The following is a 54,989-nucleotide window of genomic DNA, read 5'->3' as shown; positions in this document are numbered from 1 at the left end:
CAACAATCACGACAACTACAGCTGGAACCACGAGGCAAAGCATCACCAGTCGGAATTCGTCCTGCCAGGTTGGCAACGTGCGAGGCAGCACCTGATCCACCACGTAGAACACGTACAGGGCCAGCAGGATTCCCCCTTCTAGTCGGGTGATCTGGCCTTTGGTCCAGAAGATTGGCATGCAGGCCAGTGCGGTCAGCACCATCACCGGCATGTCGCGCTGAATCAGCAAGGGACTCACTTGCAAACCGCCGGCGCCAGCCGCTGCCACGGAACTAGCGCCCAGCACGAGCAGCTGGTTGAGCAGGTTGCTGCCCACAACATTGCCGATTGCCAGATCGGTTCGGCCCTTGATGGCAGCCACCAGAGAGGTGATCAATTCGGGCATTGAGGTGCCGGCGGACACGATCGTGAGTCCAATCACCGCTTCACTGACGCCCAAATAGGCAGCGGCGCCGCTGGCACCGCTGACGAGAACCCGAGACCCAATACCCAGCAGCAGAATTCCCAGCAACAGTGACAACACCGCTTTGAGGATGCCGCGCTTGCCCTGGTCGGGGTTCACATCGGGTTCGGCTCCTTCAACACCTGCTGGCTCCTCTCGGGCTGTGCGGATTTCCCAGATTGAATTGATCACCAGGGCCAGCAGTAGTGCCACGCCCGACTGCCAGGTCACCCTCCCAGCCGAGGCCATGCCCCAGACCGCCGCGGACACCGCGATCATTAACGGCACATCCCTGCGAACGAGACGGCTTTCGACGCGCAGTGGCATCACCACAGCACTGCTGCCTAGCACCACCATCACATTGAAGATGTTGCTGCCCACCACGTTGCTCACGGCCAGGGAATCCAATCCACGCAAAACCGAATTGATACTCACGAACAGTTCAGGAGCACTGGTTCCGATCGACACGACAGTGAGTCCGATCACCAGTTGAGGGATTCCGAAAATCAACGAGAGCGTCACCGCTCCCTGGACGAAAACTTCTCCCCCTGCAAACAACAGGCCGATCCCGATGAGGACCTCCAGGGCGGATGTCAGAAACTCGGGCATCGTGCGTCGCAGCCTGCTCTCATTGTGCGATGCCACCTAGTTCTCATAAGGGAACGAGCCCGCACGGATTCAGTCCATTGCGCTGACAGGGAATTAGCATTCCGCCACATTCGAAACGGTTTGGCGTGCTTCTGAATCACATCAGTACACGCAACGTTCGTGGGGATGTTTTCGGTGGTGTGACGGCAGCCGTCGTGGCGTTGCCGATGGCCCTCGCCTTCGGTGTGGCCTCCGGCGCGGGAGCCGCTGCCGGACTTTGGGGCGCTGTGATCATCGGCCTGGTGGCATCGCTCTTCGGTGGCACTCCCACATTGATTTCCGAGCCGACGGGCCCCATGACGGTGGTGTTCACCGCCGTCATTCTCAGTTTCACAAGCCAGATTCCCGACAAGGGCACTGCACTGGCGATGGCCTTCACTGTGGTGGTGCTGGCTGGCGTGTTCCAGATCCTGTTTGGATTTTTCCGTTTGGGCCGCTACATCACGATGATGCCCTACACGGTGATCTCGGGCTTCATGTCCGGGATTGGTGTGATCCTTGTCATTTTGCAGCTCGCTCCCTTCCTGGGACAGAGCAACCCTCCCGGCGGTGTGATCGGGACTCTGAGTTCTCTCCCTGCATTGTTGTCGGGTGTTCAGCCTCTTGAGCTGGGACTGGCCGTGATCACTTTGTTGATCCTTTGGTTCACACCCGAGCAGTTGAAGCGCTTCTGCCCTCCTCAGCTGCTGGCTCTTGTGGTGGGGACTCTGTTGTCGCTCACGCTTTTCGGTGACGTTGAACTGCGCAGGATTCCTGAATTCACAGCTGAATTTCCCAGTTTCAATCCACCGACCTTTTCAAGTGATCAGATCCGGTTGATGGTGGTGAATGGTGCCGTGCTCGGCATGCTGGGATGCATCGATGCTCTGCTCACCTCGGTGGTGGCAGACAGCCTCACCCGTACGGAGCACGATTCCAATAAGGAGCTTATTGGCCAGGGCCTCGGCAATGTGATGTCGGGTCTGTTCGGTGGTCTGCCAGGAGCTGGAGCCACCATGGGCACCGTGGTCAATATTCAGGCGGGGGGCCGCTCGGCCCTGTCCGGGATCGTCCGGGCCCTGATCCTGATGCTGGTGATCCTGCTGGCAGCGCCGCTGGCCGCGCAAATTCCTCTGGCGGTGCTGGCAGGAATCGCTTTGAAGGTGGGCTTCGACATCATCGATTGGAGCTTCCTTCAGCGTGCTCACCACCTTTCGATCAAGGCGGCATGCATCACCTATGGGGTGATTGCACTCACTGTGCTGGTTGACCTGATCTGGGCCGTGTTTATCGGTGTGTTCGTGGCCAATGTCCTCACCATTGAACGGATGACGGCCCTGCAGGCACGAGGTGTCAAAACCATCAGTACGACCGACGATGACGTTGAACTTCCTGAGGATCAGCAAGCACTGCTGGATCAGGCGGGAGGACGGCTGTTGCTGTTCCAGCTCACAGGTCCAATGATCTTCGGTGTGGCCAAGACCATCAGCCGTGAACACAACGCTATTGAAGACTGCGAAGCCGTTCTGTTCGACCTGACGGAGGTCTCCCATCTCGGAGTGACTGCATCATTGGCCCTTGAAAACGCCATTAAGGAAGCTGTTGAAGTGGGCAGGTCTGTTTATCTGGTTGTGATGAACGGCTCCACACGCAATCGTCTCGAGAAGCTGAAGCTGCTTGAGCTTCTGCCTGAAAATCATGTGAGCGAAGATCGTGAAGAGATTTTGCGTCGTGCGGTGGGGGAGCTCCCTGTCCTTCAGGAGGTCTGACTTGGCGGAGGTTCCAACGTCCCTGGTGCTTCGCCGTCCGGATGACTGGCATGTGCACCTCAGGGATGGAGCAATGCTGAGGGCTGTGCTGCCTGCCACAGCCAGAACCTTTGCCCGGGCCATCGTGATGCCCAACCTGCGCCCACCGGTGACATCGGTGGATGCAGCGGAGGCCTATCGCAGCAGGATTCTTGAGTCCCTGCCTGAGGGGATCAGCTTCGAGCCGCTGATGACGGCTTATCTCACAGACGATCTCGATCCTGATGAGCTGGCGAGGGGATTCGCTCAGGATGTGTTCCGAGCGGCCAAGCTGTATCCCGCGAATGCAACCACCAATTCAGCAGCCGGTGTCAGTGATCTGTCCAGGATCTCATCGGTGTTGACCTGCATGGAGGCCATCGACATGCCCCTGCTGATTCACGGTGAGGTCACGGACCCTGATGTTGATGTCTTCGACCGTGAAGCCCTGTTCATCGAACGGCATCTCAAACCGTTGCGCCAGCGCCATCCTCGATTGCGGATCGTGCTTGAGCACATCACTACCGAGGAATCGGCGATCTATATCCGAGAGGCTTATCAGAGTGGTGATGACCGCATCGCCGCCACAATCACTCCGCATCATCTGCATCTCAACCGCAACGCCATGTTCATGGGTGGGCTACGCAGTGACTTTTATTGTCTGCCGGTCGTGAAGAGGGAATGCCATCGAAGGGCGTTGGTGAACGCTGCAACCAGTGGTCTGCCCTGCTTCTTCCTCGGCACGGATTCCGCCCCCCATCCCCGCTCCGGCAAGGAGTCATCCTGTGGTTGTGCAGGCATCTTCAATTCCCTTCATGCATTGGAGAGTTATGCCGTGATTTTCGAGCAGGAGAATGCCTTGGGTCGACTCGAAGGCTTTGCCAGTGAACATGGGCCCAACTTTTACAGACTCCCTTTAAACGAAGACACTGTCACCCTGGTTCGACGTGATCAACAGGTTCCTCTCAAGCTGCGTGAGCCTCCTTCACCGCCCACAGGTGAAGAGTCACTGCCAGAGACTGAATGGCCTGTATTATTTCATGGAGGAGAAATCCTCCCCTGGAGCATTGAATGCGGTTGTTGAGTTTGGATCAGCTCAACGCATGAGTCTTGCAGATTCTTCGCCCAGCTGTGCGTTGGAGATCGCCGAAGTTGATATGAACGAAACACCCTCATGTTTGCGAAGTGAATGAGGGTGATCTGGAATGCCCATGACGAAATGACTTCTTTCACTGCCGGTGGTGGGGGCGGGGGGACTTGAACCCCCACAGGATTTTCATCCCAAACGATTTTAAGTCGCGTGCGTCTACCGATTCCGCCACGCCCCCACGACCCACCGGCACCGTGATGGCATTCTAGATTCCCCCCAGAAGGCCCATTTTGCAAACCATGGAGACTCTCCTCAACGCGGTTTCCCTGGATACCTTGCTCGTGATCGGAGCCTATGTGGCTCTGGGTGGTGCCTACCTGGTAGTCGTCCCTCTCCTGCTTTATGCCTGGATGACACGTCGCTGGACCGTGATGGGTAAATACGAGCGTTTGGGGATCTATTCCCTGGTGTTCCTGTTTTTTCCTGGATTGATTGTGTTTGCTCCATTCCTTAATCTCCGCTTCAGCGGTCAGGGTGAGGTCTGACCCTTGACGCGTGCCGGTGTCCTGAAACTTGGCCTTGGCCTTCTGCTGGCTGGTGGTTTGGGCTACTGGCTGTTTGAAGCTCTTGGATTAGAGGGGTTTTCTGCGGGTATTGCCGCTGAGGCGCTTCTGGTTGTGGTTGTGGTGATTTGGACCAGCTCCTATCTGTTCAGAGTGGTGACGGGGCGGATGACCTACATGCAGCAACGCCGTCGCTATCGCAGCGGTTACGACCAGCTCACCGCTCAACAGCTGCAGGAGCGGTTTGATGCCATGACTCCCGAGCAGCAGCAGGCACTGATGGCCTCCATTGCTGAAGAGGAGACCACTCAGGCCTCTGAGTAGTTTCAGTCGACCTTTAGGCTCGCCTGCATCACAGTTTCAGAATCCGTGGCAGAGCTGTCCTCACGCATTGCAGAGGTCTTTGTGAAGACCGCCAGTGAGCAGCGTCTGGCACTGATGCCTTTTGTGATGGCTGGTGATCCTGATTTGAAGAGCACAGCTGAAGTATTGATCAGTCTTCAGAACCATGGAGCTGATGTGGTGGAGCTTGGTATTCCTTACAGCGATCCTCTGGCGGATGGACCAGTGATCCAGGCTGCAGCTCACCGAGCTCTTGAACAAAACACAACTCCGGCAAAAGTGCTGGAGATGTTGAGTGGATTACGTGAACAACTCACCATGCCGGTTGTGCTGTTCACCTACAGCAACCCACTGCTGAATCGAGGCGCGGAACGCTTTTTTTCTGAAGCTGCCGCCGCTGGTGTTTCTGGGTTGGTTGTGCCTGATCTCCCCCTTGAGGAAGCGGAACGTTTGTCTCCACTTGCAGCACAACATGGCCTTGATCTTGTTTTGCTTGTGGCCCCCACGACACCTGAACAGCGGATGGAGCGCATTGCTGCTTCCAGCCGTGGATTCACCTATTTGGTTTCTGTGACGGGTGTCACCGGAGAACGATCAAGTCTTCAAGAACGTGTCGGCCAATTAGTTACTTCTCTGAAGCGATGTGAAGCCGGTCCTGTTGCTGTGGGATTTGGAATCTCCGGTCCTGAGCAGGTCCGTCAGGTGAGGGCATGGGGCGCCGATGGAGCCATTGTTGGCAGTGCGTTAGTCAAAAGAATCGCCGCTGCACAACAGGGTTGCGCAGCGGCGGAAGCAGGTGAATTTTGCCGTGAACTGCGTGCAGCAGCCGGCTGAAAATCACTCTTCGTCTTCGTCTGTGCCACCAACGGGAACGAGGCGGATCTGTTTGCGACCCAGCTTGATCTCGAACTCATCACCAGGCTTGAGATCAAGCATTGCGGTGTAAGCCTTGCCGATCAACAAGTTGCCGTTTCCTTGGACAGTTGCAACGTAGGAAAGCTTGCGACCACCCTTGCCAATACCAGCGGAACCACCGCCAAGTTCAATGCCCTTGGCATTGAGAAGAGCTTCATAGAAAGCTGTGAAGTTAACGCGATCAGAACCATCCTTCTTTTTTGAGACATACCCACAGGCAGTAGCCAGGTCTGTCTTGGAGACGTCACCTAAATCCTTGACCTTTGCAAGGAGTTCAGCACCAGTGAGCATCATCATAAAAACAATCTACCTTCTGAACATAGCGCTTAATGTGCAGTATGCGTCAACCATTCGGCGCAGATTTTTTTAACCGGAGGTGAAACTATGGCCCGCTTCGTTCTCTGGGGGACTTATTGCGACAACGCATTGGAAAAAAGAGCTCCGTTTCGCGATGAGCATCTCGAGCGGCTTAAAGCCCTCAAGGAAAGTGGGACATTGATCACTCTCGGACCGACTGTTGGCAGTACACACGTTTTCGCAGTCTTTGAGTCCGACAGTGAATCAACTGTGCGAGCTCTGCTTGAAGCAGATGTCTATTGGCGAGAGGGAATCTGGACTCATCTGGATGTTTATCCCTGGATCCAGGCATTCTGAGCCTGCTGCCAGATCCAGTCGGCAACTACGACGTCATTCCCTTCTCCGAGAACATCGGCATAACCGCTCATTTGGCCAACCCCTTCACGGGCAATCTGCGCGATCGCTTGAGCATTGTTGAGCTCTCGTTTTTCGAGAGCCTTGAGCTTTAGTGTTCGTCCTCGACGAATGATGTTGCCACCGTTGGGATGACATCCAGCGCAATGCAGATCAAATAGTTGCGCTCCTGATCCACTCATGCCCCAGGCGCTTGAACTCTGCCAAAGCAGTGTGATCAGCATCAGGGCCCCTGCCAGCAGAGTTCTCATCGTCAATCAGCCGGTGATTTCAGTCTGCCTTGGTGCAAGCCAATGGCTTGATCTGAATCTGCGGGTTGTCAGGATCACAACAGTTGTTCCTGATCTGATGGCAGAAGAGGATCTCCAGCGTTTTCTGTTGAAGGTTCAACAGCTCAACGCATTAGTCAGAAGTCTTGACGCTAATCCGGAACGACGTCGTCAGTTGGCCTCATGCTCTGATCACAATGCGGTTGTGCAACTCGCTCGGTCTTGGGGATACAGCATCGGCCGACGCTGGGGAGAGCCGAGTGTTGAGTGGCCACGTCGATCGAATCTGCTGGCGGAGGCACCTTCAGCTTCAGGGCAGGAATCCGAGGAGGAGTTGTGTTCAGGCCGGGATTGGAGGCTGATGAGAATCAGCTCCAATGGATCGCGCAGTCCTGATGGTTTCTGGTATCAACAGACAGAGAATGAGTGGCTCACCCTGTTGAAAGGGAGCGCTCGCCTGCGTCTTGAAGATCCAGAGGAATGGATTGAACTCAGCGTTGGGGATCAGCTGATGCTTCCAGCCGGTCGGCGTCATCGGGTTGAGAGGACGGATGCTGATCCTGGAACGGTATGGCTCGCTCTCTACTGGAATGAGAGTCCGGGCGAGTATCGGGTTCATTCGATCGTTTGACGAGCCAGTAAGCCCCCGCCAACGCGATAGCGGAGACACCAAGGCCGATCAATAGCTGAGGCTTATCTTCCGCACCTTTGGGCAGCACAATGACTTTTCTGGCTACGGCTGTGAGTGCGGTGACTAGCACCAGTTCGATCTGCACGACATGGCGACGCAGGTAACTGGTGATGTTCTGCAGCACTTCAAGGGCGATGAGTACGGTCAGCAGATCGCCAAGGATGCGAATCAGACCATCACCGAGCCAGTAGGAATCCTGTTCATTGGTGATCAGCGACAACGCAACCCGGATTGTGAGCTGCACGATCGAAGCCGCGATCACAACAGCAGTGATTGCGGTGAGCAGGATGGCGACCTGCTTTTCACCCGCATCAACCCATTGCAGGAAACTTCGACGTTTGCGGCGGGATTGAATCACTGTGCTCAGTTGCTGCTGAACGGGTTGAAGTAAGGCTTGGCGGGTGTGTCGCCAGGGGGATTCTCGATCTTGGTGTTGCAGGTGATCGATCCATCCGCTGCTTCGACGCAGTCGGTGGGAACCACGGTGCTTTGTTCACCGGTGCGGCTGTTGGGGCCCAGCAACCAGACCTCTGATTGAGCCATCGCGGCTTGAGGAAGCGTCACGCTGACAGCGGTGAGGAGGCTGACGCCGAGCAGTCGTTGCGGGACGGATGCCATGGAGAATCAAATCGATATCCCCATGTTGCCTGCGATCGTGTTCAGCCGGTGCAGTCGTCTCTAATTTCTCTCAGCAGCAGATCCAACTGACCGAAGGGATCGGCATTGGTCTGAGCGGGGCTGGAGCCTGAACTCTCATGCGCAGGTGCTCCTGGATCAGCGGCCCACTCAGCTTCGATCGAGCAGAGCCGGGCTGCTAATCGAGGCATGCCCCCAAGGACATGCTCTCTTTGCAGTACTTCCATCAGGGCTGGCATCCGGGTGGATGTCGCTCTGAGGCTGCGGCGGAGGTCCGACTGGGTACGCCCTTGCTGCTTGAGCCAGTCCTTCAGCAGTGCTGCAAGGTCGTCCTCTAAGTCACGTGACCAGCGGCTCATGGGCGGTGGATCGGGAACCATTGATCCAGTTTGCGTTGCGCCCGTTGCCTGATCTCGGGAGTGATGTGATTCCGGCACAGACCCATGACTGCGGTGATGGCCACCAGGTCATCACTGAAACCAGCCACCGGCAACAGATCCGGGATGAGGTCTGTGGGGACGAGAAGGTAAGTGAGCGCTGCCAGCAGGGTGAACCTGGCTTGAGGAGGCGTTGCCGGATCAAGCATCATCTCCAGCGCTTCAAGGGCTGGGCGAGCAATCGATCGTCCAGCCCGCTTCAGCAGTTGCCGAAAGGCAGACTCATCGATGACTTCACTGTCGAGCACTTCGGCATCCACTACCTCACCGTTGAACCCGGCGTTGAACTCCGTGGTGCCTGAAGTGGAGCTCGATGTCATGGCGATGGCGATGGCGGTTACGCGGTCAGCCTTAAGAATCTCACCCCTCCAGGCAAATCTGCCATGAGGTAAGCCGAATCTCCGGGGGTGGGTTCCCGTTCAGACGCTCATCTCGACAAGGCCGTGTTGGATGCCGGTTTTGCGCAGTTTGCGCAGGGCGCGTTGCACCACTTGGCGGCAGTACTCACGGCTGCAGTTCATGTGCCTGGCTACTTCAGCCAATGTGCGCCATTCATGGCTGCCATCGAGGCCGAATCTCAGCATCACGACCGTCCGTTCTTTGGGCGTGAGATTGGATTTGTCCAATAGCTTCCAGGCCGAAGCTGTCCTTTCAGCGATTTCCGCCCGTTCCATCGGTGGAATTTCATCGCTAGGGAGAACGTCAACCAGCTCTGAAGGATCAGATTTTGACTTCACGACCCCCTGAAGGCTGACCGTCACACTGCGTAATTCACAACCCAGCAGATCTTCCACTTCGCTGAGGGAGATTTGCATCGACTCCGCCAGTTGTTCTGATGTTGGAGGCAAGCCATTGCTCTGCATCAGTCGAGCCTTGGCAGCACGAAGTTTGGTGAGTTTTTCATTCACATTCACGGGAATACGAATGGTGCGGCTCTGCGTTGAAAGAGCGCGGTTCAACCCCTGACGAATCCACCAGTAGGCATAGGTGGAAAAACGGTGACCACGCGTTGGGTCGTATTTTTCGACGGCGCGTGTGAGTCCAAGGGTGCCTTCCTGAATCAGATCCAGTAGGTCAAGCCCCTTGCCCTGGTATCGCTTCGCAAGATTCACGACCAACCTGAGGTTGGACGTGATCATCTGATTTTTTGCTCTTTCTCCCCGCTTAATCGTCCGCTTCTCTTCATCGTTGTAAACACATGCGGGTCCACTTCCGCCGGCAAGCTGACAGCGCTCGTTCAGAGCAACCATCGCTTGAACTTTGCGCCCCATCGTTAACTCCTGTTCAGGAGTCAATAGTTGATGTCTGCCGATTTCGCCTAGAAATGCACTCAGTGAACTCACCATCACATGGTTGCCAGGTTTATTGAACCTAGGGCGAAAGCCTTTTTATTTGGTGCGTGTAATGAAGACTGCGGAATTCACATTTCAGACGTAATTCTGAATTTGTACCGAATTCAAGTTTTGTTCATAGTGTGATTCGTTTCGCTTCATATTTGCCTTGAATTGGTTGTGCAGGCCTTCCCCGTGAAAGCGACGCAGGCTTCCTCTCAGCCGCTACTGTCGCCAGCAACAAATGATTCGAGCTCATGTTGCTGGCCTCTGCGCTGACTCCGGAGATTGCCAAGAGTGCTGGAGTGGCTTACGTCCACTACCTGAGCTTCATGCTCTGCTTCGCAGCATTGGTGGTGGAGCGGCGGCTGATTCGTCCTGACCCGGATCGCAGGACTGCCACGGCCATGGTGATCACCGACATCATTTACGGAATTGCAGCACTGGCTCTTCTGGTGACTGGAATTCTGCGGGTGCTCTATTTCGGTCAGGGCAGCGAGTTTTACACCGAAAACCCCCTGTTTTGGTGGAAAGTCGGCCTTTATCTGAGTGTGGGAGGGCTGTCGCTCTATCCCACTGTCACCTACATCCTCTGGGCACTTCCGCTGCGCAAGGGCGAGTTGCCGAAGGTGGGCGAGGCGCTAGCAGCCCGTCTTGGCTGGATCATCAATGTGGAGCTGGTGGGATTTGCCCTTGTTCCGATGCTCGCCACACTGATGGCCAGGGGTGTTGGTCTTCCCGCTGCTTGAGTAACGAGTTCGATGCTTGATGACCCCTGTCCACCAGTTCAGCAAGTTCGCAAGTTGGATGGTCAGCCCTTCACTGCTGCGGCTGCCGAAACAGCACCTGGATATGGGGCACGTTTGGCGACCACGGCTTTCGGGATTCCATCTCTGCCTCGCTGGTGTGTCTGGGTCCAGCCTGCTGCTGGTGAGCTGGCGGATCGATGGGAGCGACGCTGGCTGAATGCCATTGATGCTGCTTTGGATCAATGGATGCCTCTGTTGCCGATCACGCGGGTGAGTGATCGCAACCGTGCTCACATTCGGGTGGAACGCCGTCGGCCGGCGCGGCGCAAGCTGGCGGGGGGCTGGAGAGCCAGTAATGGTCGTGCTGTGCTGCAACTGCTGGAAGTGCGTCGCGCAGACATCTGGCGACTGGAACCAGGCGTGACTGTGCTGGTCTCGCCAGAGCTGAGGGCGCAGTCCCTGCAGGCCACTGCGCTGCATGAGTTGGGCCATGCCTTTGGTCTCTGGGGGCACAGCGTTGATCCGTCTGATGCCCTTGCTCCGGTGCAAGGAGCCTCGCCTGTGCTCGCTCCATCCGCCGGGGATCGCAGCACGCTGAACTGGTTGCGTGACCAGCCCAGCCGTTTCGGTGAGCCCTTCAATCCTGCCGATGCCGCAGAGCAATGATGATGCTTTTGATGCACGCTTCAAGCTTCTGACAGGCCGCTCAAAACTCGGCATGCTGCCAGCAGTCATCGATTGCTGGACTTGGGGATTGCGACCTTGCTGTGCTCACGCAGCCTGATGCGTTCACTGCTCATGAGCGTTGTGCTCGTTTCGGTTGCCGGATGTGGACCCTCAGGCCCTCTTTCCAGAGACGGACGGACCTCCAAAGACAGCATTCGCATTCAGTTGGATGCTGCCGATCCCTCCGCCAGCACGGGAGAGCTCAATCAGGGACGGGAAGAGCGTCGCTTCAAGGTTGGCTACGGCCGCAACGGTATCGCCTGCGCTGGAACAACGTTTGAAGAGGGCTGGACTCCGTTGGGCACCTTTCGCGTGAACGCAATCCTCAGTGAGGATCGCTTTGTGATGGATCCCGCTTTGGTCAAGGAGTCCGGAAAGACTGAGACCTATCTGCGCGAGAACCTCTTTCGCAACATGAGTTCCATCGATTTCAAGGGTGATGGTGAAAAGGGGGAGTACGGCGATGGATACATCAGCCTGGCGCCTGTGCCTGCGACGCCTCAGCCGTTCCGTTTCAACACTTACGACGGCAAATTCCGTTGGTATAGCTTCGCGATTCATGGCACTAACGATCCCAGCCGGGTGGGGCAGTCGATCACCGGTGGCTGCATCAACGTGGATCAGAAGGTGATGACTGACCTGCTCAAAACGGTGCAGCTTGGAGATGAAGTTGTGATCAGTTCTGAGTCTCCCTGCACACCTTGATCCCCGTCCATCTTGATCAATGTCTGCGCGGGGCTCCACGCCTGGCCGCCAGGATTTCCTGCACTTGGCGCCAGCTCACATCGTGATGGGCTAGGGCCACTTGCAGATGGAAGAGGATGTCGGCCGCTTCTCCAGCGATCTCGTCGGCGTTGTCGTCCTTGCAAGCCATCACAAATTCCGCACTCTCCTCCCCGATTTTTTTGAGGATGCTGTTGTCACCTCCCTTCAGCAGTTTGTTTGTGTAGCTGCCTTCCTCCGGGTGATCTCGGCGGCCTTCGATCACGCGCATCAACTCCGTGCAGGCATCCGCCGGAGGCGGAAGCGCGTCAGCTCCGCCCGGGGCACGCTGGTCGCTGTCTTCGTAGAAGCAGCTGCGAGCGCCGGTGTGGCAGGCCACATCACCGGTCTGTTCGATCGAGATCAAAATCACATCCGCATCACAGTCGTAACGGATGCTTCTCACTTTCTGGGTGTGGCCGCTGGTGGCTCCCTTGTGCCAAAGCTCTTTGCGCGAGCGGCTCCAGTAATGGACCTCACCGCTGCTCAGGGTGAGGTCGATGGAGTGCCTGTTCATCCAGGCCACCATCAGCACGGCACCATCCAGCCAGTCCTGGGCGATCGCGGGGATCAGGCCCGCATCATTGAAACGGAGCTGATCAATGAAGGCTGAGGTGAGGGGCTGCATCGGTCTGCGTGTGCTGCAGATGTAGACAGGAAGAATCCTGCCGCAGTGCCGTCCCTCTTCTCCGCCCGATGCCTCTGCCCTCCGCTGGTCACACCTGCAGCAAGCATTTCGAGGGGTATCCCTGTTGCCATCGACAGTGGCAGCATCCAGGACATTGTCGATTTGTCCACGGTTACAGCCGCAGCTTCACCGTGTGGTTCGCCGCGACCCACCTCGACCCATGTGGGTTTGTGGTGGATTTCTCCAGTCTCAGGCCCCTGGAGAAGCAGCTCAGTCACCAGTTCGATCACACCTTTTTGGTGAATGCTGATGATCCGTTGATGCAGCAATGGCAGACCCTGCATGAGCGAGGTGCTCTGGATCTGCGGGTGATGGACAACGTTGGGATGGAAGCCACTGCGCGGTTGGTGTGGGGCTGGGCCAACACCCTGTTGCAAGAACGTGATGCCGGCCGCAGCTGCTGCTGGAAAGTGGAGGCGCGTGAGAACCAGGCCAATGGCGCTTGTTATGAGGCTTTGCCCGATTGGTTCGGCACTGCGAACCAATCGGGTCAGTGATCAGCTCAGCACCAGTTTCAGTTGCTCTTCGCTGCCGCTGGTCGGCTGCACATCCACAGTGACGTCATCTCCGTCGCCGTAACGTCCGGCCAGAATTGCTTTGGCAATTGGTGTTTCCAGTTCACGCTGGATGGCACGCTTGAGAGGACGGGCGCCGTACACCGGGTCATATCCAGCATTGGCAAGCCAATCGGTGGCGTTGTCGCTGATGCTCAGACCGAGCTTGCGCTCCATGAGACGTTGACGCAGGCGGTTCACCTGCAGACTCACGATCTTGCGTAGTTCGTCTCTGCGCAGGCTGTGGAAGATGATCTGATCATCGAGCCGATTGAGGAATTCAGGACGGAAATGACCGCGAAGGGCGTCATTCACCCGCCGTTCCATTTCGTCGTGCTGCCCGTCATCGCCGCCGAGATCCAGGATCGACTGGCTGCCGATGTTGCTGGTGAGGATCAGCACGGCATTGGTGAAATCCACGGTTCTGCCCTGACCGTCGGTGACGCGACCGTCATCCAGGATCTGCAGCATCACGTTGAACACGTCGGGGTGCGCTTTTTCCACTTCGTCGAAGAGGATCACGGCGTAAGGGCGACGGCGCACAGCTTCAGTGAGCTGTCCTCCCGCCTCGTAGCCGACGTATCCAGGAGGAGCACCTATCAGACGACTGACCGTGTGCTTCTCCATGTATTCACTCATGTCGATGCGAACCATCGCGTCTTCACTGTCAAACAGCTGTGCTGCCAAGGCCTTGGACAGTTCGGTTTTGCCCACACCGGTGGGACCGAGGAACAGGAAACTGGCGATCGGTCTGTGGGGATCACTGAGCCCGGCGCGTGAACGCTGAATCGCATCGGCGACGGCGGTGACGGCCTGCTGTTGACCCACCACGCGCTCGTGAAGTTGGTTCTCAAGCCCGAGCAGCTTGGCCATCTCCGATTGCACAAGCTTGGCCACAGGAATCCCGGTCCATTTGGCGATCACCTCAGCGATGTCGTCTTCGGTGACCTCCTCACGCAGGAGCGACTTCTCCTGACCGTTGTCGTCGTCTTCGCTCAGTGAGGCCTCTTTCTCTGCCAGCTGCTTCTGCAGTGTGGCCAGTGTTCCGTACTCAAGCTCAGCTGCCTTGTTGAGGTCATAACTGCGCTTGGCCTGGTCCACCTGCAGCTGCACACGCTCGATCTCCTCCTTGAGGTTGGAGAGCTCATCAATCGCTCCCTTCTCCTGCTGCCATTGAGCATTAAGAGTGCTCTGCTGCTCTGAGAGTTCCGCGAGTTCCCGCTCGAGCTTCTCCAGCCGCTCCTGGCTGGCGGCATCGGATTCTCGGCCGAGCGAGAGTTTCTCCATCTCAAGTTGGAGGATCTTGCGATCGATTTCATCGATCTCCTCCGGTTTGGAGGTGATCTCCATCTTCAGTCGCGCGGCGGATTCATCCACCAGATCGATGGCCTTATCCGGCAGAAAGCGGTCGGCGATGTAGCGGCTGCTGAGCACTGCGGCAGCCACCAGTGCACTGTCGGCAATGCGAACACCGTGGTGCACTTCGTAGCGTTCTTTCAGCCCGCGCAGGATCGAGATCGTGTCCTCCACCGTGGGTTGGTCTACAAGCACCTGCTGGAAGCGACGCTCAAGAGCTGGATCCTTTTCGATGTGCTGACGATGTTCGTCGAGTGTTGTGGCGCCGATGCAGCGAAGTTCGCCTCGAGCCAGCATCGGTTTGAGCAAGTTGCTGGCATCCATGGCGCCACCTGTGGCGCCGGCCCCAACCACCGTGTGAATCTCATCGATGAACAGAACAATCTGTCCTTCGGAGTCGGTGACCTCCTTGAGAACCGCTTTGAGCCGTTCCTCGAATTCGCCGCGATATTTGGCCCCCGCGATCAGGGCTCCCATGTCGAGGGCGATGAGCTGACGGTTCTGCAGCGCCTGAGGAACATCGCCGTTGACGATGCGCTGAGCCAGGCCTTCGACAATGGCGGTTTTGCCGACGCCCGGTTCGCCGATCAATACAGGGTTGTTCTTGGTTCTGCGGCTGAGGATCTGAATGGTGCGGCGGATCTCCTCGTCGCGGCCGATCACAGGATCAAGCTTGCCGTCGCGGGCTGCCGCCGTGAGATCACGTCCGTATTTTTCCAGTGATTCGTAGGTTGCTTCTGGGTTTTGGTCGGTCACGGTCTGGCTGCCGCGCACGGCATCAATGGCGGTTTTCAGGGCTTTGGCGTCGGCACCCACCTGACTGAGCAGGCGTTGTCCACAGCGGGAATCCTCTGCTAAAGCGAGCAGCAGGTGTTCGATGGAGATATAGCTGTCTCCGTACCCCTGCTTGAGAGATTCGGAACGATCCAGCAGGGCATTAAGACCTTTACCCAGGTAAACGGATTCCGGCGGAGACTGCAGTGCCGGTTGCTGACTGAGATGGGCTTCCAGGTTGCTCTGAAGAGCGGATGGCGTCACACCGGCTTTTTCGAGAATGCGACTGGCCAGTCCGTCCTGTTCGAGGAGTGCCAGCATCAGATGTTCGGTCTCCAGTTGCTGATGGCGTCGCTTCTGGGCCAGGTTCTGGGCCGAGAGGATCGCGGCCCAGGCCTTCTCAGTGAATTGTTCGGCCGTGGGTTGCATGAGTCCGTTGGAACTGCTGTCACCGTATGGGTCTTATCCCCGCTCGAGCCAGGGGGAACCGATCCAGTTGGTTCGGTCTGCACGCCAGCATGCGGTCAACCGATCCGGATCGGTAGGGTCCACCGAATCATGCAGTGATCAAGGTGGATGGAACCCCTGTGAACCCGACTCTGGTCACGACACTGGTGGCCAGAGTTCGAGAGCTTTATGGACCGTCGCCCTCGGACCTGGAGAGGATGTGCTGGACCGTTGTTCATGAACATCATCACGGCGCCATGCCCTCCGAGTACGACATCCGGGAGGTTGAAGAAGATCTCTATCTGGCTGTACTGACGGCGGCTCGTAAAAAATGACTATTTTGTGTCATCGCCTACAATTATTGCATTAAATAATTATTGACAAGAGGTTGATTTGGCGGAATCTATGCATTTGTGCCTCTTTTCATTTATTTGGTTGGCCTTGTTTGCTGTTGTTTGGAATTCTCTGGTAAACGCTTATCGATTCGGTGGTTAGTCCAATTTTTTGCGATATGTCCAGCCATGAGTCGTCCGAAGCGAGCAAGCATTTGTCAAAGAGATCTCTTGTTGCTGTTTTGGAATTAGTCTCGTCGAAGATCAGGTACCGATTAGCCGTATCAGTTAGTTGTTGGCAAGCCAGCTTTTCAGAAGTTGCTAACTTTAAAATGCTTGTCGTTGGATTTTTTTTCATGTCATAGGCGTGAAGCGACCATCTTGGATGGGCTCCTACAGTGGTTGCCATAATGCCAGTCTCCCAGTGCAGTCGAAAGTTTGCAGGTGAAGTGAATTGACGATCTTCCTCCGGAAGGCTTTTGATAAATTCAAGAACTTTATTGTATTCCTGAACGACTACTTTTTGGCTTTCGCTGGAATTGTCCTGAAACCCATTGTTCACCATGCCACGAACCTCAGGGATTAAGATGTTGTATGCAAAGATGATTGAGAATGTTAGGGCTAATCCGGCGGACAATCTTTTCGTTGATCTTTTGCCTGTTGAATCAAGGGAAATCAGACCAATCACTCCAAAAATTGTAATGGGCAAAACCCCCATGAGTTGATAGTGCCACCAAAGATTTTTTTGAGTGAGCGAATATGAAAGACCAATAATATAAATTACTGATGCGATGGGTAAAATGTTCAATTGTTGTTTTCTACTCTTTAATCGTTTGGTGCTGAAAATCCATATTCCTGGTAAAGCTGCAGCAAAAAGCATCCACCCGCACACACCCGCTGCCGATGCATTCATTATGAAAAAAAGTGCTTTTGAGAAGCTTGGGTTTCTTTCGGGATTGGTGCTAATCCATTGAAGTGGTGCTTCAATAGATCCGTGCCAAGCTATTGAAAAGCCGTTCTCTATAAATAGATAAGGAGCAAAGATTGAAATCACTGAGATGAAGCATCCAATTAAAAAAGAAACAATTGCTTTTCCGGGGATTCTTTTGTACTTGACGAAGTGCATGCTTGCAACAAACACACCAGTAAGCATGCACGGAAATACGATGTTGGGCCGAATACTTATGGCGATGCAAGTTGAGAATCCTGCTAGTGTCCATGCGATGAAATATTTCCAACTCTTTCGGATGGATGCATTTAAATCTGTTTGTTTTTCTTTTCTTGTCGCGGCAAAGGAAGCGAAAAAGAATGCTAATGCTAAGAAGGTATTGGAGTAAGTATGGAGTTGGCCGCTGAGGCCGCCTATGAGCTTTTGAGATAGTAGTAGAAATAAAATACTTGCCCCAGTAATTGCAATATTGGGGTGTTTGGGTTTAAGGAGTAAATCGGACTTAAAGAGATTTTTTATGCTTAGGCCGATCAAAATTGAGCCCGCGATGTTGTAGGTAAAAGAAATCCAGCGATGCAATGTTATACTTTTAAGTAATGCTATAGGCGCGAATAAGTACTGTACTGTTGGAAGCTTCGGGTCAAAAAAATCGACATAGATAAGCTTTCCGCCCAGTAATTGTGAGCCCATGTATATAAAAGTGTCTATGTCTTGGTCGTATGTGCCAATGTCAGAGCCAGCGCGAAAAAGCCTTATTAAAATTCCAACAATTGATGCTGACCAAAGAATTATCAGCGCACGGCGCATTTTTTTGCGTCAATTGCTTCGACGATAGCGTGCTTAGTTCGAGTGTATAAAAAGGTTTGCTTGGCATGTCTTTAATTCCAGGGAAAGCCTTTTTTCGATTTAGGCCGGCTAATCAACGGGTTAAGCCCTTCTGCTGCGTCAGGTCGAGGACTATGCGTTAACTAAGTAGCCATACTTTATGGATTACTGGGAGTGTAAGGTTTGGGGCATCAGATGTGAATCACTCTCGAAAAGCTTTTGCTACTGACTTCCTGAATAAGACTCGTGCAGGCTAAAGATAAATTCAAAATGAGGCGAAATATTGGTTCGTAAGAGCAGGCCTTTTGTGATTAATATGCATAACTGCATGTCATGAAGTGTGCTCTTGACTCATGGCAAAGGTTCTCATCAGTTTTAAAGTCTCTCCTAGCCGCAGAAAATGGTCCTAAAATCTTTAGAAGGTCTAAGAAAGTTTCACGACCTCCTGAGATCCCATTCTCTGACAAGAGTATTAATACGAAATCCGGGAGGTTGACGAAGATCTCTATCTGGCTGTGCTGGTGGCAGCACGATCGGTCTGATAAGTACAAGTTTGTGCAGGTTTCTCGTTGAATACACGAGTATTAGTGGTCGGCCAAGCCACAGTGACCACTGATTAGCAGCCCTTGCCTCTCAATGTGAAACTGCTGCAGACTGAAGCTGCGCCAACGCTGGCGATTCCGATACCAACCCCCATGGCCAGGGCTCGTTGCATCGTTGAAGCCATCACGTTTCTACAGCTATTCCTGAAGGGTTGTGAAGACGACCTATTCAGTGGCTCCTACTCCAGGTTTTCTTTGGTCTTCGCGCCAAGCTGGTCGTCAGAATTTTCTGTGTTTCGCACAGTTGCATCGCAACCGAGACCTGAGCCATGGTTAAGCAAATCTGAAGGAGTGGGTTGTGAAGGCTGCCCCGTCCTGTCCCCTGCATCTGGGAATTCTCGATTCACCCGACTACTGGACCGACAACGCTCTGGTTGAGTGTGTGTCGCCAACCACAGCTTCGGAGTGGAGGCAATGGATTGAACAGTCAGAGCCCGATCTCAGACTCAGTAACCCTGACCGGCAGGCTGGTATCCGTGGCTGAATCGTCCTCTGTTCGGCAGGATGAAGGGATGAAGATACGGTCATGGCTGACTCGGATTGGTGCTCACCTTCTTGGTGTGGTCGATGAGTACTGGGCGATGCGTGAACCCGCCCAGTATCACCAGCAACTTCCCTGCTGTGAGCTGAAAAGCGACATGGATGCGACAAGGTCAGCTGGCAGATAACGTCCAAGTATCAGTGACGTTATTGCTGCCACTCCGTTCGTCTCTGGCTAGGGGTTGGAGATGACCTCATTGATGGTGAGCTGCATGTCCGTTATCAATATCTCCGGCGACAAGACCCCCAAGCTGGATCGTGTGTCTGAGTACTGGCCGAGCACGATGCAGCAGTACTGGCGTGATCAAGAGAACCGTCAGATGTCGCTGCAGGCCAAGCTCTTGTCTGAAACGATTCGTCTGCAGAGAGCTTCAAGACCTCGCAAGCAGCTCTTCGCGAAGCGGCAGAGTTTTGTCTCTCCGTGCCACACCCTTCGGTCGTAAGGCCGTCTCAGCGACAGGCCGCAAGATTGACTTTTGCTGCTTTGAGGGCTTCCTCACAGGCTGCACGATCCTCCTTGTCGATGTCTCCCTGACTGCCATTCAGGCGGGCTTCAAGAAATGCGATCTCTTCGATCCAGTGGTGGCGGTCGTTGGCTTCAATGCTCATGGCTGACGGCGAGTCGTTGTGTCTGTCGCATTTACCATCCCAGTATCGAGGCGGTGCTGATGTCGGTTGTGGTGCCTGAGGATTTCGATTATTCGGCTGCGATCTCGTTTCTTGAGATCAGGGATCAGCTGCCCTTGATCGATCCTGAATGTCTGTCCCGGCAGGATGTGTTGTCGATTCTTCTACACCTGTTTGATCAGAAACCTGGTTTTGTCGATCGCGGTCACGATGTTAATAACGCCGAAACGGCCTGGGTGAATGCCTATCTCTTCAGGCTCAGGCCAGGCCGTGATGATCAGGGGTTGGAGGGATTTGTGGTCGAATGCATCGGATCCAGTGTGGATCGTATGGCCGAGCTGCTCTGATCTCAGTTGTTGACGATCGGCGTCCCGGCAAGTTCAGTTACCTCTGTTGTGGTCGATCAATCAGGTCGCATTGATTCAACCCCTGAGCGTTGGGGTCGGCTTCTTGAAGTCGATGCAGGATGTTGCGCAGATCGGCTCCAGCCAGTTCTCCGTTGGTTTCCCACTTCAGGCTGGTCCCGCGACGGTTGTGAATGGTGTCGTTCATGAGCATTCTCGAGCGAATGCACTTTCGTTGATCAGCAGGACGCCGGAAAGCACCCACCTGAAATCCTTAAAGGAAGTTAAAAGTGTGTCGGTTGCTACCTTTCTGGCGCAGCTCGTGTTCAGCCAAAGCCTTTGGCTTGCGCCTGGCGGGTGAGGTTTCTCGCTAAGCGTCGTTGTTGCATGCCTGCCCAGAGTTGACCTGGGTTGCGGATCATGTAGTTATTGAGACTTGGTGCCTCGGTGTGTTCGCTGAGCGCCATCGAGGTTCCATCAACGAAGTCGCTCAGCAGGGTGACGACTGGCATGGCCAGGGCCACAAAGGTTCAGTCTGTGCTGCCGTGCGTTCTGATTCCCAGAGCACTGCGGCTGAACCAGCTCTCCATTTTTGACGTCTGATCGTCTGCGACCAAGTCGGCAGGATTCAAAGCGAAGTCGAGACTTCTTGCTAAAGCCACAATCTCAGCATCATCTGAGCAGCCACGCAGTTGTCGTCTGAGCGATTCACTGTGTTCGAGCGCACGCACAAAGGCACTCAATGCTTCTCTGCTCATCGTGACCATCCTTTTTCAGCCTGTTTTTCGACGAATGCAGCGACATCATCGATTTCAGTGAGACTCAGCTTGCCTTCGTAGGAAGGCATGGCATTTTTACCGTTCTCGATCTGATGCTCGATGGCTTCAATCGGATGCTGGTTGTAGGAATCGAGGTAGGCCTGCAAGTCCGCCTGGCTCAGGGTGCGAGTGGCTCTGATTACATTGCCGCCACCCATATGGCAGGCAGCACAGTTGGTCGAGAACAGCTGGGCTCCATGAGACAGGTCAGCTTCAGTCATGGCTCTTACCGGCAGAGCCGCTCCGAGAGTGAGGCAGAGGCTGAGGATCAGTGCCAGTGCAGAAGCAGGGTTTGGCATCCCTTGGCGTTCATCTCTATGCCAAACCTATCCATCATCAACAACAAGAAAAGACCCCAGGTTGAACGTTGACAATCTGGGGTCTGAATATGTTGAAACCTGAAAAATCAGGTGATTTCTGAACAAATCACTCGACGATCACTTGGCCAACCATGCCAGCACCGCGGTGGGGCTCGCAATAGAAGTCGTAAGTACCGGCTTCACTGAAGGTTTCTTCCCAGGATTCGCCGGGGGAGAAGGCCAGGTCGGGGTGGCTGTATTCGTCGTGACCTTCAAAGACGGCGTTGTGAGGGGCCATCTTGTTGTTGACGAACTTGACGGTGTCACCGGCTTTGATCGTGACCGAGCTGGGCTCGAACGCCAGCATTCCTGAGTCTGCGCCAAGCTTCACCTCAACGGTGGCGGCACTTGCGGAAGCAACACCCACGGTGCAGGCCAGCACAAAAGCGAGGGCGGTGTAGAAAATCGATTTAAGGCTCTTCAGCATGACGACTGTTGAAGTTGATTAATTATAGGCGTATCTCAGGGTGATCCCCGTTTCGGTAAACCTGAATCCAGCAAGACCGATTCAAGATCTGCGGCATGGCTTTTGACGCCGAAGCGCTCTGGTTGGGTGACGGGTTCGTGAATGAAATGGCGCTGTCGAATGGAAAAGCGATCCCAGGCATTGACCTCGATCGGCAGCACCTTGATCAGTGTTTCGATCAACCATGGCCAAAGCGGGATACCAGGAGTTCGTCGAATTCCACGCCAGCGGCAGAGGCTGGCCACTGCTTCATTCACGCTGATGGCCTTCTGTCCCATCACAATCCTGCGCACAGCTCCCTGGCCGGGCTCCGGGTTGCGTTGATGGGGATGGGTGGCGAGATAGCCGCAAATCGCAGCGATGTCTGCTGCGTGGATGAAGTGGAAGCTGGCATCGGCCCTAAGGAATCGAGCCAGCCAGAGCCATTTGCTGGCTTCTGCGAGACCTTCGGTGAGGTAGCTGGTGGGGAAAGGACTGCTGCCGTCCACTCGGCCTCCGAACACCAGGGTGGGGAAGACGGCGACAATTTTCTCGGCGAGAGGATGCCCCTCTAAATCTTTCAGGCACTGGGCTTTGGTCTGGATGTATTCAGTGCCGTAGGCCAGTGCTTCGGTGAGGGGCTGCAGATGCCGATCCAGGATGCTGGCTGTTGAGAAATAGGTGATTTGCTCGACCAAGGATGGATTGAGCAGTGACAGCATTCGCTTCACGGCCACAATATTCACCTGCTGAGCCCGTTCGGGATCCCCCCAGGCAGTGGCTGTGTGGATCACGCGGTGCACACTGGCCAACTCAGATGCGAATCGATCGGCTTCGCGAAGGTCGCCCACCAGCAGTTGGATCCGCGGATGATCCGCGGAAACCGCAGTGAGTTTGCTGGGATCACGCAGCCAGAGCAGCAGCTCTGCGTCGCTGTTCTCCAGCAGCCATGAAGTGGTGTATTGCCCGACGCAGCCGCTGGCACCCGTGATCAGGATGCGCGGCGGAGTTGTGGTCTGACTCAAGCGAGAGCCCCAACTCGGTCCATCACGCTCTTGCCTGCTGTGAAGAAGGCAGCTCCATTCTCCTCGGGTGTGCCGGGAAGAATTCCATGGCCGAGGTTCAGGATGTGGCGGCGACCTCTGGCCTTGCGAACGCAGTCATCGATTCGGGCTTCGATGGCCTGAGGGGTTCCGAACAGCAGGCCGGGATCAACATTGCCTTGTACACCGATGTGTTCAGGCAGGCGTGCACAGGCCTCTGCCATGTCCACGGTCCAGTCGAGGGAGATGATGTCCACACCGGTCTGGGCCATCCGTTCGATCACGCCGGCGCTGCCAGAGATATAAAGGATGAACGGGGTATCGGGATGGGTCTGCTTGACCAGGTCGACCACCTTTTTCTGGTAAGGAGCCGCGAAGACGTCGTAGTCGGCTGGGCTGAGTTGACCTGCCCAGGAGTCGAACATCTGCACCACTTGTGCCCCGGAATCGATCTGATAGCGCAGGTAGTTGGCAATGGACTCGGCGAAATGGTCGAGCAGTTTGTGCAGCAATTCGGGCTCACGGAAGGCCATGGCCTTGATCACCGCATAGTTTTTGCTGCTTTTGCCTTCAACCACGTAGGCGGCCAGCGTCCAGGGAGCACCAACGAAACCCAGTACAGCCGCCTCATTGCCGACACTCTCACGTAAACGACCCAGCACTTCGCCCACAAAGGGCATGGATTCGCTGGGAATCAAGGGTCGCAGAGAATTGACCTGGTCGAGATTACGGATCGGATTGCCGATCTGAGGCCCTTTGCTCTCGATGATGTCGAAGTCGATTCCCATGCCAGGAAGAGGCGTGAGGATGTCGGAGAACAAGATCACCCCGTCTGGCTTGAAGGCCCTGAAGGGTTGCATCGAGATCTCGTAGGAGAGGTCTGGATTTTCAGAGCGCTCGCGAAAGCTGGGGTACTTGTCCCTCAGGTCGCGGTAGATCTTCATGTAACGGCCGGCCTGACGCATCATCCAGACCGGAGGACGCTCCACCGCTTCACCACGGGCTGCACGCAGTAACAGAGGCAGAGAGTTGCTCATCAAGCCGAATCGAATCAATCGGAAACCTACCTGAAGAAACTGTGCAGAAGCGCTGGATTCCAGGCATGCTCAGCTGTTCGTCACATCGTTCGCCTGGTTTCAGGCGCTCTCGGTTTGCTCAAGAGCGCTCAAGCTGCGTTTCGGATCGTGTCTGAACACCATCAGGCTTAGCGGTGGCAGGCACAGATCCAGAGAGTTCTCGTATCCATGAATGCCCCACTCATCGGTGGGTTTGCCTCCCATGTTGCCCAGGTTGCTGCCCCCGTATTTGGCTGCATCTGTGTTGAAAATCTCCTCGTAGAAGCCCGCCAGTGGCACGCCCACTCTGTAGTGGGAATGACTCTGAGGAGTGAAATTGGCAACCACCACCAGCCAGGTTCCGCTGCTGCTTTCCCTGCGCATGAAGCTGATCACTGAATGGCGATTGTCGTTGCAATCGATCCATTGGAAGCCGAACTGATCGAAGTCATCCCTCCATAAAGCAGGTTCGGCCTTGTAAAGAGCATTGAGATCGCCCACCAGGAGTTGAAGCCCTTGATGCGGTTCGTGGTTCAGCAGATCCCATTGCAGATCGCCCCACACATTCCATTCGGCTCGCTGACCGAATTCCATGCCCATGAAGATGGTTTTCTTGCCTGGGTGAGTCCACATGTAGGCCAGAAGAGCGCGCGTGTTCGCATATTTCTGCCAGTCGTCTCCAGGCATCTTGTGCAGAAGATGACTCTTGCCATGCACCACTTCATCGTGGCTTAGGGCAAGCATGAAATTCTCGGTGTAGGTGTACCAAATCGAGAAAGTGATGTTGTTCTGATGAAACTGTCGGAACCAGGGATCCAGCTCGAAGTAATCGAGCATGTCGTGCATCCAACCCATGTTCCATTTCAGGTTGAAGCCAAGGCCCCCGATATCGGTGGGCTGGGTCACCATCGGCCAGGTGGTGGATTCCTCCGCAATCGACAGTGCTCCTGGGAAATGCTGGAAGAGCACGTGATTGGCCTGCTGAAGGAAACGAACCGCTTCAGTGTTCTCACGGCCGCCGTTCTCATTGGGTAGCCATTCGCCGTCCGGCCGCAGGTAGTCGCGGTAGAGCATGGAGGCCACCGCATCCACCCGGATGCCGTCGATGTGGAACTGGTCGAACCAGAACACCAGATTGGCCACAAGAAAGTTGCGAACTTCATTGCGGCTGTAGTTGAAGATCAGCGTGCCCCATTCCTTGTGCTCGCCGATGCGTGGATCGGCGTGCTCATACAAATGGCAGCCATCAAAAAAGGCCAAACCGTGGCTGTCACGGGGGAAGTGACCTGGCACCCAGTCGATGATCACGCCGATGCCCTCGGCGTGGCATCGATCGACAAAACCCCGGAATTCATCAGGGGTTCCGTAGCGGCTGGTCGGGGCGTACCAGCCAGTGACCTGGTAACCCCAGGAGCCATCAAATGGATGCTCGGTGATCGGCATCAGTTCGATGTGCGTGAAGCCCCTTTCCTTGACGTAGGGAATCAGGCGATCAGCCAGTTCCGGATAGGTGAGCAGGCGAGCACCTGGTTTGAGATCTGCTGCGGGAACCGGTGGCCTGGCACTGCCATCGGCCTCAATGAAAGGCTCTTCCGCGGAGGCGTGAATCCAGCTGCCAAGGTGCATCTCATATACAGAGATCGGCTGGTCCAGCACATTGCTGCTGTCGCGCGTCTGCATCCAGCTGCTGTCCGTCCAGTTGAAACCATCGAGATGGCTCACCAGGGAGCTTGTGTCTGGACGCACTTCGTGCTGGAAGCCGTAGGGATCGGCCTTTTGGTAGCAGTGGCCGTCGTGGGTTCGGATTTCGTATTTGTAGAGCTCTCCTTCAGCCATTCCGGGGATGAACAGCTCCCAGATCCCGCCGAGGCGCTGTTGCATTGGGTGCTGGCGACCATCCCAGCTATTGAGATCGCCGATCACGCTGACGCTGCGGGCGTTCGGAGCCCACAGGCAGAACATCACACCCTGGACGCCGTCTTGATCGCAGCGATGGGCACCCATGCGCCGCCAGATGTGATGGTGATTCCCCTCCGCGAACAGATGGCGGTCCATTTCGCCCATCCATTCCTGACGGAAGGCCCACGGATCATGCTGTTCATGGGTTATTCCTCCACGGTTCACGCGCACCCTGTAGGTACTCCCTGGGTTGCGATTGACCTCGGTTTCGAAGATCCAGGGATGGTGTGGAGTTGCCATGGCGATCTCCTCTGAACCAGTCAGAAGAGTCACGTTGTCGGCTTCGGGCATCCAGACACGGATGACCCAGCCACCGTTGTCTTGGGATTGAGGGCCGAGAATGGAGAGGGGGTGGTCGTGACGACACTCCGCCAGTCGCTGGGCATCCTCAACCATCCAGTCCTGCACAGTGATGGTCATGACGACGGAGCTTTCGTAGGCCGGGAGCTTAAGCGGAAAGCCTGCTCAAACTCCTTTCCTGCCAGGGATTTCAGACCAGATCTGCTGAGAAGTCGACGTTGATGATCCGCCCCTGGCGGTTGAAGATCACAAAGAGGTTGTCGGTCATGTTGCCGAATTCAATCGTGACCAACACCAGTTGCTGCTCATTGCTGCTAGAGGCTGCAAGCGCGCTCTTGATGCTCTTCACCCCTCCGAGAACCCGCTCCAGCTTCGACCACTTGCGTTTGAGGTCAGCTGGGGAGATATCCTTTTGAAAGTCGAGGTCCAGGTAATACCGGGCTGCGATCCAACGACCGGCATCCAGATCTTGCACAAACTTCAGTGCGGTCTGTTCGATCGGGAGCACCGTCTCGACCCACTTCCAGGCCAGCAGTTGTCCGTCGTCATCGAGCACCAGTAACAGAGGCAGTTCACGGGTGCCGCTGTTGGTGATGGCCACGGTTTCCACGGTCGTGTCGTCAAGACCTGGATTGACCGAGACCACTCGGAAGGATTCGATCATGGGCGCGCTTTGAAGCCGCTGGCTGATGGCCTCCACGCTGGTGGCTGATTTCAGGGGCGTCGCCAACAACTTGTAAATCCCCTGCGCGTTCTTCGCTTGGATCGATGTGAGCAGTTCTTTGGCGGCGTTTTGGGCTTGGCTTGGAGTGAGATTGGTCCGCGGCGCATTGAGGGCCTGTGCAACCTGGATCTCTGCTCGGACGCTTGCCGCAGGGATCATCTCCACAGTGCAGGTGGCCATGGCAGCGGCCAGAAGACAGGAGGTGAACTTCACGGCAATCGTCAGAACGTTCGAATCAGTCTGCCGGAGTTCCCAGGTGTTGGGGCGCCAGCAGAGGCAGCATCCAAAACTGAGCCATATCAAGATGCAACTCGATGCTGATCACACGGCAATCGGCACTGGGTGCGCTGCAGGCCACGGCCTCATGCCCAGGATTGATGGCAATGGCTGGCCAGGCGGCTCCTGCAATCGATAAACGCAGCCTGTCGCCGGGTTCGAGCGTGGCAAGCAGCGGCTGAAGGTCTACCTCCCGTTCACAGAGCTCGAATGCTTGCTGTCCGCGGATTCGCAGCATCCCCGTCGAGAGCTGTTGCACCGTGTTCTTGCCACGAGGCAATCGCGACAAGGCCACACAAAGATCAAATCCAGGCTGGTCTGCGCAGACGTGAAGTTTGAGCTTCGGCTTGCCCTGCAGAGGCAGGGCGCCCTTAAGGGGTTCACCGGTGAACACCGCCACGTCACTGCGACGATCAAGGGATGCCCGATCGCAGGGCCCGGCGCTTGGGCTGAGATGCCCACCGATGGCGGGTACAGGCCGCCATGGGTCATGCACGATCACCACCTTGCCGCCATGGTCAGATGCTGCGTCAAGGATCTGTCCTTCTTCTGGGTCAAGGCAGGCGAGGCCTCGACTGCAGAGATGCCAGCGCTGCTGATCGAAAGGTTGTGAGGAGACCGGGGATAGGGGGGTGATCGATGCTGGATGCAGATCGTCTGCTCCGCACCAGCTGTCGCTGACTTGGTCCCACAGCCAGACGGCGATGTCATCCGCACTGTTCGGGGGGGCGCAGTCGCTGGGAGAGTCGATCAAATGCCGCTGGAAGAACTTCAGCAGCAGCTCGCTGCTCTCTGCCCACCACTGCAGATGGGTAGCAGGGCCGATGTGGAGTTCAGGTCGCCCTCCCGCCGCTCTGGCTTTTTCCGCAAGAGCAATCACGCCGCGGAGATGGGGATCCCACCAGCCACCAAGTAACAGCATCGGTTGCTGCAGCCATCGATGTGGCATGGAGTGTTGGATCCAGTCGCTGTCCCGTTCGGGGCTTTGCTTGAGCCAGCGCAGGGCCATGCCCTCGGGATCGTGGTGTTCAAGCATCGACATGCCTTCACGCAGATAGCTGCCGTCTTCAAGGCTGCGTCGCATCTCGTCCCAGGCCTGATGGTCTCCCCGCCTTTTGGCCTGGAGACTGGCCAGCTGCAAGCCCCAACCCAGCCCCAGATGCCACCAGTGGGCGTTGCCGTCGCAACTCCAGTGGTCCCGTTCGTCCAGGCCGCACATCGCCGGTGCCAGGCAATCGGGTGGTGGGCACTCCGAAGGCGCCAGCAGTTGGGTCAGGCCTTGATAGGAGAAGCCGTACATCCCGACTCGACCATTGACCTCTGGCCTTTGTCTCAGCCAACTCAAGGTGTCGGTCGTGTCTTGCGCTTCCTGGGAGAAGCCGCCGAAATGTCCTCCCGATGCTCCCTGGCCGCGCACATCCTGAACCACCACCACAAAGCCGTGACTGCACCACCACTCCGGGTGAGGGAGCGTGACGCTTGAAGCGATGGACTTGCCGTAGGGCTGTCGCATCAACAGCGCAGGCCAGGGGCCATCTCCGCAGGGTCGCCACACTCGCGAGACCAGCTCAACGCCGTCGCGAGTGATCAGTGACGCATCAGCGAACATCCGGGCAATTGAGTCCGATCACGTAGGTCGCCACAATCTCAGCTTCCGTCTTGTTGAGGTTGCGTTGGCCAGCAATCACAGCAATTGATTGGCTGGACAGTGCCGACTCTCCTTGGGCATTGATGGATTTGAACTGTTGGCAGAGTGCCTGGGCTTCACCGGGATTGCGCTTAACGCTTTCCAAAAGAGACGACTGGGCCTGACTGAAAGGGCTCACCGCAAGCAGGGTTGAAACTGCGGCAACTGTTGCGAATCTGAGGTTGTTGAGGAAACGCATCGGAACCTCTGTCCGAATCTGTCCCTCATTTGAAACGGGTGAGACGGAGCTTGCTGGTCTGGACGGTCAGTTCGTGTTTTGCCTCTCCTTGGCACGGAGGATCCAGCGGCGGGCCACGGCAAGATCTACAACTGGGGGCCGTCCGCTTCGCAGCTGACGTTCCAGTCGTCCGGTGCGAGTGAGCACGTCCTGTGGGGTGGCCCCAGCGATCGCTGTCACGGTGGCCAGTCCTGCGTGCATCAGCAGGGCAGCATCCTGAGGGGCCAGGTCCAAAGAGCAGGCCAGATCAGCCATGCCTTGGAGCCGTCTGAGGTTGCGTGCTGACGCCCGACCGCTGGAGGCCAGTCGACTGATTTGCAGCTCGTCCAGAGACTGCAGCTGCCCCCAGGTGGTGATGCCGGAAGCCAGCAGCTGTTTCAGTTCATCGCGCAGGCCCTGGGGTAGCTCCTGCAGTAGATCCTCTGTTCTCATTCGGCTCGGAAGTCGCGAACGGTTTCGCCCAGAACCACTGATCTGGAAGCTCCTTCACCCGCAGGCTGGAGCTGACGTAAACGAACAGTCACCTCAGGGCTGTTGCGGCCGCCAGGACGAACATTCCCCGCCAATTGCTGCAGGGTCGGTTCGATCGCTTCGTCTGGAAAATCGGCCTGGGCCTGAGCCACCACCAGATCATCACCATTGTCAAAAACCACCGGGGCTCGCCATGCTCCCTCCACGCTGACGCTGGGTGTGTAGCTGAGACCAAAAGCCCAGCAGCTGGCCGATAACAGCAGTGTGAAGCTGCTCACTCCCACCAGTCGGAAACGGATGCCCCAGCGGGAGATGAAGGCGATCAGGGTCAAGCCAAACAGCGCCAGCCCGCCTTTGGCGAGCCAGATGCTGGAGGTGGAGAGCAATTCCTCAAGTGGCATGGGCTGGTCTGCTCGGAATGTGCTCCTTATATTGCGTCGACCTCCGGCGTATTGACGGGCATCGATGCGAGGAGGTCCAACCAGCATGCGGCGTAACAGGCTCGTCCTGTCTGTTTTGGGTGGATCCCTCATCGGTGGGGTGGTGCTGTGGTTCGCCGCCGATCACTGGGCCAGTTCGCTGTTTCAGCGGGTGCGTCCAGACATCGAGGCTCAGATCTCCAAGCCTCTTGGTCACCCCGTCAGCATCGGTCGCTATCGCGGCCTGGGTCTGCAGGGACTTGCGCTAGGTCCTGTTCAGGTCCGCAAAGGTCCACTCGATCAGTCGACTGCAGAGATTCAGCGCCTCACCATCGGCCTCGATCCCTTCGCCAGTCTTCTGCGATTCAAGCCCGTTCTCATGGTGCGGGTCAGAGGAGCTCAGCTCGATCTACGGCGCAATGACCAGGGCCGTTACTGGGTTCCAGGACCCTTCCCAGAGCAAGGCGACCCACCCCGCTTGGATCTGCAGGTGCGTTTCAGCGACCCCGCCAGGATCAAGATCGACTCTGCGGGTCTCAGCTTGACAGCTGCTGGTTGGACCGGCATCCGTCTTGATGAGCACAGGGCTGATGGCGTCCTCAAGCTCGTGCTTCCAGATAGGGGGCGCATCACCGTCAAGGCACGAGGCCGTTGGGTCCGCCCGGAATTTGAGCTCACCACCCAGCTGGAACGGATTCAGTTGGCTCGCTATCAGGGCCTGTTGCCGTTGAAGCTCCCCGTTCAGATGCAGGGGCAGCTTGGTGGCAATCTGCGCCTGGGTTGGCGTGGAGGACAAGCCAACTGCAGCGGCGGGCTGTCTCTGCAGAGAGCGCAGTTCAGTGGCCAGGCCATGGAGTACAGGCTGGAGTCTCCGCAGTTGCGAGTCAGTTGTCGCGGGGACACGCTCAAAGTCCCGAACAGTCGATGGACTTACGGGCCCTATGTGGCTTCCCTGGGCGGCAACGTGCGTCTCAACCGCACCTTTGCTCTGAAGGCAGCCTTCAAGGAACTGGATCAGAACCGCAATCTGGCGTTTCGGCTCGAGGGTGATTGGTCTCAACCGAAGCTGCGCGTCAATGGGCTCTGGGCCTTGCCTGACTCCATTCCGTTAGACGTACCTCTTCGCCTTGCAGCTCAGCTGAGTGCCGATTGGCGGGACCGCCAGGACTGGTCGGCAACGCTGGAACGGTTTGTTCTTCAAGCGCCTGGTGTGGATGTGAAGGCCAAAGGGGCCCTGCATCCTCAGCTGCAGGTCGTCACCCAGCGGCTTGAGCTGGCGGGGGCCGCCTGGAAGCACCTTCCTCTCGTCTCGCCTCTGTTCGGTACGGCAGCTCCCTTGACGGGAAAGCTCCAGTTGAGCGGTGCAACGTTGAAGCCTGAGTTGTCTCTGGACATGGCTCAGGCCAGTAATCCCTTGCTTGAAGCATGGTCGCTGCAGGCTGGTTGGACTGCGCAATCAGGACTGCTGGAGCTTGAGAAGTTCCGCAGTCCTGATTTCACCGCCAGCGCCAGGATGCCGCTCAGCCTTGGTGCAGGTGGGCTGAAACCCGGTCCATTGGAGGCCGATCTACGGCTTGACTCCTATCCCCTCAAGCGTCTGGGTCCTCTTCTGGGCACAGAGATGGATGGAACGATTGCTGCATCCGGTCGGGTTCTGGGCCCTCTCGATGCATTGCGACCTGATCTGCGCTTTGCCTTGAATCATCCGCGGGCGGGTGCTGTGCGCCTCATGGAGGACTGGAGTGGAACCTTCCTCGGTCGCACCGGCGGCGGTGGTGTGCTGTCGATGGCTTCGGTGGGATCAGTCATTGCTGGATCTCTTGAGGCCCGGCTTGGTGCGAACTGGCTTCCCACTGATGTGATGCTGCGTCGCCGCAAGGGGGATCTGCAGCTCCGTGGAACGCCTGCCGGTTACCGATGGACAGCCACTGATTTAACGGTCGATGGACTGGAACTGGCGCTTCCCCCCAGGCAACGCTGGGAAGGGGTTTATGGCCGTTTGAGTGGTGAGGGCATTCTCGGACTGCAACCGCTCGCCATGACGGGCGATCTGAGCATCAGTCGCCCTGGAATCATGGGCCTGCAGCTGCAGCAGATTCTGCTCACGGGCCGTTACGCGGACCGTCGTTATGCCATCACGAGCGAACTTCTGCCGCCGGATACGGGCCAGATCACCGTGGATGCCGAAGGACAGCTTGATGGCTTTTTCAAGGGCCAGGCTGTGGCGAGGGGACTGAGCGCACGCTGGCTCAGCAACAGTGCTCTCAGCTTGCCCAGGTTGAACAAGGATGCTCCCTCAGAGCAGGGCTCAGCATCCGATCTGGGCACGCTGCTGATCAAGACATTCGGCGGCAATCTCGATGGGCAACTGGAGGCCCTGCGGAACGCCCGGAAGGCATTGCTGCAAGCGCGTCTGCAGAACCGTGAACGGGAACCATTCCGTCTTGAGGATCTCCGCGGGCAAGTGGATGCGGTGATCGATCTGACCGGACCTCGGCTCAGTCGTCTCAATCTTGATCTCAAGGCCCGAGGTCATCTGTGGATCGAGGGTGAGGATGCGGATTACGCCTTGCAGGTGAAACCCTTCACTGCACGGATTGAAGGCCCACTGCAGGGAGGAGAGGGACAGTTCTCCTTTGCTCACTTCCCCTTCAGCCTCTTGGCCCTCGTCGCTCCCGTGCCGAGGTCACTGCTGGGAGCACTGGGTATGAGGGGGACCTACCGCCTCGATGGTTCTAATGCAGCGATCAGCAGCGAGCTGGTTCTCGAGGATGCACGCCTCGGCCCCAACCCGATTGCGTTGAAACGCGGCCAGGTGCTGCTCAGCGATCAGGCTCTCAATCTGGATCTGGCTCTCGTCTCCGAGACCTCCACAGAGCCCGTCACCGTCACCGGCAGAATTCCCTTTGCTGCTGATCAGCCGCTTGATGTCCGCATCGTGAGTCTTGGCGATGGCCTGAACTTTCTCACCGGGCTGACCAATGACACCGTGTCTTGGGACAAGGGTGATGTGGATCTTCGCCTGTTGCTAGGCGGCACGCTTCGAGCGCCGAAGGCCAACGGCTACATCGTGATCAAGGATGCTGCCTTCAAGGCTCAGGGCCAGAGCCTTGCCAAAGTCAACGGCTCCATGGTCTTCGACTTTGATCGGCTGGAAGTGCAGTCGCTCAAGGGTCGTTTCGGTTCGGGTGGTCAGCTCAAAGGCAGTGGTGCCCTGGCGCTTCTACGCCCCTATCCCGAGCCCAATCCACTACGCATCCAGCTCGAAAAGGCACGCATCAAAATTCCGAATGCCGATGTCGAGGTTGGCGCTGATCTGATGCTCACCGGAGCTGTGGTGAACCCACAGATTGGCGGAATTCTTGAGGTCAGTCACGGAGCGATTCGCCCGAACCGCTCCCTGCTTTCCCGCGTCAGAAATCCACAGTCTCGAAACTCTGACTCCACCAAGGCAGTCTCCATTGATGAACTGATCGAGGATCAGTGGGACTTCAAAGAGCCTCTGGTGCTGCGGGGGGCTGATGTGGAGGCGGCGACCAGCCGCTCGATCAAGGCCTCTCTGCCCAAGCTTCCTTTCATCGGATTCCGTGACCTGCGACTCACGCTTGGTCCCAAGCTGAAAGTCGAGGTGCAGCCCCTGGCCACGTTCACCACGCAAGGTCTTCTCAGCGTCAATGGTGCCCTTGACCAAAGCCTGGAACTGCAGGGCGTCGTGCAGCTGCTGTCTGGACGGGTTTCCATGTTCACCACAACCTTCAGCCTTGATCGCAGTGCTGCGAACGTCGCTGTATTCACTCCAGCCCTCGGGCTTATTCCCTACGTGGATGTCGCCATGGTCACCCGGGTTTCCGACAACGTGACCATCAACAACGACGACAACAACGCCTTCTCTAAATCGGTGTTTGACACCAACGGTCTTGGTAATCTCGGTGCCGGAGGACAGCTCCGCCTGATCAAGGTGATGCTTTCGGCCAGCGGACCGGCCGACCGACTGTCTCAGAGCATCCGTCTGCGCAGTACGCCATCTCTTCCTCAGCCGCAGTTACTGGCACTGATCGGCGGCAACTCTCTTGCTGGTCTGTCGGAAGCCGGCGCAGGAGCCGCGCTAGCCGCTGTTCTGGGGCAGTCGCTGTTGTCTCCGGTCCTGGGGACGCTCTCGGATTCGTTCAGCCAGAGGCTGCAGTTCGCCCTTTATCCGACCTATGTCACGACCATTGTTCAGAATGAAAAGGAGCGAGTTTCCGGTCAGGTGCCGCCCCAGCTCGCCCTTGTGACTGAAGTGGGTGTTTCCATCACTGAGCGCTTCGACTTCTCCGTGCTGGCTGCTCCCAACCGCAACGACATACCCTCGCAGGGGACCATGACGTATCAGATCAATCCGAACATGAGTCTGTCCGGATCGGTTGATAGTCAGGGCACCTGGCAGAGCCAGTTGCAGCTGTTCATGCGGTTTTGATCGATGGGTGAAGGGGCGGCTGAATCGATTGCTGATCGGTGCGTTCTGGGTGTTGATCTTGGTGGAACCGCGATCAAGCTCGGTCTGTTCAGCTTTGAAGGGGAGTTGCTGGAAGAGCACCAGCGACCAACACCCCAACCCGCTACGCCGGGATCGGTTTGTGTGGAGATCGTCGAGGCCATTAGGAGCGTTGACCCTGATGGCCTGGCTTCGGTGGTGGGGATTGGTTTACCGGGGCCCATGGATGCTGAAGCGCGGGTGGCCCGCGTTTGCATCAATCTGCCGGGCTGGGAAGAGGTCCCACTGGCCGCCTGGCTTGAATCACGCCTCCAGAAAAGGGTCACCCTCGCCAACGACGGTAATTGCGCTCTCGTGGGTGAGGCCTGGAAAGGCGCAGCTCAGGGCTGCAGCGACGTGGTGTTGCTCACTCTCGGAACCGGCGTTGGTGGAGGTGTGATGCTTGGGGGTCAGTTGTTCACAGGGCACAACGGAGCCGCCGCGGAACCAGGCCTGATCACGCTGTTTCCCGATGGCCCTGAGTGCAACAGCGGCAACAGGGGTTCTCTGGAACAGTTCGCGAGCATCGCCGGGCTGAAGCGACTCAGTGGTGCTGAGCCGTCTTCGCTGGCAATGGCTGCATCCCGTGGGGATGTTCAGGCCAGGGAGCATTGGGAGCGCTACGGCCAGCTTCTGGGTACGGGGATCAGCTCGCTGGTTTATCTGTTCACGCCCCAGTTGGTGCTGGTCGGGGGCGGGCTAGCTGGTGCCAGTGAGCATTTCCTTCCTGCGGTGCGTCAGGAGGTCGCCACCCGTGTTCAGTCGGTGAGTCGCGAGGGCCTGCAAATTAAGGCGTGTGCCCTGGGTAATGGCGCAGGTCGTCTCGGTGCTGCTCGCCTGGCGATGCAACGGTTGCTGCTTTCTCCGTCGCCCCAGGCGGGATGATGGAAGCCGTTTTGAGATGTTGCCCGTGCAGGCCGTTCCAGACCCCTCCCCGGAGCTTCTGTCTTTGGCGGCGGGCCTGCGCCGTGCTGCTACGGATCTGGGGCTGACCAGCGATGACCAGCGCCGGGAGGCGCTGCTGGCCATGGCGGAGTCACTCCGTGCCAACACTGGCGCCATCGTTACCGCGAACCAGGTTGACCTTAAGAACGCTGAGCAAAACGGTTTGGCTCCGGCATTGATGGCCCGCCTCAAGCTCGATGACGTCAAGCTTGAAGGCGCGATTGCCGGGGTTCGACAGCTGGCAGAGCTTGCTGACCCCCTCGGTCGACGCCAGTTGCATCGGGAACTGGATGACGGTCTTGTGCTGGAACGCGTCAGCGTTCCCCTCGGGGTCGTGGGTGTGATCTTCGAAGCCCGTCCTGATGCTGTGATTCAGATCGCTTCGTTGGCCATCCGCTCAGGTAACGGGGCGATCCTCAAGGGAGGACGTGAAGCTGAGTGCACCAACAAGGCGGTGATGGCAGCGCTGCAGCAAGGCCTCGTCGCCACATCGGTATCCCCCGAGGCCCTCGCTCTGCTCACCACCCGTGAAGACAGTCTTGCTTTGCTGCGGCTTGAGGGATTGGTGGATCTGATCATTCCCAGGGGCAGCAACGAACTGGTGCGCTTCATTCAGGACAACACCCGTATTCCCGTGCTCGGCCATGCCGATGGGGTGTGTCATCTGTATGTGGATGCTGAGGCGGACCCAGATCAGGCTTTGGCTATTGCCCTGGACAGCAAAGTGCAATACCCGGCTGCCTGCAATGCAATGGAGACTTTGCTGGTTCATGCCGATATTGCCGAGATATTCCTGGAGAAGGCCATCCCCGCTTTCCAGGCCGAAGGTGTGCGGCTGCTCGGTGATCCAGGCGCTTGCTCTCTCGGGATCAGTGAAGCCGCGGCCGACGCAGACTGGAGCACGGAATATTTGGCGTTGACTCTGTCCGTTCGTGTTGTGGATGATCTCGCTGCAGCTCTTGAACACATCCGTCGCTACGGCTCGCGTCATACCGAGGCGATTGCAACCCGTAACGTCTCCACTGCAGAGCGATTCCTGCGCTCAGTCGATAGCGCCGGTGTCTATCACAACTGTTCCACTCGCTTCGCAGACGGCTTCCGCTACGGATTCGGCGCGGAAGTGGGCATCTCGACCCAGACTCTGCCTCCAAGGGGACCTGTCGGTTTGGAAGGGTTGGTGACCTATCGCTATCGATTGCGTGGTGATGGCCATACCGCTGCCGACTATGCCTCGGGCGCACGTCGCTTCAGCCATGTGGACTTGGAGGGATGAGCAACGTCACTCATCCTCTGGACATCATCAGAGTCGATAATCTTCGCCTTTGGGCCCATGTGGGGGTTCTTGACCATGAGCGTGAACACGGTCAGTGGTTTCGTGTTGATCTGGAGCTGCATCTTGATCTGAGTCAGTCGGCCTCTGCTGACTCGCTGGCGGCAACCGCTGATTACAGCTTGGGAGTTCAGGCTTTGCAGCATCTTGCTGCCGAGATCACCTGCTACACCATCGAACATTTCAGTGAGCGCATGTTTGAGGAGCTTGAGGGGATCTATGGAGCTTTGCCGATGCATCTTTGGCTGAGCAAATGTCATGCACCGATCCCAGGTTTCGCGGGTACGGTGAGCCTTGAACGCTGGCGCCGCAAGCCGTGATGAGATGACCATCACGGTGCCTTCTCAATTGCGTAGACCGCTGGTTCTTGTCCATGGTCTCTGGGATACGCCGCATCTGTTTCGTCGATTGGTCCGTCGCTTGGAGGAGCATGAGGTTCCGCTTCTGGTTCCCCATCTTCCGCACCGCTTAGGCGCTGTTCCCTTGCGCACCCTGGCGGAACAACTCGACGATCACATCCGTCAGCGCTGGGGTAGCGACGTTGAGGTGGACCTGCTTGGTTTTTCGATGGGCGGCATCATCGGGCGAGTATGGCTGCAGCAGCTGGACGGTGCCCGACGCACCCGTCGCTTTGTGAGTGTTGGCAGTCCGCAGCGGGGTACCGTCACGGCGCAGTGGATTCCCTCGTGGCTTTGTGCCGGGTTGGCCGACATGAAACGGGGCAGTCCGCTGTTGCGTTCCCTCAATGATGATGTTCAGGTTCTCAAGAGATTGGACTGCGTCAGTTACTACTGCCGTTGGGATTTGATGGTTTTCCCTGGATGGCAGGCCCATCTGCCTTGTGGACTCGTGAGCAGTCTTCCTGTCTTCACCCATCAGCAATTGATGTCGCATCCCCAATCTCTTGATGTTTTGCTGAGAACGCTTCTGAGTGACTGATTGGCGTACGACAGTGACATGTTCTGTACTGATGGGCACACTTTGAGTGTCATCCATGTCCTGCCGCGCATGTGTTTTTCGGCTTCGGCAAGTTTCACGGCATCCGCCGTGCTCGTTCCTTTAGGTCTTTATTCGCATCATCTGGCCACGCGTCATGAGCGGCCTGACTACAAGCCTCTCGCCCTGGTGCCGTTCTTCTTCGGTGTTCAGCAATTTGTCGAGGGCCTCGAGTGGACAGCCATCGACGGCGGAAACATCGAACCTCTCGCAACGATTGGTGGTCTCGGCTTTCTCTTCTTCGCCTACTGCTTCTGGATGATCTGGATTCCGTGGAGCGCGTGGTCGATTAGCCGCAGTACCGACTCCAAGGGATTGCAACGCCGCTTGAAATGGGTTGCGATTGTGGCCACAGTTCTCGGGATCGCGTTCTATCTGCCCATGCTCTTCAACCCGCCGGCGATTCAGCCAGCGGTTCACAGCAATGGTCGACTTCTCTACGACATTGCAAGTCTGCGCAGCATCTTTCACAACTTTGTCAACACTGAACCTGTCGGTGAGTTGGTGTATTGGGGCTTTATTGTTTTGCCGCTTCTGTCCGTCAGAGACAAGGCGGTGAAATTGTTCGGCGTGCTGATCTTCGTGTCGATCTTCCTGACGTGGGCGACGTACAGCGCAACCTTCAATTCGGTCTGGTGCTTCTATTGCGCCGTGCTTTCGATCATGGTGATTTGGATCGTTAATCGTCCCCATCTGCGTCAGGCTTGAGGCCAATGGCTGACCAGTTGTTGGCATCTCTTGAGTCGATGGGGCAGCTGCTGCTGGCCATGGACTCTGGTGTTGGTCTGCTGATCGGCGTTGGATTGTCGATGTCCGCTTCGCATCTGTTTGCGTTGCTCGCTAACCGTCTGACTCCGATGCAGATCCTGATGCACATGATCGTTGATGCGCTCGTGCTCAGCCTGGCTTTTCTCCTGGGAATCCTTTGCCACAGCTTGATGCTGATGCTTCTGGAAGGTGTCCCTCTACAGCCGATCACCTTTGCCAATCACATGGGTGCAGCCATGTGGCCTGGTTTGTTTTATGTGCTGGCAGCTGCTCCTTACGTCAGTGATCTGATTGCAGTGACCTTGCTGGCCTGGATCCATCTCAATGTGATGCTGCTGCTTCAGGCGGTTTACAACATTCCCCTGGAGACGAGTTTGGTGGTGGCGCTCCCTGGTTTCGTGCTCGCACTGCTCCTGGTGGGCTTGCTCTTCGCCCAGCGTTGGCGCACTAGCTACGCCATGCTTGCCACAGAGGTCTCAGCCCTGACGTCGCCATGACAGGGTCCGCTTCGACAGAAACAGTCGCGGCTGTTCAGCATCAGCGCCGTCGTCTTCGCCATGTGCGTCGTTGGCTCGTGGTGGCCTTGGTATGTGTTGCCATGCTCGGGCTGCTGGGTCTGACTGCCGTCCGCAGGGATGCGGCCTCGCTGTTGCAACCCGAATCGTTACTGGAACTTCTGACCTGGTTCGGAAGCGTGCTGGTCGTGGTGGTCGCCCTGGTCGGCGTGTATTCGGTGATGGTGGATTTCGTGTTCTGGGAAGGCTGGATGCATGGCCTTCCGGACCCCCGGCAACTATTTGCCTCAGAACGTGAGGGTTCTGGTCAGCATCGTCACTATGTCGTTTACCTCGATGGAATCCATCAGAGCGAAGAGAGTCATCCACCGCGGGTGAGTGAATTTCTTGACTGTCTGCAGGAGTCGATTACGGATGACACTATGCTCGTGAAAGGGATCGAGGCCTACACGATCACCAACGTCGGACTGCGTACGACCACCTTCGCCGGATGGTTCTGGCAGCGGCTGTTCGCTCTGCAGGAGCATCACCCCAATGATCTGGTTCGTTTCATCTGCGCCTTCTGCGTGCAGGCGAACAACGTCATCAAGGTCGGAATCTCCTCGGATCGACGTTATGGACCGGTGATGAACTATGAGCTGGCATTGAAGATCGCCCGTCGCCTCGATTCGATCGGCTTCATGCCTCATCAGGCGTCCCGCATCGTCCTCGTTGGTTACAGCGGAGGTGGAGAGATGGCGATCGGCATCGCTGAGATTCTCCAGCAGCTCTGTCGTGTGAGGGTTCAGGTGATCACGGTCTGTGGAGTCTTCAGCGGCAACGGTGCGCTCGAGTCCATCAATGATGTGGCCATGGTGCTGGGTAGTCGAGACCCCGTGGCGGCTCTGGGGCGGATCGCCTATCCCGGTCGTCTGCCCCTGCTGCCACTCTCCAATTGGAATTGCTGGCAACGGCATCATTCTCTGCAGCGCTACATGATTGAGGGGATGAGTCACAACGGCTCCTCCGGCCCCTTTTCCACGGCTTTCCGTAGCTCGGTGGTTGAGGCCATCTGCAAGGAACTGGAGCTTTCTGCCCTCAGGCCTCCGTTGAGAATTCCCCGTTGAGAGCGCGAACCAGTTCGAAAGGGCTGTGTCGTGGCTGGCTGGCTTTCAACCTTCGATGGGCTTCAGGTCGTGTCTGGTTGTCATGAAAGAGGTCCTGGGGCAGTTGGTCCAGGGCGAGGCGGAAGCGGTTCACGCTGTCGTCTGTCGCTTGCAGCCCAGCGTCCAGTTGTTGTTGCAACTGGCGGTGCAGTCGCTGACGCCAAAGGTCTCCGAGCGTCAGTGGGAACAGATGGGTTGTTCCCGTGATGGCCTGCTCTAGCAGGGCTGTCGAGTCGATGCAGAACCCCAGCACTCCGTATCCGCCCATATGGAGAGAGCTGAACTGGGCTTCGCTGTTGTGCACGGCCCCCATCAGCTCACAGAGATTGAGGGTCTCACCCAGCTGTGCGCCTCTGAGTTCGGTCGCTTGATAAGCGACTGTTCCATTGTTCCGATCGTTCTGCCAGGGACGATGCAGCTCATTGAGGGCTGCCCAGCCGTTCAATCCTTCAACGCCCTGGTAGTACTGCAACAGTATTGGTGAGCCGCTGGGAGGCTGCAGTTCCATTTCCAAGGAGGAATGGGGCATCAGTGCCTGGATCTCTTCGCCAGTTTCATCAAGAAGGCTGGTCCGATAGGGCACCGCCAGCGGGATCTGCAGCCATTGCTCACCCATGCGGGTGCTGGCGCCCAGGCCGAAACTGGCCACACTCGTGCGAATCCGAGCGCAACACAGCCAGCCCTTGCTGTTCAGATGATCCAACAGCTCACGGCCGCTGCTGACGTTCTCGAACCTGAATGGTTCTGATGCACGGCTTGCCCCGTTCAGTCGGTTGCTCCCGAGCACATTGAGGATCTGAGCCAGCAGACGGTTGCGAAGCCGTTCAGGTTCTGCCTGCAGATTGGAGAGTCCTCGGTTGCTCCAGGTCAGAACCCCGCCCATTGCAATGATTCTCGCCAGCGTGCCAGGGGGTTTCTCTTGGATTGCAGGCAAGTCCTCGGATGCATCCACCGTCATTGACCACAGCGCTTCGAGCGTCTGCGGCAGTGTGAGGGTCTGTTCAGCGCTGATGGAGATCTGTCGCTGACACCAGCGATCAAGGGCACCGAGTGCTGAGGGTTTGGAGACTGCGGGCAATATGTGCTGCAGGTCATCGGCCAGGGTTGCCAGCAGCAGTGGGCTGACCAGATTGTCCTGTAGCAGGCTTGCAAAGCTGCGTAGATGTTCCGGCAGGCTGGCGCTCTGCCCTCGCCAACGCCTGGGAAGCATCATCAACAGCGGGATCAAACGTTGATGGTGTAGGTCGCTGAGCAGCTCCTTGATAAACACTTCACGACTGATGCCGCGCCGCAAGCTGCTCTGTTCCAGTGCGGCTTCCAGCTCGATCAGAGGAGCGAGGCCAGTGCCATCTTCAGCAGACTGGCCCCAGGTTGCACTCAACCTGAGCAGATCGTGTGCCAAGGCTCAGGCCTCAAGCTGATCAGGACGCCTTGACCGCCAGACCGGTATGTCGGATGAGTGCTGCGCTGGTGGCGTCCCTGCCGCGGAAGCGCCGAAATACCTCTGCAGGCCGCAGGCTCCCACCCAGGCTGAGGACGGTGTTGCGGAAACGTTCCCCAGTTGCAGCGACATCATCGTCTTTCTCCAGGCCCACTTCTTCAAAGGCTGCAAATGCATCGGCGCTGAGCACCTCGGCCCACTTGTAGGAGTAATAGCCAGCGGCATAACCCCCGGCAAAGATGTGGCCAAATGCGCAGAGGAAACGGTCTTCTTTAATGGGCTGCAGCACGCTGGTGGTTTCAGAGATGCGGCGACGGAATGCATCCGGGCTGATGTTGAGTTCTGGGGTCCATTGGCTGTGGAGTCGCAGGTCGGTCAGAGCGAAATGGACCTGCCGAAGCGTGCCGTTGCCCTGCATGAAGGTACGGCTACAGCACAGCTTCTGATAGTCCTCCTCCGGTAGCGGTTCCCTGGTCTGCCAATGACGGGCCATGCCCATCAGGGTGCTTCGATCCAGACACCAGTTCTCCATGAACTGGCTGGGAAGCTCAACGGCGTCCCATTCCACGTTGTTGATGCCAGCGGCTTCCGGGTGCTCAACCGTGGTGAGCATGTGTTGAAGGCCATGACCGAATTCATGGAAGAGGGTTTCCACCTCTTCGAAGCTCATCAGGCTGGGGGTGTCACCGGCCGGGGGGGTCTGGTTGCAGATCAGGTAGGCCACCGGCAGGGTGAGATCGCCATCGGCGTTGCGTTGACGGCTTAGGCACTCATCCATCCATGCACCGCCGCGCTTGCTGGCGGGACGGCTGAAAGGGTCCAGATAAAAAGCCGCCAGGTCTTCCCCGCTGCAGTCCATGACCCGGAAGAAGCGAACATCCTCGTTCCAAATCGGTGCTTCGCCGTCTGCGGCTTTAATGCGGATGCTGAACAGGCGTTCGCAGAGGCTGAACAGTCCCTCGAGCACCTGGGGAAGTGGAAACCAGGGTCGCAGTGCTTCCTGATCGAGATCGAAACGTTCTCGTCTGAGCTGCTCCGCCCAGTGGCTCACATCCCATGGGGCCAGTGCATCGGCTTCGGCCGCACCGTGGCTTCGGGCACACTCACCCAATTCCTGGAGTTCCTTCTGAGCCACTGGCATTGCTGAAGCTCTCAGCTCTTCCAGCAGCGACTCCACCGCGGGCACATCATCAGCCATTTTGGAAGCTAGACTGAGCTCAGCCCAGTTGGCGTAGCCCAGTCGGATTGCCTGTTCACGCCGCAGCTGAAGGATCTCCTCGATCAGCGGCGCGTTATCCAGATCGCCACTGCTGGCGCGACTCACATGGGCTTTGTAAACGGTCTCACGCAGGCTTCGGTCCTTGGCATGAGTAATCACCGGGATATAGCGCGGCATGTCCAGTCCCAGTCGCCATGGTCCTTCGGTTGCGCTCGCTTCGGAACCGTCAGCGGCTAGATCACCGGCTTCTTTGGCGGCGGCAGCAAGGATTTCCAGGGCTCTCTCGGGAACACCGTTCAGCTGATCACGCTCCTTAATCACCAGGCTCCAGGTCTGCGTGGCGTCGAGCACATGGTTGCTGAATCCGGTGGAGAGAGCCGCCATCCGTTCACTCGTACGGTTGAAATCAGATTGCTCTTTGCCTCTGAGGGCCACTCCTCGATGCTGCATCGAGAGAAGCTCCGCATCGAGGATGCGGAGCTGGGTGCTGTCGAGGGGTTCAGCAGGGGATGACTTCAGTCTGCTGAGTGCTTCATGCAGAATCTGGCTCTGACCGAGGCGGTTGCTGAAGCGCACCACCTCGGGCTGCTGTTTCGCATGGGCTTCACGCAGCTCGGGTGTGTTGCGAACACCTGTGAGATGACTCACCACGCCCCAGCTCCAGCGAAGACGTTCGCCAAGCTGATGCAGGCTCGGCATCAGCTCATCCCAGCCCAGAGGTGAGGCCGCGGCGAGGCGCTGCTGCAGGGATGTCTCCAGCGTCTCCAGCTGATCGTTCAGGCTGGTCAGTAGCGCAGGGATCTCGTTGTTGACCTGCTCAGCGTCAATGGCCTCGAAGTGAGGAAGGCCCTCGCCGCGCAGCAGTTCTGGGGTGCTCATGGATGGTCAGCCGGTGGGGAGAAGGGCACGGGCAGCAACAAGGGTGTGACTTGCTAGATCAGAAGCAAGGGCATCGGTGGATGCCTCATAGAGATCCATGGCGATCCGAGGCCAGAAGCCAATCACCAGTGTTGGAACCAGCAAGGTGAGCCCAATCGCCGCTTCCCGAGGGCGCATATCCTTCACGAAGGCGAGGGCAGGAATTCGAGGCCCGAAAAACACTCTGCGGCACATCGACAGCAGATAGATGGGAGTGAGAACAAGCCCAATCGCCGCCAAAATGATGGTGGTGACTCTGAAGAATGTGGTGAAACTCTCCTGGCTGGTGATGCCTAGGAACACTGTGATCTCGCTGATGAAGCCGCTCATGCCAGGTAGGGCCAGTGAGGCTAGGGAGCTTGCAAGGAAAAAGGCGAATGTGATCGGTAAGGCTTTGGCCAGGCCTCCCATGTTGGGGATCGAAAGGGTCTTGGTGCGCTCGTAGAAGCAGCCCGTGACGAAGAACATTGCTGCTGCGATGAGGCCATGGCTAATCATCTGAAGCATGGCTCCGCTCAGGCCGAGAGCATCGACGGCGCCGATCCCAACCAGCACGAAGCCCATATGACTGACTGAGCTGCAAGCGATCCTGCGCTTCACGTTGTCTTGGGCGAAGGCGTTGAGAGCGCCGTAGACGATATTGACGATCCCGAGGATGATCAGAGCCGGGGCCAGTCCGAGATGGGCTTCCGGGAGCATCTGCACGTTGAAGCGCAGCAGCGCGTAACCGCCCATCTTGAGCAGAACGCCGGCTAACAACATGGAGACCGGAGCATTGGCTTCACCGTGGGCATCCGGAAGCCAGGTATGCAAAGGGAAAATCGGCAATTTCACGCCGAAACCCACGAGGAAGCCCAGATAGCAGAGCAGGCCGAAGCTGCCACCTGGGGAGCGCTGAGCCATCTCCGTCATGTTCAGGGTGAAGCTGTCACCGGAGTTGGCAATGGCTAGGCCGCTGATCAGGATCAGAAGGGATGCCAGCGCTGTATAGAGAATGAATTTGGTAGCTGCGTACTGACGGTTCTGACCGCCCCAGATGGCAATCAGCAAATACACCGGCACTAGTTCCAGTTCCCAGGCCAGGAAGAACAGCAGGAAGTCCTGGGAGAGAAACACCAGGGCCTGGGCTGAGGCCTGCACCAGCAGCAGTGCGAAATACAGCCTGGATTTATGGGTGATGTTCCAGCTGGCGCACACGGTCAGCAGGGTGACCAGACCACTGAGCACAACGAGTGGAGCTGAGAGACCGTCGGCTCCGAGTGACCACTCCAGACCGATCGCAGGTACCCAACTGACGCGTTCCACCAGCTGAAGCTGACTATCCAGCGGGTCGTAGTGACGACTGAAGGCAGCGATCATCAGACCGAGATCCGCCAGCAGCACGGCAATCGTGAGATTGCGTGGAATCGGTGAGGTGTTCTGGTCTTCTCCAGGGAGAAGCGGCATCAACAGCGCTGCAGCCGCTGGAAGCAGCACGATCAGCGAGAGCCAGGGGAACCCTGCGTCGGACGCAGCCATCAGCGGCAGGTTGGCGTCCATGGAACTCCCAAGATTGTGATTGAACTTATCAGCTCCGAGGCCTCTCCTGAGTACTTCTACCCAGCTCTGAGCTCAGCCTGTATCCTTGGGATGCCAGTGACTGCCAGCTGTTTGGAGGCTTAGAAGCGGCGCGCGACTGGCAACACCCACAGACTCCCATGCCCTCACCATCGCCTGGCTGATGGCGGCACCATTCTCTTCGCAACAGAGGGCCAGGATGCTTGGACCGGCACCACTGATGGCGCATCCCCATGCCCCTGCAGCGATTGCAGCTTCTTTGACCTCCTGTCCGCCCTTGATCAATCGCCAGCGATAGGGCTCATGCAGCCTGTCGTGCATCCCATCCGAGATCAGGTCACCGTTGCCGGTGCGTAATCCCTGGAGCAGAAGTGTGAGTGCACCCAGGTTGACCACCGCATCGCTCACAGGCACAGCCTTGGGCATGGCGCGACGCGCTTCACTGGTGCTCAGCCGTATCGCCGGAATCGCCACAACGGCCTTCACGCTGTTCATCCATTCGCAGCGCACAACCCGCCAGCGTTGAGAGGCCGCCTTGGCTGTCATGCAGAGGCCCCCCAACAGCGACGGCACGACGTTGTCTGGATGCCCTTCGATATCGATGGCGAGCTCCAGCAGTTTCTCCCGACTCAGAGGTTCGCCCACCAGCGCGTTGGCTCCCACAAGCCCCGCCACGATTGCTGTGGCACTGCTGCCTAGTCCTCTGGCCGGAGGCACTGCAAGACGCACCCTTGCCTCAAGAGCGACCGGTTCTTCACCAGCAGCTTTCCAAACGCGCTGAGCCGCTCGGTAGACAAGATTTTCAGCGCCGCCCCGCAGGTGAGATCCCTCTTGCCCTTCGATGATCAGCTCAAAACGCTCTCCATGTCCCTCGATGCGTCGCATCGTGAAGCGATTGTTGAGATCGAGGGCGGCGCCAAGGCAGTCAAAGCCTGGCCCCATGTTGGCGGTGGTGGCTGGTACATCCACCACGACGGTCTGGCCTATTCGCGGCTGCGCCATCCCTGCTGCTCTACTCAGGCCAGTGTCCCACCCGACTCCACGAGATCACGTGCGCGGCAAGCCGCGCTAAACAATCCCGCCTCCGGATCGATGACCGCGCGGATGGTCAATCCTTCGATCAGGGAACGAAACCGTCCTTTGGACCGTAAGGGCTCCAGAAACTGCGTTGAGCAAAGGCCATCAATGTTTTTCTCGGCCGTTCCCCCTCCAATCCAGAGGCCTCCGATGCAGAGCTCCTGCAGGGCCAGGTCTCCTGCAGCAGATCCATAGGCTCCAAGCCAGAGTTTCAGTGCTTTGCCGGCAAGGTCGTCACCCTCTGCGGCTGCTTTGCCAGTCAAGGCCGGGAGATCCGGATAATCGGGGTGATCGGCAGGCATGGCGCGCCATGCCTGGGCCTGAGCCTTCAGACCATGCTGAATTCCGGTCTGGCGGTGAAGCAGCCAATTCATGACATGTCCGAGTCCGGTGCCACTGACAATCCGCTCGATAGATAACCGTTGCAGTCCAAGGTCCCGCTTCAGCCACTGAGCCAGTTCCCATTCCTCTTCGCTGCGCGGTGCAAATTCACGATGGCCACCTTCGCTTGGTATGGCCAGCCATCCGCCAGCTGCGGGCAGTCCGCGCGCCATTCCGAGGCCGGTTCCCGCACCAAGGATGGCAACGGGCCCGTTTTCAGCACCGGCAGGTGCAGGTGTAGATCGGTTGCATCCCATCTGCAGAACTACCTGTTGCTGATCATTGAAATGGGATAGCCCATGGATCAAGACAGCGAAGTCGTTGACCAGCTCAAGCCGTTCCAATCCCGTTGCAGCGGATAAGGATGTTTCACTCATCTGCCAGGGCAGATTGGTGAGCTTTGCGATGCCCTGATGCACAGGCCCGGCAACCGCAATACAACTGGTCGTCGGTTTTGGTAGCTCGGTGGGCGCTTGTTCCACAAAATGCTTGAGCATCGATTCGAGGTCTTGCCAATCCGCTGATCTGTAGCGGTGGCTGTGCTCTTTATTCAGCTGCCCATCAATGTCCCGATAGATGCTCAGGAGTGTCTTTGTGCCTCCAAGATCTCCTGCCAGGTAGGTCTTGGCTGCCATGGGTGTGGATCAGGGCTGCTGTCTTCAGGCTGGAGCTCGCCTTGCAACTCGGCAACCAATTGGATCGACTCAGCCATCGGATGGCGAATGATCTAGGGAGTGGATGCAAAGAAATCCAGCGGGAGGGGGCCCCATGTGGTGCTTGGCTCGGTGTTGTCGTTGCTGTGACCGCTGATCAGGATTCCTTCCCCTAACCCGTGCTCGATGCGCAATCTGGCAGTCAAGGTTTGCTGGTTGGCTTTGAGATAAACCGGTCCATCAAGTTCGGGACCGGAAATCAGCTCATGAGCTGGCCAGGCTTGATGTTGTTCAAGTTGGCGAAGTGATCGAACAGCCTGATCAGCCGTTAACGCCATGATTCCTGCGGTAAACCATCGATATAAAATCATCTGCTGTTGAAGCTCAGGCACAATTAAGGCCTTTTCCGCTGCATTGATAACAGGTGCAGTTCTCAATCGACTCAAGTCAGTCAGTCTCATGAATGAACTGCCGCAACCAGAGCAACTTCAGATTTATTGTTATTGGCTTGATTGCAATAATTGATTAATTCGTTAACAGATATTTCTCCTAAGTCGCCATTCTTTCGACTTCTGAGGCTGACGGTATTGTTTTCAGCTTCTTTAGCTCCAATCACTGCAAGCACTGGGATCTTGGCTTTTTCTCCATTACGAATGAGTTTGCCCAAGCGCTCTCCGGATTCATCCACAGTGGCAGAGATGCCTTGACTGAGCAATTTAGTCTGAACTGTTTCGGAAAAGCCTCTTGCGTCGTCGCTCACTGGAAGAATTCTAATTTGCTCCGGTGCAAGCCAGAACGGGAACTCGCCGGCGTAGTTTTCAATCAGAATTCCGATGAAACGTTCAAAGCTGCCGAGAACAGCTCGGTGCAGCATTACTGGGGTATGGCGAGATCCATCTTCCCCGATGAAGCTTGCATCGAGTCGATCAGGCATCGAAAAATCAACCTGAATTGTTCCGCATTGCCACACTCTTCCTAGGCAGTCTTGGAGAGAGAATTCAATCTTGGGCCCATAAAAAGCACCTTCGCCAGGGTATAGCTCCCACTCCAGATTTTTATTTTCTAAGGCGTCTTGTAGCGCCTTTTCAGATTTGTCCCAGACTTCATCGCTGCCTACTCTCTTCTCAGGACGGGTTGATAGTTTAATCGAAATTTTTTCAAAGCCAAGTGTTTTGTAGACGTCAAAGACAAGGTCGATGAAGCTTGATACTTCTGACTGAATCTGATCTTCTGAGCAGAAGATGTGTCCGTCATCTTGAACGAAGTTCCTGACTCTCATTAACCCATGCAGTGTTCCTGATGGTTCATTCCTGTGACATGAACCAAACTCAGAGAGCCTGACTGGTAAATCTTTATAGCTGCGTAATCCCTGGTTGAAGATTTGAACATGACACGGGCAATTCATCGGTTTGACCGCGTAGTCTCTGTTTTCAGAAGATGTTGTAAACATGTCCTCTTTGAATTTATCCCAGTGCCCTGATTTTTCCCACAATGTTCTATCCACAATTTGTGGAGTGCTGATTTCTTGGTAGCCAGATTCCCGAAGTCTCCTGCGGATATATTGTTGTAACTTTTGGTAGATCGCCCACCCCGGTGGATGCCAAAAGACCATGCCAGGCGCATTGTCTTGAATGTGAAATAGCGAGAGCTGGCGGCCTAAGCGTCGATGATCTCGTTTTTCAGCTTCTTCGAGTTGCTTTAAGTGCGATTTCAGTTCTTTTTCTGTCCCCCATGCCGTTCCGTAGATTCTTTGAAGCATCTGGTTATTGGAGTCACCTCGCCAATAAGCGCCAGACACTTTCATCAGTTTGAAATGTCTTAGGTGCCTTGTATTGGGGACGTGAGGACCACGACACATGTCTGTGTATTCCTCGTGATGGTAGAGCTTGATTGTTTCGCCGTCGGGAATGTCTTCAACGATTTCCAGCTTGTAGGGTTCTTCTCTGGATTCGAATGCTTGTTTTGCCTGATTGCGATTGACAACTTCAACATTGACCTCATAATCTTTGGCAATCAGTTTTTTCATTCGTTGCTCTATAGCTTCTAAATCTTCTGGAGTGAAGGGTTTTTCATAGGCAATATCATAATAAAATCCGTCTTTAATGACAGGGCCGATGGCCATCCGTGCTTCCGGGTAAAGCTGTTTTACTGCATGCCCTACAAGGTGAGCAAAAGAGTGTCTTATAATGTCAATCCCTTCAGCATCTTTTGCTGTTAACAAGCGCAGATCAACATCCTTATCGATTGGCATGGCCATATCCAAGGATTCACCATCGACCACTCCTGCGAGAGCTGCCTTGGCAAGCCCGGGTCCGATGGATGCAGCGACATCTGCAATGGTGACTGGCCCGTCAAAACTTTTAGTGGTTCCGTTTGGAAGGGTGACGACGGGCATGGAGGCGTGAGTCCTGAGATCTGATCGATGGCTACTGCCACAGCTGGCAAGCCACGGACATCCTATTCGTGGATGTACGCTCGCAAAAAAGCGAGGCTCGTTTCACTTGCCCTCTGAACTTGAAGGTGGTGACTTGCTCGCGTCACTTCTTGCTTCGTTGCTAGCTGATTTCGACCACTGGTTTACCAGGGGGCAAGTAATACTTGAGCAATGTCCTGACGGCGTCCTGTCGTCAGGTGATCGTCTTGAGTTGGCTGAACGTCTTGCCAACGGAAAACGTTCGATCGCGGCGACACGCTCTCTCTTGCAGGCCTCCTCTGAACCGGTCGCTGTCTCGATGCAGGCGATGGCTCCCTGGCATCAACTGGTCATGGAGGTTTGGGCTCTCTCGGCGCGTGTCTCGCGGTCTTCTGGATGAGCCGCAGGGCTTGAGCTGTCTGGGCAGCTTTTGGGGCAGCCCGGAATCATTGATGGTTGGCTATCAGGTGCTTTGGCGCAGCTGACTCAGATTGGTCATGTAGAACGCCACCAGCTCGGCATGGCTTTTTACGGGCTGTCCATAGGCGCTTTGGCCGGCATGGGTCGGAAAGGAAGCCCATTCCGGGGCGAGCCGATTCATTGCCGCTTTGGTGAGACCATTGCGGTCAATCTCCTTCAAGGCGCCACGCTTTTCGACGAGATGCAGCGCTGCTTGGTCTTGATGCTCTGGGGCGAAGCTGGGCAGGTCGAGCCTGTTGGCCACCTCCTGCCAGGTGGTTGGCAAGAACTGATAGGCCCCTGCTGCGGCACTGGAATAGCGCTTCACCACAACACGTTCAGGGTGGCGGGAGAGGTCTTGAAACTGACCTCCTCCATAAAGGATGCGGTAGCCCTGATCCTTGCCGTCCTTCCAGGTGCCTTCTGCAAAGCGGATTGTGTTGAGCAGTGCGCGACGTTCAGGTGTGATGGCGTAATGCGCTGCGGGTTGGCCGGAGAGGGTCGCTGCGCTGATGTTGTCGCTCGTGGTGTTCAGCGATCGCTGCGGCTTCAGAGCCTCAGCCACCATCCGGTTGTGCTGATTGCGTTCGCTAGAGCGCTCGGCCTGCAGGCTCTGTCCCACGGAAAGCGCCAGCCCGACGCTGATGGCGCAAAGGCCGAGGACCTTTGGCGCGGCCTGGCCAATGGGCTGGATCCGGTGAGTGAATCGATGCAGCAACCGAGATAACTCCGAACAAAGGAGTCGCCACCCTCGTCAATGGCATGGCTTGATGGCGAGGACCCCATGCGCTCTCTTGACGCGTTGCCGTTGATATGCCTAGGCAGAAAAACTCAGCCAGATCTCGGCGCTGGACTCGCGAGACCGGCCTGGTGGCGTGCAACCCCTTGCCTGAGTGCTCTTTGATGCGCTGGATGCTCTCATCGAGCTTTAAGTATTAGCAAAGCTTTTTAATTGCTTTGGGACTGATCAGCTGGCGCTGAGGAATCCCATGGCATCCCGCGTTCGTCTGACCGTGGAGTCAGCCACGGCGCTGGCCCGTTCGCGTCCTTTTTGCAGGACCGTTTCCAGCTGGGCGCGGTCGTCCATCAGTAAGCGGTAGCGCTCCTGAATCGGTTCAAGAGCGGCAATCGTGGCTTCCGCCAGCAGGGGTTTGAACTGCCCCCAACCCATCTCGGTGCACTCCTTGGCGACGACATCGCGCCCCTTGCCGCTGAGAATGGCGTAGAGCCCCAGCAGGTTGTCGGTTTCGGGACGGTCGGGATTGTCAAATTCCAGGCCACGCTCAGGGTCTGTTTTGGCCCGTTTGACTTTTTTGGCAATCAGCTCCGGAGGGTCCAGCAGGGTGATGCGACTGCCTTCATTGGGATCGCTCTTGCTCATTTTGCTGCGGCCATCCGTCAGGCTCATGACCCTGGCGCCCTCCTTGAGGATCAGTGGCTTGGGAACCTTGAGTACGGGGGTCTCAGCTTTTCCGAAGCGGGCATTGATGCGCTGTTGTGCGATGTCGCGGGCCAGTTCCAGGTGCTGCTTCTGGTCTTCGCCGACCGGAACCAGGTCTGCGTCATATAAAAGGATGTCGGCGGCCATCAGCACGGGGTAATCGAGTAAGCCCACCGACACGTTGTCGCCTTGCTTGACCGCCTTTTCCTTGAACTGGATCATCCGTTCCAGCCAATTCAGAGGCGTGACGCAGTTCAGTAGCCAGCAGAGCTCGCTGTGGGCAGCTACCTGGCTCTGAACAAAAACAGTGGAGCGCTCGGGATCCAGTCCACAGGCCAGATACAGCGCTGCAGTGCTGAGGGTGTCCTGAGCCAAGCGATCCGGATCATGAGGAACCGTGATGGCATGGAGATCGACGACACAGAAAAACGTGTCGTGATCCTTCTGAAGATCAACCCAGTTGCGGATCGCTCCCAGCCAGTTGCCCAGATGAAGGGCGCCCGTCGGCTGGACGCCCGAAAGAACACGAGGCAGCCCCATCAATCAGGCCTCTGTTTTGCTGTCCTGGTTTGCGCTGTCATCTCCTGTTGGTTGTTCAGGAGTTGAGTCGGCTTCAGCAGCAGCCTCTGCTGTTTCGGCAGGTTCTTCAGGCTCGGGCTCTGGAGCGGGGGGCTGGGGTTTGGCAGGGCGCGCGAAGGGATCCGGTCTTGATCCGCGACCACCGTCTCCGCGATTGTCACGGCGTCCGCCACGGTCATCATCACGCCGGCCACCGCCTCGGTTGCCCTGGTTGCCCTGGGCGCGTTGCGCTGCCACCAGTTCTTCCAGCTTCCCCTCTTCCAGCATCTGGCCGAGTGTGCGCACTGCAAAGCCGAGCACCGCAACGGTTGAGCGGAGATTTAAGGCCTCCTGCAGAGCACGTGCGGAGCGCATTTCGTTGTCGCTCAGCCTGATTCTGAAGCCACCGCCCTCACGGTTGCCCTGGCCGCGTCCTCCGCGGCCTCCACGACCGCCATCGCGGCCGTTGTCACCCTGTCCGCCCTGGTGGCGGGAATCGCTGTAGGAATCAGTCATGGCCTGGGGCCTGGAGTCAGGCGCAAGTGTGACGCATCACCGCTCTTCTGACAGTGACCTGATTTGTTTCCAACAGCTTTGACCTGATCACCTGCGGTCGACACCAGCGGCTCGCCCCCCTTTGCCGGTTTCCTGTGAGCGAGGCAAGTCGACTTGTTGATCGATTGCAGGCGGCGGATTCTCTGGGCTGTATCACTGGAGGTGAGCTAAGAAGGCCAGATCTGGAGGATCTCAGTGCAGTTCCCGGTCCAATTGATCCGCTCCCTATCACTGGGTGATGGAACCATGACGTCCGGTGTGATCAGGCGAGTCCTGCTGTCTGTCGGCGTGATCGGAACCGGTCAGTGGCTGCTGTCGGATGTGGTGCATGTACCTGGGGGTGGGCTGGGTGTTGCTGCTGTTGCAGGCCTGTGGTGGTTGTCCAGGCCTCCAAAGCAACCCCGTTTTCGTGAGCCGGCATCCTTCAAAGGTTGGATTGAGCGCTGCGAGCTGGTGCTGAATCAGTTCGAGGAGCTTGAGGTGGTGCTGGAACTGCAGGGATTGCGTGCTCCCCGGGAAAAGGAGTTGCGGCGCATCGAAGGCTTTGATGTCCCGCTCAGCGTGGGTGTGGTGGCCACTGAGGGATCCGGTGTGCCCGCCACGGTGCAGTTGCAGCAAGCGTTGGTGGGCGCGGCCTCGCTCGATCTCTGCCTGGCGAATCCCCTGCCGGTGACATCCACTTCTTGGAGCTGGCCTGATGATCTGCAGGAGCTGGATGTGCTGCTTCATGTGCTGCCCCTGCCTCTGCGTGCTGCGGACCTGCTCTGGTTGGACCAGCTGCCTGCGGATCGCCCTGTTTGGCTCCTGCTGCGCTCCTCAGTTGACAGGTCTGCTGAAGACCATCTGGAGGCTTTGCGCTGTCAATTGCCGGAGCGATGGCACCAGTGCCTGCTTCCTTGGTCTGGTGAAGCCATCGAATTGCGAGGTGTGCTCCAGCCTGTTCGTCAACAGCTGATGCGTGCGGAACGGGTTCGAGAGGGCACCCGTCAACGCTTGCTCATCAACCTGCATCGGCGCTGGCAAGCTGATCTTGAAACGCTGCGAAGAGAGAGATTCCGCCTGCTGCTGCAGCGCAGTCAGTGGATTGTCGCTGGCGTTGTCATCGCTTCACCGGTTCCTTCTGTTGATCTGTTGGCTGTTGCCGTGGGCAATGGCTTGATGGTGAAGGAGATGGCCACGATCTGGAGCTGTCCTTGGAGTTCCGAGGTGCTGCAGGTGGTCGCCCGGCAGCTGGGCAGCGCCGCTCTGGCGCAGGGTGTTGTGGAGTTGAGCGGCCAGGCGCTGCTTGGGCTGGCCAAGCTTGATGGGGCCAGCTGGATCGCCGCAGGTGCCATGCAGGGATTGAGTGCTGCTTACCTCACCCGCGTGGTGGGCGTTTCCATGGCCGACTGGATGGCTCTGAATGCCGGCGTCGCTGAGCCCGATCTGGAGGAGCTGAAGCGACAGGCTCCGCTGCTGGTGGCACGTGCTGCAGAGCAGGAGCGCCTCAACCTCGCTGGGTTCGCCCAGCAGGCCCGTGAATGGATTCAGGAACGCAACAGCTGCACCCCTGCATGATTTGGGCGACCTCAATCGGTTCGACCTGAATCGCTTCAGACTTCTTCATGAAGGCTTCATGAAGAAGTCATGAATGAATGCTGCGAGTTGACTCGAATGATGTGATTGCCAGGTCATCTGTCGACATGTCCATAGCCTTGGTTCGAATCTTGTCCGACCAATTGGAAGGCCTGGTTCAAATCCGTTCTCATTCCTTTCATGGCTACTGCAATCCGCAGCGGGCGCCGCGGCAGTTGGGAAAATTTCTGTCAGTGGGTCACCGACACCAATAACCGCATCTATGTGGGTTGGTTCGGTGTGCTGATGATTCCCTGTCTGCTAGCAGCCACCGTCTGCTTCATCATCGCCTTCATCGCTGCTCCCGCGGTCGATATCGACGGCATCCGTGAGCCCGTTGCTGGCTCCCTGATCTACGGCAACAACATCATCTCTGGTGCTGTTGTTCCCTCCTCGAATGCCATCGGCCTTCACTTCTATCCCATCTGGGAAGCTGCTTCTCTTGATGAGTGGCTTTACAACGGCGGTCCTTACCAGCTGGTTGTCTTCCACTTCCTGATCGGCATCTCCGCCTACATGGGGCGTCAGTGGGAACTCTCCTACCGCCTCGGCATGCGCCCCTGGATCTGCGTTGCTTACAG

The 54,989-nt window shown here is 57.0% G+C and carries 59 protein-coding genes, 1 tRNA gene and 2 pseudogenes (1 of these 62 running past the window's edge); 26 read left to right on the top strand and 36 right to left on the bottom strand.

Annotation, left to right across the window (positions count from 1 at the left end):
• Positions 1 to 1,051: the 5' portion of a calcium/sodium antiporter gene (locus DXY37_RS01200; protein ID WP_115125160.1), read on the bottom strand. 68 nt of this gene lie to the left of the window's left edge; the window shows 1,051 of its 1,119 coding nt (coding positions 1-1,051); the start codon lies at positions 1,049 to 1,051; its stop codon lies off the left edge, out of view.
• A gap of 125 nt (positions 1,052 to 1,176) precedes the next feature.
• On the opposite strand from DXY37_RS01200, the gene DXY37_RS01195 reads away from it, so the two are divergent.
• Both DXY37_RS01195 and pyrC read left to right on the top strand, forming a co-directional pair.
• Positions 1,177 to 2,838 carry a SulP family inorganic anion transporter gene (locus tag DXY37_RS01195; protein ID WP_115124991.1) on the top strand — a complete coding sequence of 554 codons (1,662 nt, stop codon included), beginning with the start codon at positions 1,177 to 1,179 and terminating at the stop codon, positions 2,836 to 2,838.
• 1 nt (position 2,839) lies between these two features.
• Positions 2,840 to 3,940: a dihydroorotase gene (gene pyrC / locus DXY37_RS01190; RefSeq protein ID WP_115124990.1), complete on the top strand. Its 1,101-nt coding sequence runs from the start codon at positions 2,840 to 2,842 to the stop codon at positions 3,938 to 3,940.
• A gap of 155 nt (positions 3,941 to 4,095) precedes the next feature.
• Here the strand turns inward: pyrC and DXY37_RS01185 are convergent.
• Positions 4,096 to 4,184: transfer RNA gene (locus DXY37_RS01185), tRNA-Leu, on the bottom strand.
• A gap of 61 nt (positions 4,185 to 4,245) precedes the next feature.
• Here DXY37_RS01185 and DXY37_RS01180 point away from each other — a divergent pair.
• The 3 genes from DXY37_RS01180 to trpA are packed head-to-tail and all read left to right on the top strand — an operon-like array spanning position 4,246 to position 5,685.
• Positions 4,246 to 4,491: an NAD(P)H-quinone oxidoreductase subunit L gene (locus tag DXY37_RS01180; RefSeq protein ID WP_067092960.1), complete on the top strand. Its 246-nt coding sequence runs from the start codon at positions 4,246 to 4,248 to the stop codon at positions 4,489 to 4,491.
• 3 nt (positions 4,492 to 4,494) lie between these two features.
• Entirely contained in the window at positions 4,495 to 4,833 is a 339-nt protein-coding gene (locus tag DXY37_RS01175; RefSeq protein ID WP_067092961.1) for a DUF3007 family protein, read from the top strand.
• A 45-nt stretch (positions 4,834 to 4,878) separates the two neighbouring features.
• Complete coding sequence (trpA, locus tag DXY37_RS01170) at positions 4,879 to 5,685, top strand: tryptophan synthase subunit alpha (protein ID WP_115124989.1); 807 nt, start codon at positions 4,879 to 4,881, stop codon at positions 5,683 to 5,685.
• Positions 5,686 to 5,688: 3 nt separating this feature from the next.
• On the opposite strand, the gene DXY37_RS01165 is transcribed toward trpA, so the two are convergent.
• A complete protein-coding gene (locus DXY37_RS01165) occupies positions 5,689 to 6,057 on the bottom strand; it encodes an AbrB family transcriptional regulator (RefSeq protein ID WP_114991946.1) in 369 nt (122 codons plus the stop codon).
• Positions 6,058 to 6,150: 93 nt separating this feature from the next.
• On the opposite strand from DXY37_RS01165, the gene DXY37_RS01160 reads away from it, so the two are divergent.
• On the top strand, positions 6,151 to 6,420 hold the full coding sequence (locus DXY37_RS01160; RefSeq protein WP_115124988.1) for a YciI family protein: 270 nt from the start codon (positions 6,151 to 6,153) through the stop codon (positions 6,418 to 6,420).
• On the opposite strand, the gene DXY37_RS01155 is transcribed toward DXY37_RS01160, so the two are convergent.
• Positions 6,396 to 6,728, bottom strand: coding sequence for a c-type cytochrome (locus DXY37_RS01155; protein WP_115124987.1), 333 nt, complete (start codon positions 6,726 to 6,728; stop codon positions 6,396 to 6,398). The genes DXY37_RS01160 and DXY37_RS01155 overlap by 25 nt on opposite strands.
• On the opposite strand from DXY37_RS01155, the pseudogene DXY37_RS01150 reads away from it, so the two are divergent.
• A pseudogene (locus DXY37_RS01150) lies at positions 6,658 to 7,275 on the top strand (Nif11 domain/cupin domain-containing protein); the annotation flags it as partial. The gene DXY37_RS01155 and the pseudogene DXY37_RS01150 overlap by 71 nt on opposite strands.
• Here DXY37_RS01150 and DXY37_RS01145 read toward each other — a convergent pair.
• The 5 genes from DXY37_RS01145 to DXY37_RS01125 all read right to left on the bottom strand — a co-directional run bounded on the left by DXY37_RS01145 (position 7,238) and on the right by DXY37_RS01125 (position 9,856).
• Positions 7,238 to 7,795, bottom strand: coding sequence for a phosphate-starvation-inducible PsiE family protein (locus DXY37_RS01145; protein ID WP_244276765.1), 558 nt, complete (start codon positions 7,793 to 7,795; stop codon positions 7,238 to 7,240). The pseudogene DXY37_RS01150 and the gene DXY37_RS01145 overlap by 38 nt on opposite strands.
• Positions 7,796 to 7,800: 5 nt before the next feature.
• On the bottom strand, positions 7,801 to 8,055 hold the full coding sequence (locus tag DXY37_RS01140) for a hypothetical protein (protein ID WP_082824968.1): 255 nt from the start codon (positions 8,053 to 8,055) through the stop codon (positions 7,801 to 7,803).
• 41 nt (positions 8,056 to 8,096) lie between these two features.
• Positions 8,097 to 8,432, bottom strand: a complete 336-nt coding sequence (locus DXY37_RS01135) for a hypothetical protein (protein WP_115124986.1) — start codon at positions 8,430 to 8,432, stop codon at positions 8,097 to 8,099.
• On the bottom strand, positions 8,429 to 8,830 hold the full coding sequence (locus tag DXY37_RS01130) for a YkvA family protein (protein WP_115124985.1): 402 nt from the start codon (positions 8,828 to 8,830) through the stop codon (positions 8,429 to 8,431). The genes DXY37_RS01135 and DXY37_RS01130 overlap by 4 nt, the downstream gene beginning before the upstream one ends.
• Before the next feature lie 99 nt (positions 8,831 to 8,929).
• Complete coding sequence (locus DXY37_RS01125; RefSeq protein ID WP_067092967.1) at positions 8,930 to 9,856, bottom strand: sigma-70 family RNA polymerase sigma factor; 927 nt, start codon at positions 9,854 to 9,856, stop codon at positions 8,930 to 8,932.
• Positions 9,857 to 10,098: 242 nt separating this feature from the next.
• On the opposite strand from DXY37_RS01125, the gene DXY37_RS01120 reads away from it, so the two are divergent.
• The 3 genes from DXY37_RS01120 (at position 10,099) to DXY37_RS01110 (ending at position 12,021) form a co-directional block, all read left to right on the top strand.
• Positions 10,099 to 10,590, top strand: coding sequence for a DUF2214 family protein (locus DXY37_RS01120; protein WP_115124984.1), 492 nt, complete (start codon positions 10,099 to 10,101; stop codon positions 10,588 to 10,590).
• Between the two features lie 54 nt (positions 10,591 to 10,644).
• Complete coding sequence (locus DXY37_RS01115) at positions 10,645 to 11,256, top strand: peptidase (RefSeq protein ID WP_371637747.1); 612 nt, start codon at positions 10,645 to 10,647, stop codon at positions 11,254 to 11,256.
• A 117-nt stretch (positions 11,257 to 11,373) separates the two neighbouring features.
• Positions 11,374 to 12,021 (top strand): L,D-transpeptidase, encoded by a 648-nt coding sequence (locus tag DXY37_RS01110; RefSeq protein ID WP_115124982.1) that lies wholly within the window; start codon positions 11,374 to 11,376, stop codon positions 12,019 to 12,021.
• 16 nt (positions 12,022 to 12,037) lie between these two features.
• On the opposite strand, the gene hisIE is transcribed toward DXY37_RS01110, so the two are convergent.
• Positions 12,038 to 12,706, bottom strand: coding sequence for a bifunctional phosphoribosyl-AMP cyclohydrolase/phosphoribosyl-ATP diphosphatase HisIE (hisIE, locus tag DXY37_RS01105; RefSeq protein WP_115124981.1), 669 nt, complete (start codon positions 12,704 to 12,706; stop codon positions 12,038 to 12,040).
• Positions 12,707 to 12,774: 68 nt separating this feature from the next.
• On the opposite strand from hisIE, the gene DXY37_RS01100 reads away from it, so the two are divergent.
• The gene (locus DXY37_RS01100) at positions 12,775 to 13,263 is read left to right on the top strand and encodes a 6-carboxytetrahydropterin synthase (RefSeq protein ID WP_115124980.1); all 489 of its coding nucleotides are present in this window, start codon (positions 12,775 to 12,777) and stop codon (positions 13,261 to 13,263) included.
• Here the strand turns inward: DXY37_RS01100 and clpB are convergent, their stop codons facing one another.
• On the bottom strand, positions 13,264 to 15,879 hold the full coding sequence (gene clpB / locus DXY37_RS01095) for an ATP-dependent chaperone ClpB (protein WP_115124979.1): 2,616 nt from the start codon (positions 15,877 to 15,879) through the stop codon (positions 13,264 to 13,266). It lies immediately after the preceding gene.
• A gap of 143 nt (positions 15,880 to 16,022) precedes the next feature.
• On the opposite strand from clpB, the gene DXY37_RS01090 reads away from it, so the two are divergent.
• Complete coding sequence (locus DXY37_RS01090) at positions 16,023 to 16,232, top strand: hypothetical protein (protein ID WP_115125158.1); 210 nt, start codon at positions 16,023 to 16,025, stop codon at positions 16,230 to 16,232.
• Between the two features lie 88 nt (positions 16,233 to 16,320).
• Here the strand turns inward: DXY37_RS01090 and DXY37_RS01085 are convergent, their stop codons facing one another.
• Entirely contained in the window at positions 16,321 to 17,985 is a 1,665-nt protein-coding gene (locus DXY37_RS01085; protein ID WP_115124978.1) for a hypothetical protein, read from the bottom strand.
• A gap of 918 nt (positions 17,986 to 18,903) precedes the next feature.
• On the opposite strand from DXY37_RS01085, the gene DXY37_RS01080 reads away from it, so the two are divergent.
• Both DXY37_RS01080 and DXY37_RS01070 read left to right on the top strand, forming a co-directional pair.
• The gene (locus DXY37_RS01080) at positions 18,904 to 19,089 is read left to right on the top strand and encodes a hypothetical protein (protein ID WP_115124977.1); all 186 of its coding nucleotides are present in this window, start codon (positions 18,904 to 18,906) and stop codon (positions 19,087 to 19,089) included.
• A 268-nt stretch (positions 19,090 to 19,357) separates the two neighbouring features.
• A complete protein-coding gene (locus DXY37_RS01070; RefSeq protein ID WP_136975523.1) occupies positions 19,358 to 19,588 on the top strand; it encodes a hypothetical protein in 231 nt (76 codons plus the stop codon).
• 7 nt (positions 19,589 to 19,595) lie between these two features.
• On the opposite strand, the gene DXY37_RS13140 is transcribed toward DXY37_RS01070, so the two are convergent.
• Entirely contained in the window at positions 19,596 to 19,754 is a 159-nt protein-coding gene (locus DXY37_RS13140; protein WP_170951736.1) for a hypothetical protein, read from the bottom strand.
• 59 nt (positions 19,755 to 19,813) lie between these two features.
• Between DXY37_RS13140 and DXY37_RS01065 the strand changes: the two genes are divergently transcribed.
• Entirely contained in the window at positions 19,814 to 20,119 is a 306-nt protein-coding gene (locus tag DXY37_RS01065) for a hypothetical protein (RefSeq protein ID WP_244276764.1), read from the top strand.
• Between the two features lie 37 nt (positions 20,120 to 20,156).
• Here the strand turns inward: DXY37_RS01065 and DXY37_RS13135 are convergent, their stop codons facing one another.
• The 13 genes from DXY37_RS13135 to DXY37_RS01005 all read right to left on the bottom strand — a co-directional run bounded on the left by DXY37_RS13135 (position 20,157) and on the right by DXY37_RS01005 (position 29,892).
• Positions 20,157 to 20,324 (bottom strand): hypothetical protein, encoded by a 168-nt coding sequence (locus tag DXY37_RS13135; protein ID WP_170951735.1) that lies wholly within the window; start codon positions 20,322 to 20,324, stop codon positions 20,157 to 20,159.
• Positions 20,325 to 20,442: 118 nt separating this feature from the next.
• Positions 20,443 to 20,628 carry a hypothetical protein gene (locus tag DXY37_RS01060; RefSeq protein WP_136975522.1) on the bottom strand — a complete coding sequence of 62 codons (186 nt, stop codon included), beginning with the start codon at positions 20,626 to 20,628 and terminating at the stop codon, positions 20,443 to 20,445.
• Between the two features lie 18 nt (positions 20,629 to 20,646).
• Complete coding sequence (locus DXY37_RS01055; protein WP_170951734.1) at positions 20,647 to 20,874, bottom strand: Nif11-like leader peptide family natural product precursor; 228 nt, start codon at positions 20,872 to 20,874, stop codon at positions 20,647 to 20,649.
• Positions 20,871 to 21,233 carry a c-type cytochrome gene (locus tag DXY37_RS01050; protein ID WP_115124972.1) on the bottom strand — a complete coding sequence of 121 codons (363 nt, stop codon included), beginning with the start codon at positions 21,231 to 21,233 and terminating at the stop codon, positions 20,871 to 20,873. The genes DXY37_RS01055 and DXY37_RS01050 overlap by 4 nt, the downstream gene beginning before the upstream one ends.
• 127 nt (positions 21,234 to 21,360) lie before the next feature.
• On the bottom strand, positions 21,361 to 21,720 hold the full coding sequence (gene petE, locus DXY37_RS01045; protein WP_114992261.1) for a plastocyanin: 360 nt from the start codon (positions 21,718 to 21,720) through the stop codon (positions 21,361 to 21,363).
• 35 nt (positions 21,721 to 21,755) lie between these two features.
• A complete protein-coding gene (locus tag DXY37_RS01040; protein ID WP_115124971.1) occupies positions 21,756 to 22,763 on the bottom strand; it encodes an NAD(P)-dependent oxidoreductase in 1,008 nt (335 codons plus the stop codon).
• Positions 22,760 to 23,818 (bottom strand): uroporphyrinogen decarboxylase, encoded by a 1,059-nt coding sequence (gene hemE / locus DXY37_RS01035; RefSeq protein ID WP_115124970.1) that lies wholly within the window; start codon positions 23,816 to 23,818, stop codon positions 22,760 to 22,762. Before hemE ends, DXY37_RS01040 begins: the two co-directional genes overlap by 4 nt.
• 99 nt (positions 23,819 to 23,917) lie before the next feature.
• A complete protein-coding gene (gene glgB / locus DXY37_RS01030) occupies positions 23,918 to 26,215 on the bottom strand; it encodes a 1,4-alpha-glucan branching protein GlgB (RefSeq protein WP_115124969.1) in 2,298 nt (765 codons plus the stop codon).
• A 70-nt stretch (positions 26,216 to 26,285) separates the two neighbouring features.
• Positions 26,286 to 27,032: a DUF3887 domain-containing protein gene (locus DXY37_RS01025; RefSeq protein WP_115124968.1), complete on the bottom strand. Its 747-nt coding sequence runs from the start codon at positions 27,030 to 27,032 to the stop codon at positions 26,286 to 26,288.
• Between the two features lie 22 nt (positions 27,033 to 27,054).
• Positions 27,055 to 28,704 carry a CocE/NonD family hydrolase gene (locus DXY37_RS01020; protein ID WP_115124967.1) on the bottom strand — a complete coding sequence of 550 codons (1,650 nt, stop codon included), beginning with the start codon at positions 28,702 to 28,704 and terminating at the stop codon, positions 27,055 to 27,057.
• On the bottom strand, positions 28,694 to 28,981 hold the full coding sequence (locus tag DXY37_RS01015) for a hypothetical protein (RefSeq protein WP_115124966.1): 288 nt from the start codon (positions 28,979 to 28,981) through the stop codon (positions 28,694 to 28,696). Before DXY37_RS01015 ends, DXY37_RS01020 begins: the two co-directional genes overlap by 11 nt.
• Positions 28,982 to 29,047: 66 nt before the next feature.
• Positions 29,048 to 29,452 carry a DUF4332 domain-containing protein gene (locus DXY37_RS01010; RefSeq protein WP_115124965.1) on the bottom strand — a complete coding sequence of 135 codons (405 nt, stop codon included), beginning with the start codon at positions 29,450 to 29,452 and terminating at the stop codon, positions 29,048 to 29,050.
• Positions 29,449 to 29,892 (bottom strand): Ycf51 family protein, encoded by a 444-nt coding sequence (locus DXY37_RS01005; protein ID WP_115124964.1) that lies wholly within the window; start codon positions 29,890 to 29,892, stop codon positions 29,449 to 29,451. The genes DXY37_RS01010 and DXY37_RS01005 overlap by 4 nt, the downstream gene beginning before the upstream one ends.
• Positions 29,893 to 30,007: 115 nt before the next feature.
• Here DXY37_RS01005 and DXY37_RS01000 point away from each other — a divergent pair, with 115 nt between their 5' ends.
• The 8 genes from DXY37_RS01000 (at position 30,008) to DXY37_RS00965 (ending at position 40,083) form a co-directional block, all read left to right on the top strand.
• The gene (locus DXY37_RS01000) at positions 30,008 to 34,366 is read left to right on the top strand and encodes a translocation/assembly module TamB domain-containing protein (RefSeq protein WP_244276763.1); all 4,359 of its coding nucleotides are present in this window, start codon (positions 30,008 to 30,010) and stop codon (positions 34,364 to 34,366) included.
• 3 nt (positions 34,367 to 34,369) lie between these two features.
• Positions 34,370 to 35,308, top strand: a complete 939-nt coding sequence (locus DXY37_RS00995; RefSeq protein ID WP_115124962.1) for an ROK family protein — start codon at positions 34,370 to 34,372, stop codon at positions 35,306 to 35,308.
• Between the two features lie 16 nt (positions 35,309 to 35,324).
• A complete protein-coding gene (locus DXY37_RS00990; RefSeq protein WP_115124961.1) occupies positions 35,325 to 36,641 on the top strand; it encodes a glutamate-5-semialdehyde dehydrogenase in 1,317 nt (438 codons plus the stop codon).
• Positions 36,638 to 37,018, top strand: coding sequence for a dihydroneopterin aldolase (gene folB / locus DXY37_RS00985; protein ID WP_170951733.1), 381 nt, complete (start codon positions 36,638 to 36,640; stop codon positions 37,016 to 37,018). The genes DXY37_RS00990 and folB overlap by 4 nt, the downstream gene beginning before the upstream one ends.
• A gap of 4 nt (positions 37,019 to 37,022) precedes the next feature.
• Entirely contained in the window at positions 37,023 to 37,637 is a 615-nt protein-coding gene (locus tag DXY37_RS00980; RefSeq protein ID WP_115125155.1) for a triacylglycerol lipase, read from the top strand.
• A gap of 69 nt (positions 37,638 to 37,706) precedes the next feature.
• Positions 37,707 to 38,402 (top strand): DUF6629 family protein, encoded by a 696-nt coding sequence (locus DXY37_RS00975; protein WP_115124960.1) that lies wholly within the window; start codon positions 37,707 to 37,709, stop codon positions 38,400 to 38,402.
• A 5-nt stretch (positions 38,403 to 38,407) separates the two neighbouring features.
• Positions 38,408 to 38,959 (top strand): hypothetical protein, encoded by a 552-nt coding sequence (locus DXY37_RS00970; RefSeq protein ID WP_115124959.1) that lies wholly within the window; start codon positions 38,408 to 38,410, stop codon positions 38,957 to 38,959.
• On the top strand, positions 38,956 to 40,083 hold the full coding sequence (locus DXY37_RS00965; RefSeq protein WP_115124958.1) for an alpha/beta hydrolase: 1,128 nt from the start codon (positions 38,956 to 38,958) through the stop codon (positions 40,081 to 40,083). The genes DXY37_RS00970 and DXY37_RS00965 overlap by 4 nt, the downstream gene beginning before the upstream one ends.
• Here the strand turns inward: DXY37_RS00965 and DXY37_RS00960 are convergent.
• From DXY37_RS00960 to thrS, 7 genes are all read right to left on the bottom strand, one after another.
• Positions 40,055 to 41,524, bottom strand: a complete 1,470-nt coding sequence (locus DXY37_RS00960; protein ID WP_115124957.1) for an ArgR family transcriptional regulator — start codon at positions 41,522 to 41,524, stop codon at positions 40,055 to 40,057. The two genes, DXY37_RS00965 and DXY37_RS00960, sit on opposite strands and share 29 nt — an antisense overlap.
• A 19-nt stretch (positions 41,525 to 41,543) precedes the next feature.
• Entirely contained in the window at positions 41,544 to 43,661 is a 2,118-nt protein-coding gene (locus tag DXY37_RS00955; RefSeq protein WP_115124956.1) for a M3 family metallopeptidase, read from the bottom strand.
• 6 nt (positions 43,662 to 43,667) lie between these two features.
• Positions 43,668 to 45,239 (bottom strand): NAD(P)H-quinone oxidoreductase subunit 4, encoded by a 1,572-nt coding sequence (locus DXY37_RS00950; RefSeq protein ID WP_115124955.1) that lies wholly within the window; start codon positions 45,237 to 45,239, stop codon positions 43,668 to 43,670.
• Positions 45,240 to 45,311: 72 nt separating this feature from the next.
• A complete protein-coding gene (gene thrB, locus DXY37_RS00945) occupies positions 45,312 to 46,259 on the bottom strand; it encodes a homoserine kinase (RefSeq protein ID WP_115124954.1) in 948 nt (315 codons plus the stop codon).
• A 14-nt stretch (positions 46,260 to 46,273) separates the two neighbouring features.
• Positions 46,274 to 47,350, bottom strand: coding sequence for a glucokinase (locus tag DXY37_RS00940; RefSeq protein WP_115124953.1), 1,077 nt, complete (start codon positions 47,348 to 47,350; stop codon positions 46,274 to 46,276).
• Between the two features lie 92 nt (positions 47,351 to 47,442).
• Positions 47,443 to 47,829: a DUF1824 family protein gene (locus DXY37_RS00935; RefSeq protein ID WP_115124952.1), complete on the bottom strand. Its 387-nt coding sequence runs from the start codon at positions 47,827 to 47,829 to the stop codon at positions 47,443 to 47,445.
• Positions 47,826 to 49,763: a threonine--tRNA ligase gene (thrS, locus tag DXY37_RS00930; RefSeq protein ID WP_115124951.1), complete on the bottom strand. Its 1,938-nt coding sequence runs from the start codon at positions 49,761 to 49,763 to the stop codon at positions 47,826 to 47,828. The genes DXY37_RS00935 and thrS overlap by 4 nt, the downstream gene beginning before the upstream one ends.
• 106 nt (positions 49,764 to 49,869) lie before the next feature.
• On the opposite strand from thrS, the gene DXY37_RS00925 reads away from it, so the two are divergent.
• Positions 49,870 to 50,181: a DUF2605 family protein gene (locus DXY37_RS00925; RefSeq protein WP_115124950.1), complete on the top strand. Its 312-nt coding sequence runs from the start codon at positions 49,870 to 49,872 to the stop codon at positions 50,179 to 50,181.
• A gap of 63 nt (positions 50,182 to 50,244) precedes the next feature.
• On the opposite strand, the gene DXY37_RS00920 is transcribed toward DXY37_RS00925, so the two are convergent.
• The 3 genes from DXY37_RS00920 to DXY37_RS00910 all read right to left on the bottom strand — a co-directional run bounded on the left by DXY37_RS00920 (position 50,245) and on the right by DXY37_RS00910 (position 52,755).
• Entirely contained in the window at positions 50,245 to 50,862 is a 618-nt protein-coding gene (locus tag DXY37_RS00920) for a glycoside hydrolase family 104 protein (RefSeq protein WP_244276762.1), read from the bottom strand.
• 345 nt (positions 50,863 to 51,207) lie between these two features.
• On the bottom strand, positions 51,208 to 52,221 hold the full coding sequence (gene trpS, locus DXY37_RS00915) for a tryptophan--tRNA ligase (protein ID WP_115124949.1): 1,014 nt from the start codon (positions 52,219 to 52,221) through the stop codon (positions 51,208 to 51,210).
• A gap of 3 nt (positions 52,222 to 52,224) precedes the next feature.
• On the bottom strand, positions 52,225 to 52,755 hold the full coding sequence (locus tag DXY37_RS00910; protein WP_115124948.1) for a hypothetical protein: 531 nt from the start codon (positions 52,753 to 52,755) through the stop codon (positions 52,225 to 52,227).
• 234 nt (positions 52,756 to 52,989) lie between these two features.
• Here DXY37_RS00910 and DXY37_RS00905 point away from each other — a divergent pair, with 234 nt between their 5' ends.
• Positions 52,990 to 54,351 carry a YcjF family protein gene (locus DXY37_RS00905; RefSeq protein ID WP_115124947.1) on the top strand — a complete coding sequence of 454 codons (1,362 nt, stop codon included), beginning with the start codon at positions 52,990 to 52,992 and terminating at the stop codon, positions 54,349 to 54,351.
• Positions 54,352 to 54,549: 198 nt separating this feature from the next.
• Positions 54,550 to 54,989, top strand: a pseudogene (locus tag DXY37_RS00900) (photosystem II q(b) protein); the annotation flags it as partial.

The sequence above is a fragment of the Synechococcus sp. GEYO genome (genome assembly GCF_900473955.1).
Taxonomy (GTDB): Bacteria; Cyanobacteriota; Cyanobacteriia; order PCC-6307; family Cyanobiaceae; genus Synechococcus_C.
Note: the sequence above shows the minus strand (reverse complement) of the source record. Positions and strands in the feature narration are given on the sequence as shown.

Excerpts from the sequence above, each read along its gene's own strand:
- DXY37_RS00970 (WP_115124959.1), top strand. The coding sequence starts at position 38,408 with ATGGCTGACCAGTTGTTGGCATCTCTTGAGTCGATGGGGCAGCTGCTG.
- DXY37_RS00940 (WP_115124953.1), bottom strand. The coding sequence starts at position 47,350 with ATGGCAGCCAAGACCTACCTGGCAGGAGATCTTGGAGGCACAAAGACA.
- DXY37_RS01135 (WP_115124986.1), bottom strand. The coding sequence starts at position 8,432 with ATGAGCCGCTGGTCACGTGACTTAGAGGACGACCTTGCAGCACTGCTG.
- DXY37_RS00950 (WP_115124955.1), bottom strand. The coding sequence starts at position 45,239 with ATGGACGCCAACCTGCCGCTGATGGCTGCGTCCGACGCAGGGTTCCCC.
- DXY37_RS01010 (WP_115124965.1), bottom strand. The coding sequence starts at position 29,452 with ATGAGAACAGAGGATCTACTGCAGGAGCTACCCCAGGGCCTGCGCGAT.
- petE (WP_114992261.1), bottom strand. The coding sequence starts at position 21,720 with ATGCTGAAGAGCCTTAAATCGATTTTCTACACCGCCCTCGCTTTTGTG.
- glgB (WP_115124969.1), bottom strand. The coding sequence starts at position 26,215 with ATGACCATCACTGTGCAGGACTGGATGGTTGAGGATGCCCAGCGACTG.
- hemE (WP_115124970.1), bottom strand. The coding sequence starts at position 23,818 with ATGAGCAACTCTCTGCCTCTGTTACTGCGTGCAGCCCGTGGTGAAGCG.
- DXY37_RS01060 (WP_136975522.1), bottom strand. The coding sequence starts at position 20,628 with ATGCCAGTCGTCACCCTGCTGAGCGACTTCGTTGATGGAACCTCGATG.
- DXY37_RS13140 (WP_170951736.1), bottom strand. The coding sequence starts at position 19,754 with ATGAGCATTGAAGCCAACGACCGCCACCACTGGATCGAAGAGATCGCA.
- DXY37_RS01165 (WP_114991946.1), bottom strand. The coding sequence starts at position 6,057 with ATGCTCACTGGTGCTGAACTCCTTGCAAAGGTCAAGGATTTAGGTGAC.
- DXY37_RS01015 (WP_115124966.1), bottom strand. The coding sequence starts at position 28,981 with ATGCGTTTCCTCAACAACCTCAGATTCGCAACAGTTGCCGCAGTTTCA.
- DXY37_RS01130 (WP_115124985.1), bottom strand. The coding sequence starts at position 8,830 with ATGACATCGAGCTCCACTTCAGGCACCACGGAGTTCAACGCCGGGTTC.
- DXY37_RS01160 (WP_115124988.1), top strand. The coding sequence starts at position 6,151 with ATGGCCCGCTTCGTTCTCTGGGGGACTTATTGCGACAACGCATTGGAA.
- DXY37_RS01070 (WP_136975523.1), top strand. The coding sequence starts at position 19,358 with ATGTCCGTTATCAATATCTCCGGCGACAAGACCCCCAAGCTGGATCGT.
- hisIE (WP_115124981.1), bottom strand. The coding sequence starts at position 12,706 with ATGCAGCCCCTCACCTCAGCCTTCATTGATCAGCTCCGTTTCAATGAT.
- DXY37_RS01125 (WP_067092967.1), bottom strand. The coding sequence starts at position 9,856 with ATGGTGAGTTCACTGAGTGCATTTCTAGGCGAAATCGGCAGACATCAA.
- trpS (WP_115124949.1), bottom strand. The coding sequence starts at position 52,221 with ATGGGGCTGCCTCGTGTTCTTTCGGGCGTCCAGCCGACGGGCGCCCTT.
- DXY37_RS00980 (WP_115125155.1), top strand. The coding sequence starts at position 37,023 with ATGACCATCACGGTGCCTTCTCAATTGCGTAGACCGCTGGTTCTTGTC.
- folB (WP_170951733.1), top strand. The coding sequence starts at position 36,638 with ATGAGCAACGTCACTCATCCTCTGGACATCATCAGAGTCGATAATCTT.
- DXY37_RS00965 (WP_115124958.1), top strand. The coding sequence starts at position 38,956 with ATGACAGGGTCCGCTTCGACAGAAACAGTCGCGGCTGTTCAGCATCAG.
- DXY37_RS01055 (WP_170951734.1), bottom strand. The coding sequence starts at position 20,874 with ATGAGCAGAGAAGCATTGAGTGCCTTTGTGCGTGCGCTCGAACACAGT.
- DXY37_RS00910 (WP_115124948.1), bottom strand. The coding sequence starts at position 52,755 with ATGACTGATTCCTACAGCGATTCCCGCCACCAGGGCGGACAGGGTGAC.
- DXY37_RS01005 (WP_115124964.1), bottom strand. The coding sequence starts at position 29,892 with ATGCCACTTGAGGAATTGCTCTCCACCTCCAGCATCTGGCTCGCCAAA.
- DXY37_RS01100 (WP_115124980.1), top strand. The coding sequence starts at position 12,775 with ATGCCTCTGCCCTCCGCTGGTCACACCTGCAGCAAGCATTTCGAGGGG.
- clpB (WP_115124979.1), bottom strand. The coding sequence starts at position 15,879 with ATGCAACCCACGGCCGAACAATTCACTGAGAAGGCCTGGGCCGCGATC.
- DXY37_RS00955 (WP_115124956.1), bottom strand. The coding sequence starts at position 43,661 with ATGAGCACCCCAGAACTGCTGCGCGGCGAGGGCCTTCCTCACTTCGAG.
- DXY37_RS13135 (WP_170951735.1), bottom strand. The coding sequence starts at position 20,324 with ATGAACGACACCATTCACAACCGTCGCGGGACCAGCCTGAAGTGGGAA.
- DXY37_RS00990 (WP_115124961.1), top strand. The coding sequence starts at position 35,325 with ATGTTGCCCGTGCAGGCCGTTCCAGACCCCTCCCCGGAGCTTCTGTCT.
- DXY37_RS01085 (WP_115124978.1), bottom strand. The coding sequence starts at position 17,985 with ATGCGCCGTGCGCTGATAATTCTTTGGTCAGCATCAATTGTTGGAATT.
- DXY37_RS01020 (WP_115124967.1), bottom strand. The coding sequence starts at position 28,704 with ATGTTCGCTGATGCGTCACTGATCACTCGCGACGGCGTTGAGCTGGTC.
- DXY37_RS01050 (WP_115124972.1), bottom strand. The coding sequence starts at position 21,233 with ATGCCAAACCCTGCTTCTGCACTGGCACTGATCCTCAGCCTCTGCCTC.
- DXY37_RS01110 (WP_115124982.1), top strand. The coding sequence starts at position 11,374 with ATGCGTTCACTGCTCATGAGCGTTGTGCTCGTTTCGGTTGCCGGATGT.
- DXY37_RS01140 (WP_082824968.1), bottom strand. The coding sequence starts at position 8,055 with ATGGCATCCGTCCCGCAACGACTGCTCGGCGTCAGCCTCCTCACCGCT.
- DXY37_RS01155 (WP_115124987.1), bottom strand. The coding sequence starts at position 6,728 with ATGAGAACTCTGCTGGCAGGGGCCCTGATGCTGATCACACTGCTTTGG.
- DXY37_RS00935 (WP_115124952.1), bottom strand. The coding sequence starts at position 47,829 with ATGAGACTGACTGACTTGAGTCGATTGAGAACTGCACCTGTTATCAAT.
- DXY37_RS00975 (WP_115124960.1), top strand. The coding sequence starts at position 37,707 with ATGTGTTTTTCGGCTTCGGCAAGTTTCACGGCATCCGCCGTGCTCGTT.
- DXY37_RS01065 (WP_244276764.1), top strand. The coding sequence starts at position 19,814 with ATGTCGGTTGTGGTGCCTGAGGATTTCGATTATTCGGCTGCGATCTCG.
- DXY37_RS01120 (WP_115124984.1), top strand. The coding sequence starts at position 10,099 with ATGTTGCTGGCCTCTGCGCTGACTCCGGAGATTGCCAAGAGTGCTGGA.
- DXY37_RS01180 (WP_067092960.1), top strand. The coding sequence starts at position 4,246 with ATGGAGACTCTCCTCAACGCGGTTTCCCTGGATACCTTGCTCGTGATC.
- DXY37_RS00995 (WP_115124962.1), top strand. The coding sequence starts at position 34,370 with ATGGGTGAAGGGGCGGCTGAATCGATTGCTGATCGGTGCGTTCTGGGT.
- thrB (WP_115124954.1), bottom strand. The coding sequence starts at position 46,259 with ATGGCGCAGCCGCGAATAGGCCAGACCGTCGTGGTGGATGTACCAGCC.
- thrS (WP_115124951.1), bottom strand. The coding sequence starts at position 49,763 with ATGCCCGTCGTCACCCTTCCAAACGGAACCACTAAAAGTTTTGACGGG.